This window comes from Chitinophaga sp. (assembly GCF_039596155.1).
GTDB lineage: Bacteria > Bacteroidota > Bacteroidia > Chitinophagales > Chitinophagaceae > Chitinophaga.
Genome location: NZ_JBCNKF010000002.1, coordinates 288,356 through 346,026, shown reverse-complemented (window position 1 = coordinate 346,026; position 57,671 = coordinate 288,356). Strand labels below are relative to the sequence as shown.

Here is a 57,671-nt window from a genome sequence, read left to right as displayed (position 1 = left end):
TCCATGGAGACGAAATTGCGCATGGCTGTCGTCGCTTCTACCGGGGTAGCAGCGGAACTGCCATAGTCTGCAAAAGTGCCATAATCATTGGGCCCCGACAGGAAACAATCATTATGATATCCTATCCTGGACTTGTCGGTACCTGTTGCCGCTTCTTCTGCGGTCATAGCTACGGATGTTGGTAACGCACTTACACCATATACAAACTTCTGCTTCAGCTGTGGTAAACGGATCTGCACCATTCTATCTGCCGGCAGTGCATCCAGCATTGCCTTCAACACCTCTGACCTGTCCTGCCAGTTTTTATCCAGTAACTGCTTCTGTCCGTTAGAAGATGCATCGCCAAAATAATCCGTATAAAAGTTCTCTCCCCATACGCCGATAAAACCTAACTGCACCGTGGCAATCACGTCTGCATTGGCCTGCAATACCGGCTTCAACTGGGCAATATGACTCAATACGATATTCTTAGGGGCGTCTCCATAAGGTGTGCAGATCCAGCTCTCCGGACAACTGCCCGCTGTTACACTGATTGTATAAGTGAACCTCGGAATCAGTTTTACGCCAGCAGTACGGGCCGTCGCAAAGTCCTTCGCCAGGTTGGTTAAAAATGAAGCCGGCAGCGCTTTGTCTTTATACCCGCTCATGACAAAATACCGGAACACCAATGTACTCATTACACTAAAACTACCACCTGATGGTGTAGCCCCGCTTTTATAAGTAGCCAGGGTAGTCGCGTCTAATGCTGTGAAATTATCAACAGTCGTTTCCGAATATCGGTAAAACCCCCTTTCAGGATTTGTAAAATCTTCTGTACTCGCAGTATAGGTGATTGTTGTACTGTCTTTACCTACATTATTACCGTCGCCTCCACTCGTTTTATCACAAGCTATCGCCAGCAGCAGAACAGGGAATAAATTGCGCATCGCCCTCATGAATTTTTCTTTAATGATCAATAAAAAGGGCAGGTCATGCAAATTAATGCCTCCCTGCCCCCCTTTACCAGCTACGGCAAAAATTTACTCAAAGGTAACCTGATATGCGGCCACTCCAGATCCCGGCAGTGAGCCATAAGTTACTGACCAGTCGTTCTTAGTGGCCTGTATACCTATTCTGAACCCGGTAGATGCAGGCAGGTTTTTAATTTTGTTTCTTGAAAAACGCATTTCGTATTTCAGGGTCGTACCATCCTGCACAACGGTACCTATTGTATAGAATTCAGAAGCCCCTGAATCGTTCCATGCCCATGAATTGTTGGTACCTGCGTAGTTATACATCGCAGGTGGTATGGTAGTGGGGTCCAGCAGTGTACCCTCAATCAGTACATCCATACCTGCATCCAGGAATGTACCCGTCGCATATCCTACCGCAGGATTGTTATCTGAATCCAGGTAGATATCAAAGATATCATTCGCGGCTTTTGTTGACTTCACTTCAAAATAACAATAGATATAATTCGCATCATAGTCAAACTTCGCTTTCTTAAAGTAGGTTTCTGATGCAGCCGGCGTCACTACAAATACGGAAATCGTATCCCAGTCTGCCAGTGAATTATCATCCAACTTTACCGGCGATGTCTTGGCGATATTCACCACCGTAGACCCCTCCGTTACCTTGCCTTCTTTGGTATAAGCATACAAAGTAGGCACATACTTTCCCTTGCCGGGATAGGTGTGCACAGGACTTGCTTCTGTAGACGAATCCCCGTCTCCGAAATCCCATTTATAAGAAGCAGCACCGGTGGTTTCGTTCTTAAATGTCACATTGTACCCATCTATCTGTACTTCATAAAATAAATCAGCAGATGGGGTGCTTTTATCTTTCTTACAGGCTCCTGCTACTACCAGCAGTATCAGGGCTACCATGATATGTTTATTCAAACGCATGATCTACGGCTTTAAGTTTTAAGGATTCTGTGTACACAAAGTATTTGTCTGCATCTCATCTATAGGAATATAATAGATGGTTTTACTATTGTCCCAGTTAATGATCATGTTATCATAATTGGTAGGTAATACAGACAGGTTGATATCGGATTCTTTCAGCCCCGGCAGGTGATATCCCCAGTAAGTGCGGTTCAGCGCCCGTTTATTGCGGTACACATCAAATGCGCGATGTCCTTCAAATGCCAGTTCAATGCGTCTCTCTTTCAATACTACGTCCAGGATCGTTTTGCCGGCAGGAACTGCTGTGTACTGTGCATTTTCCAAACCACGATTCCTGCGGATCATATTCACATCTGCCAGTGCACCTGCTGTATTGCCCGCCTTCGCTGCTGCTTCTGCCCTGTTCAGGTACATCTCTGCCAGGCGGAACAGGATAGGTGAACTTAGTGTGGGACTATTGCCCTGACCGGAGAATTTAGAGATCATATACATCTCGATGCCATTCTTCTTCGCCACATTTCCACCCGCATCCTTAAATGGAACGATGTAGCTCCAGCGTACGTCGCTATCAGCATATTCCGACATCGTATCTCTCAGTGAAGTAGTTGCAAATTCCTCGCCCCAGCCAGATGTTCCATCTGTATAGATCATGGAAGCAATAGAGGCCTTTTTGTAATCATCCACTGTTGTGAAAGCGATACAGAAAATGGTTTCTGTGCTGGAAGTTGCGTTGGCAAACATAGAAGGATATCCACTGGCTGTCTCCAGGCTAAAACGACCTGAATTGATCACCATGTTGGAATAGTAAGTCGTACTGTCGGTATTATCTTCGTACAAAAAGGCCCTGGAGAGCAGCGCATAAGCAGCTTCTTTCGAAGCATACTGCACACCACGCGATGTGTTCATGAGACTGGCTGCCATTTCAGCATCGGAAATGATCTGTGCATAGGTTTCCGCTACAGTAGCTCTTGCCTTGGAAGAAGGATCGCTGGTGGAGGTACGGAGGATGACACCCGGTGCCGTAGGATCCTGTGTATAGGGCTTTGCATAAAAACGCGCTAACCCAAGGGTGGCCCATGCGCGCAGGAAATAACATTCTCCTATCATCTGCTTCACCTCATCACTGGGATTACTGATAGTAGCTGCTGCCGCCAGTACGGTATTCGCATCACTGATGATCTTGTAAGACACATACCAGAAGAAACGACTGTTCGTCTGGGTAGGCGTATGCGCCAGCGAAAAGCTGTAATAAAAAGCATCTGTCGTTGTTTGCCCACACACAATATCATCGCTGGCAAAATCATTCATCTGAAAATACTGGCGCAGGTACATATTGTTGTCGTCCCGGCCACCGGCAAAATCCATATGGTCCTTGAACAATGCATATGCCCCATTCAGCGCATTCTTCATACCAGTCACGGTGCTGGTCAGATTTTCTGTAGTGAGGGCGTCACTTGGACTCACATCTTTCAGACAGCTAGCCAGAAAGACAGGTAAGGTAAGTATGATAAAGAAAAATCTTGTTCTCATGGCCTGATAGTTTTTAACTAAAACCTGATGTTGATGTTAAACAGAAACTGGCGGTTGTTAGGATACTTAAAATCCGATACGCCCGGCATTACATAAGCGGTGGAAGTAATGGAAGTATTAGGATCCTGACCCAGGAATTTGGTGAACGTATACACATTATCTGCTGTCAGGGATACTGTCACATCATTCAACAGCCACCTGTTCACCAGCGATTTAGGTAGTTGGTAAGCCAGTGCGATATTGCGGATAGAAAGGAAACTACCATCTTTCAGGTAACGGTTGGATGTTTCTGTTGAGTTAGCCGCATTCTGTGGGCTGGGCTCTGTGGCCACATCTCCCGGTTTGGTCCAGATTTTATAGTCTTTCGGTAATACGATCTGGTTGTAGTACGGCTCATTACCATCGTTTTCCACAAAGCGCAGGGCATTACTGAATACCTTATTGCCCGTGATGAAATATGTATTCACGCTCAGGCTGATGCCTTTGTATTTCCAGGTAGACGACAGGCCACCCTGGAACTTAGGCAATGCTGAACCTACTTCCTGGTAGGTAGCGCTGGCATAGTCCGAAGTCGCTTCGCGGGTCGTCACCTTGCCATTGGCATCATAGTTTACTTTTTCCCATTGCGGTGCACCTGTTTCTTTGTTTACACCCAGCCACTTGGGCATGTAGAATTCATAGAGGTTACCATCGTTGCGATAGATCTGTGAAATACTCCAGGTAGACTGTGTACGGGTAATGCTGCTGGGTAACTGGCGCAGTTTGTTGGTGTTTACATTCACACTCAGGTCTGTGCTCCATTCAAAATCCTTTGAACGGATATTCACTGAATTGATGCCCAGTTCAATACCGTTGTTCACTACCTGCCCTACGTTTTCCCAACGTTGTTCAAAACCGACGGACAGGGGTTGAGATACCTGTAACAGGAGGTTCTTTGTAATATTATTATACGCGTCTGCTGTAAGGTTTAACCGATTGTTGAGCACACTCAGATCCACCCCAACGTTGATCTGTTGCTTGCTTTCCCAGGTCAGGTTCGGACTGGGCAACTGTGAAGGCGTTGCTGCTGTAGATCCATTATACTGGCTGTTCAGCGAATAAAGACCCAGGTAGCGGCCTGCCCCGATGTCCTGTGTACCTGTCACACCAAAACTGGCTCTCAGTTTCAGGTTATTCACAAACCTGGTATCTTTCATGAAGTCTTCGTTGCTAAGCACCCATGCTGCAGATACCGCCGGAAAGGAACCATAACGTTTGTTCGAAGGGAATGCAGTCGATCCATCTATACGATAAGATCCTGTAAGGAAGTATTTCTCTTTGTAGCCATAGCTCACCTGGGAGATCAGTGACTGGATGATGGACTGATCTGCGGAGCCGTATACCATCTGGGTATTGGATACCACGTTCAACACCTGCAGGCCTAATGGTAAGCCCCTGCCGGAGCCACCCAGTACTTCATTTTTGCTGTTTTCAATGGCCACACCCGCCAAGCCGGTGAGGGAGTGATCACCAAACCTGAATTTGAATTTCAGGAGATCATTTGAAATAAAGCCATAACCCAGGGTACTGTATTCATAGAGGTAACCATCATTATGATAAGCCACCGTTTCAGGAGAATAGTAATCTTTTGATTTCGAATAGTTCACCGCACCACGGTTGCTGCTGCTGAAAGATAACCACGGGGTAATGTTGATATTCAGGCCCAGGTCATAATTCACATCGAAAGTTTTGTACGGATGTGAGGAATTCGCCACGGTGTGCACCGGGTTCGTCCTGTCTCTCGACCACCATTTAAATGTAGAACTACCATCTACATACCTGGGTGATCCATCGGCGTTGTAAGGATTATCCCACGGCATACCCAGGTACGCATAATACACATCTTCGTAGTTGTAAGACTTGCCATTGGTACCACTGATATTGATATTGTTGGTAACAGCTACATCCTTCGTGAAATGATAAGTAGAGTTAGCACGCAGGTTCACACGCTGATAACCTGAGTTCATGAAAGTACCTTTTTCATTATAGTAAGTGAGTGCTGTATAATAGTCGTTCTTTTCTGTACTACCACTGGCAGCGATATACACGTTCTGCATGGGAGCTGTGCTGAACATGGTATTCAACCAGCTGTAGTTCTGATCCAGCAGCGTTTTGGGTCGCTCACTGTAAAATTTGAGGATATCAATTTTATAGGAATTGTTCGTCGTACCCGGTACGTAATCACGGTAATACTCCTTCTGGTGATCATACAGTTCGCTGCTGTTCATCATCTTCATCTTGCCGAAATCAGGTTTACGGAAACCGGTTGTTACTTTTGCTTCGAACTGTGTTTTCCCCAGCTTTGCTCTTTTGGTGGTAACGATGATCACACCGGCATTTGCCTGGGAACCATACATGGCAGTTGCACCCGCATCTTTCAGTACCGTTACGTTTTCCACATCATTAGGATCGTAATTACCGCCTATAATCCCATCTACGACCACCAGTGGAGTCTGCGATGCATTGACAGATGAAACACCACGCAGCCTGATTTCGGAAGCGGCACCGGGGGCACCGGAGCTGTTCACTACCTGCAGACCAGCTACCTTTCCCTGCAGCATACTACCGAGGTCGTTGGTGGTGACGTCTTTCAATTTCTCCGCATTCACTACAGTAACAGCACTGGTCAGTTCTCCTTTCTTTTTATCACTATAACCGACTACCACCACTTCGTTGAACTTTTTGGTGTCTTCTTCCATCAGAATGCTGATTGTACCATGCACACCTGCAACAGGATATTCTTTTGTAGCGAAACCAATATTGCTGATCACGAGTACATCTGACTTATTCAGATCACGGAGCGTAAAGTGACCCTCAGCATCAGATTGCGTACCTCTGCGGGAGCCTTTTACGATCACGGTTGCACCGGGTAATCCTGCGCCACCGGGTGTCGTGATCCTGCCTGACACGGTAATGGTCGTATCTGCCAGCACGACCGGAGTGATCTGTGCTTTGTGGATCACGAAGCTATTTCCCTCCAGTGAATAGGTGACCTGTTGATTTTTAAGACACAGGTCGAGTACATCCTGCACGTTGGCCTCCTTCACCTGAAAAGATACGGGGATGGTATTGGACAGTACCTTTTCAGAATAAACAATAGAGACACCCGTTTGCGTGATGATCTCGGCAAACACTTTTTGTAGCGGCGCTTCTTTTACCGTTAAAGTAACCTTCTGGGAATACCCTGCAGCGGCAACGTGCAGACAGGTGACCAGGAGAAGTAGGGCGGTCAGATTCATAACCAGGCAAATTTTGGTTGATAGCCCGCGCACACAGCGGGCCATTACATTACAATCGAAATGCATACTTTTGTAGTGTTTGGTAGTACTTAAATGGTCTTACAGTGATTATTCAAGGAATGCCGGATAAGTAAACCGGGGATGTTGCGAGCGTCTCCGGTTTTTACATAGGTATCCCTTTTAGCGGCTGCTTTTGGTATTTTCTTCTGCTGCTTTTAAATTTTGGTTCTATACAGTTTTGGTTTAGCTACCTTCCGGTAACAATAAGCTATAAATTTTGGTTTAATTGATTACGGTAATACGATGACCTTTCTTCCTTCTAACTTCAGGTGATTATATCCGCTTGCTTCGAGTAAACGTAATACGGATGATAGTTGCAGGTTCCTGCTGATACCGCCTCCATACAGCTCAGGGCTGGGAGTTGCGGTGTAAACGATCTCTACATCATACCAGCGTGCTACTTCTCTGAGAATAGCTGGCAAGGCGGTATTATTAAAGACAAACACACCGTTTTTCCACGCGGTTACTTTCTTGATATCTGCGGGTCTTACAGTGATGGCATGGTTGTTATTGTCCATGACAGCCTGCTGACCGGGTTGCAGGGTTTGTAGTGTGTTTCCTTCTTTTACTCTTACACTACCGCTGATGAGGGTCGTGTTTACAGTGGCTTCGTCGGCATAGGCCATGATATCAAATCCGGTACCCAGTACCTGTACTTCCATACTGTCCCTTTGTGTGGAAGGTACTTTTACAAGAAAAGGATGTGTGGCATTGGGTGCTACTTCGAAATACCCCTGTCCTTCCAGTTCCACGACACGGTTGGCGCCGGTGAAAGCCGTCGGATAGCGGAGCGTGGTAGCTGAGTTGAGCCATACTTTTGTGCCATCGGGCAATACGATCTGGAATTGTCCTCCCCTTGGGGTTGATAGTTTGTTATAGTTGACAGTACCTGTGTTTCCCTGTGCGGTATATAGTAATTGTCCGTTCTGCTGTTTGATGGATTGGTTGCCCTGGTGAATGGTTTGATTGCCGGCACTATCCAATGTAATGACGGAGCCATCGGCCAGGGTAAGGGTAGCTTTGTTGCTGCCAGGTGCAATGGGGATGGTTGCTTTTTCATTGGCGGCTACAGGTGTATGTTTTGCTGTAGGCTCCAGGAACCAGATGGCAGCACCGGCGAGTAACAATATTACAGCAGCGGCTGCCAGGCGCCGAAAGGTGAATACCCGGGCGCGGGGAGGAATAAGCTCCCTGTATATATTATCATAGTCCAGGTCAGGAGCGGCTTTCGCCGTTGCCGAGTAATTGTCCAGAAGTTGATGAAGCGTGTTTTCATGCTGTTCATCTTTGATGTACATAAATAGCTCATCCAGCTCCGCGCGGGTGCAGGACCTATTCACATAACGATCCAACAAATATTCTATCCTTGACTGATGCTCTGGCATATAATATAAAGACGTTTGAAGTGTGGGGAAGGACCGCGAAAAAGTAATAATTTTTTAAAATAGGCGAAAAAAAGCGAAAAATCCTGCTTCCGCCTTTGGCAGGAGCAGGATTTTTCAGGCCGGGAAGGGCAGGCGATAATCAATATGTACAAAGCCGGTTACTTCACCCAAAGATTCACGGTGTTCGCAGGCGTTTCTAATACGATCTTATAAAACGGATCTTTTGCTTCATTTAGTGCTTTCACATCTACCAATGCATGCTCCTGCTTTACCGGCACCTCCTTTAATAATTTATACTCATCCTTACCGCCGGTCTTATAATTGTTGGTCGTCGTTACATAAATCTTCACATTCCCTGCATCTTCCAGCGCTTTCCATTTCACATCAATATTCCCCTGAATAAGATCAGCAGCCACCTGCGCAATTGCCACCTTTCCAATCAAAGGTGTACCATCCACTTCCCGTGCCACAGAATCCGGGATATTCACGTTCAGATAACGTGCAATCGTAGGCATAATATCCACTATTCCCGGTTCATAATACTTTGCATAACTATTCAACGGTTTATAACTGGTCACCATCCAGGTACCGCGCTCACGAGCGGACTGCCCTCCATGATCACGTCCCTTCTTCTCATCACGACCGTGATCTGTCGTGATCACTATCATCCAATCTTCTGCAAAATGCTGCTGACGATACTGTATTGCCTCCCATAATTTCCCCATCTGCGCATCCATGAGGGACACTGCTCTATAGAACTCCGGACTATCCCCATGCATATGCCCCATATCATCTGTATATTCAAGATATACCCAGCTAAGCGAAGGCCCGCTCTTTTTAATTCCTGCTACTGCCTCGCTGATCACCTTCTCATCAATGTTATGCATAAAATCCCGCTGCTTATCATGATGAAAATTGGCGGTATCCAGCTCATATCCATCTGCATGGAGATCTACATATTCAGCAAGTGCCAATTTAGTCCGGTTGTCTTCCCAGCTGGAATACACTGCTGTCTGTTTTTTAGGATACGCCTCCTTGAACAACCGGAAGATATTATGATAGTGGTAATTCGGCTCCCTGATGTCATTGTCAGGCACATTGTGTTTGTTCACCCAGGTGCCCGTGAGCAGGCTATTATACCCCACTGCAGAGATAGTGGGGGTTTCTGAGTAAGTATTTTTTCCACCCCCCACATGCATCCGGGTATAAGTGCCCTGTGCAATGATCTTATCAATATTCGGTGTAGCCACCTTCTCTATCACATCAGCCGGAATACCGTCTGCAATCACGAATACCACTTTCTTTTCGCGTTTGGATTGTGCGCTGACTGTACCCGCCAGCAACAGGAATATTAGTATATGTTTCATAACCCTAAAAATGGAAATTATTCAACGAATTGTATGTTAGCTTTTCATTAAGCATGTAAACAGGAGCACGCCCATTGGCCCGCCATAACGTGACAGAAAAATACGGATATGTTTCAGGGTTTCTACCTGCAAATTCTTGACCCTGCTCTTTGACAGCCCCAGCCGTGCTGCAATATCATCATGACTCAACCCCTCCACCCTGCTAAGCCGGAAAATTGTCTGCTTCTGTTCGGACAACTGGGCAAGGGCATTGGCTATCAGCTGCTGGCTTTCCCTGGCATCCAGCTGCAGGTCAAGGGCATCTGCCACTTCCGAAATATTGGCCCACAACTGGTCTGCCAGCTGTTGCTGCCGGGCTACCTTCCGCAGGTGATCGAGGGTCTTGTTCCGGGCAATGATGAAAATGTAGTTCCCGAAGTTCTCAATAGCCGGCAATTGGTCCCGGCTGGTCCATAACTTCAGAAAAGTATCCTGGAGAATGTCTTCGGCGTCTACCGCCGAGTGGGTTAACTGGTATATAAACGCAGCTACCGGTCTGCTATGCAGGTCATATAACTGCCGGAAGGCACTTTCGTCTCCCTTCCTCAGCCTATATAGTAATTCCGTATCCGTGGTAGCCTGCATGCGTAAATAAACCCGACTATCGCTCCTTTAGCTGCTTTGAATTGATGTTATCCTGCTAAAAATAATTAAAGTGAACCATTGTTTCAGTAATTTTATTGCCAATTTATTCCTACTATGTCAATAACCCAATACCGCTCTTCAGGAAAGTTTGCCCCTATCCCCCTCACAATAGCGACAATCCTGGCCCTTCCCGCCAGCATCTGGTGTGGTAAAATTTATGGTACCTATACCGGCCCTTATGCAGATCTTGGCCTGGGTGGCCGTATTATTTCCATGTGCTTATGGATGGCAGCCCTTTTCGGGATCTTTTACCTCTTTAAACGGTATAATCACAACAGGAATCCAAGGATAAATGTCGGAATTGGCGCACTGCTTAGTTTATCCTCCTGGCTCACTAACTGGATCTATTTTCGGGATATGGAGATGAAGGGTATCCACCTGGCAGAATTAGCAATTGTGTGCCTCCCTCTTTCTATGATGTTGATGATGAACTATTACTGTGAGAAATGCAGGCAATATTATGCAAAGACGTCTATCTATATTTTAGACGCCGGTAAGTTTCACAAACAAACCAGGCCGGCAGGCGATTATGATTTCCTGGCAGATATGATGATGGACCTGAAGCAACTACCGGAAAAAGGGCCGTCAAAGCCCAAAGAAATTATCAAAATAGACTTTTACTATTGCGACTCCTGTGGTAGCCGGGCTATTGTGGATATTGATTCCTATCACTGGAGTAAAGTATCCAAACATAATGGTTGGAGAAAGGAAAGTTACTGGGAGCATAAATCACATCACTATTCAGATATTTCAAGATTGGGTAGCCTCGTCAAGGGGGTGTACCTGGGAGATGAAGCGGGCAGAAAACTGAAGGCTTACCTGGTCGGTTAAAATAAAGATTCGCTGCGTGGCCGGCATACAAAAAAGGAGGTTGTCAAAAGTAACCATTAACCCGTTGTATCCGGGTAACTGACAGCGGGACAAATCACCGGCTTTCAGCGTACTTTTGACAACCTCCCGGCATATTAGCAGGCTGTTTCTTTTGACAACCTTCCCTGGATATTAGTAGGCTGTTTCGTCAGCACCTTTATCCACCCTGCTATTCTGAATCCTGCTTTGCCTGTCGATATCAAATTCCTGGTAACCCAGCACAAATGAAGGATCACCCGCATTGATAGCAGGTGATGTGCTGCTCAGGTGCAGGTTCGTACTGCTTACATAATTCGGATTGCCATAAGTAGAATGGGCATCCAGACCTGTAGCCGCTGTAAATGCTGCCAGTGAACCATACGTTGTACCGGTCGGATACCAGTCGAACGTGGAAGACGCCGCATTAGCAGATAAACCATAATACAGGTTGTAATCACTCACCAGGTGAGTAGATGAATAGCCCCACAATGCAATGATCATGATATCGCTCGCAGAATAAACGATGTTGTTTTTGATAGTGAGATAGTCTGTATTCTGCAGACTGATCTCTCCACCCCAACCACCGTCTGTATTGTTCTTATACAGCGAATTGTTCATAATTGTAGAATAAGTCACCTTGCTGTTAGTCTGGTTAGAACCTACCAGTATACCTGCATTCCTGCTGTTGTAAATAAAGTTGTCCCGGATGTTAATACCCGTAGCCGTATAATTATTGTTTTCACAACCTGCGGAAATACCTGCATAGTTATTATAACAGATGTTCCCCTCGATGTTGATGTACTTACCACCATCTACATAAATTCCCCCATTCAGCGCTACCGGTGAAATGCAGTTGTACACGATATTGTACTTCACATTCCCATTGCGCGCCATGTTCACACTATCATTGGCATTTGCCCAGGAATAGTGACCCGTCATGTCGATACCGATGTTACGAATATGATGCACGACATTATTTTCGATGAGGAAGTTTTCCACATTACCTGCCATGGTCAGCCCTTCGCTATACCCGGTATTGCAACTGTAGATCTGGTTGCTGCCAATATAGACTTTGTTGTAAGACGCCAGCGCATCGCCCCATACCATCAGTGGATTAGCGTTGTCTGTGGCAGCAGGTACGGCAGTAGAATCCGTGGTCCAGCCGATATTGTAGATCTTACAACCGGTTACCTGGATATCGGTACCACTACCCTGGAACAGGATACCCACGGCACTCGACGTAATATTGTTCGCCACCGTAATGTTGTTGATGCGGACATGACTCCTGGAAACCGCGGCGATCATCGCTTTCTGCGTACCATTCGCAGCACCTACCCCATCGAGAACAACGGTACCACCATTGTAATTGGTGAGTGTAATAGGATGGGTAGAATCTGCACCTGAATAAGGCCACCAGAGCTTTTCTTTGTATGTACCGGCAGCTACCCAGATAGTAGCGCCTACCCCATCAGCGGTTTTCCACAAGGCCGCCTGGATGGTCTTTAATGGCAAGGTGTCTGACGTACCGGCATTGGCATCATTACCGGTAGTGCCATTGACATAATAATTGGTGACTGAGGACGTAGTCACAGCCGTTGTAGTGGTGTTCTTCAACTTCTCTTCCGCCTCTTTTTTACAGGCAGAGAAGATCAGCAAGCCACTACAGGCAATCAGGAGGGTTTTTCTCATGGTGTTTTAATTTTGGTTAACGGGTTTTCTAATAATAAAGCTGCTTTTCACTATAAAGACGAAGGAGCGGATAGGTAGGACCGTTCATTTCATAAAAAAATAGCCGCCCTTTTTCAAAGGCGGCTACTTCAATGCATTGTGTGTGCCAATTATTTAAAACGAGGAATTACCAGGTAGCGCACAATTGTGTGTGCAGTAAAGGATAATACGACGACAGCACCCAGGATCAGTGCCTGCTTACCTACGGTGTCAAACACATCCAGGATGGGCGACACCTGTTTGCCCGCATACAGTGCAGCCATTATGAACAGCAATATACCAGCTATCCAGAGGGTAAGATGTGAATAGAAATAACGCTTTTTCTGGTATCCATTTTTACCAAAAGACGTAAATAACAAAATAACATGTGCGACGAAAAATACCAATGCCAGCACGGCCAGTGTTGTAAACATGGTCATAACAATCTGTTTAGTTGTGTGAGGGTATATTTTAAAAGAACCTGGGGAGAGAGTAGTGGTGATAAAGATATAAAAATTATGCGTTTAAACAAGTTTGTTCCGGCAGGTAGTTCCGGCCGGAACAAATCTTTAGTGATTTTGTGGGGGTGGTGGCGGGGTATCATGAACAGCTGGCGGAGGTCCCTGAGGTCCTTTGTCCATACCCGGAGGGGTAGCCACCGGCTCTTTCTGACCATTGTGACAGGTGTAGCAGGTAACCGTCATGATCTGCTGACCATTCTCATCCTTACCGGATTTAAAAAACTTTTTGTTGATGCGCATTGTCATCTTCATCATATCCCGGGCCGTTTCCTTCTCTTCCAGTACATCACTGGCAAAATCCATCTTTTTAGGATCGTCTTTGGAATGAGCATGACAAAAATCGCACTTTACGCCCAATGACTTATTAAAAGCGCGCATGGTTTTCATCAGTTCATCATGGCTGATGTTCTTAGGCAAAACTTTCAGGTTCTTTGCCTTCTCCTCAGGCGGCATTGAAAGTGAACAGAGCGTGACTGCCAATACTAACGACAGTGGCACTATAAGGGACTTCTTGAATTTCATGACCATGGGTTTGGTAATAGTAATAAGCTTCCGGTAGGAAATTTAGGAAACTAGACAGATATAACAAAAGTTATTATGACGAATGGATGACATTTCCTGATAAAATAAAGCCTGCCCCTATAAATGGACAGGCTTTCAGTTGTAGGTTTAAGAAAAAGGCGCTGGAAAATTACTTCATTTCACACTTGTAGCCGAATCCTGGTGACATATTTAACGTTTCGATCAAAGGTTGTTACCACACATTTTTCGGACAACTATCATCGTATTTATTACCCAGGATGAATCCCAGCACCAGTTCATGGGTGCCGCGGTTATAGGCTGCCAGCGCAGTTGTTCCATTGTCATAAGCATACCCGAGATTCACGGTATTAGAGATATTGAACCCCACCATACCTGCAAAACTGTCTTTATGACGATAGCTGGCTCCTACCCAGATCAGGTCCCGGTATTGCAATTTCGTATTCACTTCTACCTGTATGGGCAGGGGGTGAATATATTTAAGCATCAGGGAAGGAGTCAGGTTCAGGTCTTCTGTCAGCAGCAGCCGGTAACCACCCGTCAGGAAGATATGGGGCACCGTTTTACCCGTTTCGGTTGTAATGGTATGGTCAGCATAGCTCAGGGTATTGGGCACGATCTGCTGGGCGGATAACCCGATAAAATAGTCTGCCGAATAGAGGTATAACCCTGCGGTCATATCAAATTTTGTTCTATTCAGGATACCGCTGGTATATACCACGGGGTCTACCGTGGTATTATTAAAGTTCAGGGAAGCGCTGTTGAGGCTAAAGCGACTGAAGCCTGCCCCAAAACCAGCTGACAAATTTGTTCGCGGTGTCAGACCAATATGATAGGCATAAGTTCCATATAAACTCAGGTTTGACAGTGGCCCGGTTACATCATTGATCACCTGCATACCCACACCATGATGAGGAGCGGCGGCTGTATAGTTTTCCCAGTACCGCTGACCACGGGGATTCTCACCCGGTACGGCAAAAGAAGTAGCCGTGGTACGGTAATCCTGTTTATTGATCGGTCCCTGCACAGTTACGTAGGTGGTCACTGGTCCCCCGTTCAATCCTGTCCACTGATGGCGATGGCTCACCTTTACATCGATATAGTTCTCAATGCCTGACAATGCGGGGTTAATGATATACTGATTGAGTATATACTGCGTATAATGTGGCTTTTGCTGTGCATATCCATTTATAGCCAGCAGCATGCTGATACCTGAAATGATAACTTTCTTCATATTGCTGGTTTTCTTATCGTAGGATCACTACCCAACCGCTGGGATTTGTTCCGAATCCAATTTTCAGATCTATTGTATAATAGTAAGTGCCTACAGGCAATGGCTGGCCGTTGTAAGTACCATCCCAGGCCTTGCCATAGCCGGTACTATGAAATACCAGCTGCCCATAGCGGTTGAATACATTGACATCTGCCGTTGGATACGTTTCCAGTTTTTCAATCTTCCAGGTATCGTTGATACCATCGCCATTAGGGGAAAAGGCATTCGGGATAACAATCGTTTTGTACACCCGGATGAATACATCATCAGTAGCTTCTCCGCATCCCACCTGGGAAGTAACCGTTAGCGTATAAGTAGTGTCTTCAGTAGGTGTGACTACGGGATGGAGGATTGTGGCATCGGTGATATTATAAACAGGTGTCCAGGCATAGCTCACGTCTGTGCCACCAGCTGTTCCGGCCAATTGCGCCGACTCTCCTTCAAAGATGCGCTGATCCGGACCAGCATTGGCGGTTGGTAGTTTCAATACATTGACGGTAACGGTATCATACGCATGACAGGTACCATTGCTCACGGTTAAGACATACGACGTTGTATCTGTGGGGGATGCGTTCGTAGTCGCACTTGTTGCATCTGTTAATGTCGCCGAAGGTGTCCATAAGTAGGTGCTGCCGCCGCTACCTTCCAGCGTCACCGTTGCCCCTTCACAGATCTGCTGATCTTCTCCTGCATCTGCAACGGGGGCGGGATTGACTTCGATGCTGGTTGTATCTTTATTACTACAGCCCACCGCTGTTGTTAAAGTGACGATATAATCGCCATTGTTTGCGGTGGTCACACCATTGATCACCGGATTTTGGGCGCTGCTGGTAAATCCGTTCGGTCCCGTCCAGCTATAGGTAGCACCGGAAAAAGCAGTAGCAGTCAATTCCAATGTATCGCCTTCACACCCGGGGTTATTGCTGCCGGCCTGTGGATCAGGACTATCATCTACCTGTATGGTAATTGTATTTGAGCTAACGCGGCAACCGGATGATCCGATGTTTGTAGCAGCAGCGGCGGACATGCGGTATAAATAGGTGCCGGCTGTTGTCGGTGCACGTACATAGGTGGTACTGGTTGCCCCACTGATATCTGTCCAGGTAGTTCCGCCATCAGTGCTTACCTGCCATTGATAAGCAGGATTGGTATATCCACTGGAAACAGTCCCATTGAATGTGAACACGGTCGCATCGTCTTTACATATTTCTTTAGAAGAGGCCCCGTCACTGGTATATGCTGTCACGGTAGGGCCACAGGCACGGAAAGTAATATCATCCAGTGCAAGGTCATTGGCTGGTGCTCCCCCGGGACTGCTATTACTGATCTTGATTTCTACATCGGTCACCCCTGCAGGAGTGGTGAAGTAAAAACCAATTTGTTTCCAGACAGCGCCGCCGGTCGTGAGGGGGATAGCGCCCGTCGTATAACTACCATAAGTAGTCGCTTCGTCTGTTGACAAAATAGAGAAGGTAACATTTGGCGGATTATTGTCCTGCGAACGCAGGAGGTTGACAATCCAGGCGGCAAATTCATAGGTCGTTCCTCCGCATAAACCGGAGACTGTCTTCTTATAAAAATAATCCTGTACGGATGTCGCTGCATTCACTACCATCATATATCCACCGCCTGTATGATCGGTGGTACTCCACCATACAGATCCTGAACTGGCAGTAGAACTTTCAATTGTATAATAGCCATCACTGGGAAAAGCCCTTGCGACATAGGTATAGGTGGTAATACCCGAAGCCAGTGCACCACCAAAGGCAGCGGTACCGGATCCGAAATCGATACTGACCACGGGATCACCCAGGCTTCCCGTGCACAGCTGTGCTTTCATTTCAGGAGAACAAAGTAGCAGCAACACCACCGGCAGCCAACATTTCAAACAGGTGTGCATGCTTGCAGGCATACGTATTAAGATAGCAATGATCATTATAACAGGTATAGTGCTTGGAAAGGGGTATCCACTCATGTTGGTTTTAAGGCCGGCTGTGCGCCGTCTTTCCTTATTTTTTTAATAAATACAGTATGAGCTAATACCCGGAATGCATTGAGATTAACAGAATGTTAGGTTGAGTGGCAGGACAAAAATATCTCTATACAGGTAATAAGGTAAAATAATATGCAGAAAGACAGAATTTATAGACGAATAAATAATAAAGCCGGCCGCAAAGTATGCAGCCGGCTTCAGATTGAACTTTAGTGTTTATTAGAACGATGGGTCGGTTGGCGTATTGGTATTGTCGTTCCGCTCTACGAATGGATAAGGGAAATAAGAACGCTTACGTTCTGTAACTGGTCTGCCAAAGCGACGTTCGTCTTCCAGCGCCAGTCCTCCCATGAACAGTTCGATACGGCGGTGTTTGTAGATCAGGTCCAGTAAATCACTTTCTGTAACTGCTACTTCTGCCGGTAAGGCGGCTCCCACTCCAAATGCGTCCTGCGATGCAGTTTTTGTCACTACTTTATTCAGTTCGATCAGCCCATTGGTGATATCATGCTGGCGGGCATAACATTCTGCTTTGATCAATGTGATCTCTCCGGGCAGGTAGACAGGGATGGCCTGTGACACTGAGTTGTAGAAACCTTTGATACGGAAGCGCGGGCTGCTGCTGATCGTTACATAAAAAGGATAACGTTTATCATTCGCATCCGGACGTAAGCCTACCGGCAGGCTCATGGTAGAGTCTGTGACCTGGTAGATGTTGTTGGTAGCCGTTACCAGTGTAAAGATCGGGTTAGTGGTCAGTGAATTGTAGTTATACGTAGAGGTCGTGGTGAGTGTCACGTTGTTCGCTGCGGCTAAGGCCGTGGCGTAATCACCCGAAAACAGTGCGTAGCGCGCTTTCAGCGCATACAGTGTGTTTTGCAGATCCATCCCTGCAGGGATATTTTTAATAAAAGTACTGCTCACTGCATTGGCACTGATGTTAGCAAGGGCATTGTCAATGATGGCAATTGCCTTGGTATAACCAGCTTTACTGGTAATAAAAGGAACATTCTTACCCGTTGTATCGGGGATCTGTTCCCAGAACTCCGCCATATCGCCCATGGCCAGTGCCTTCCAGATGGAGGTGTAGGCAATGAGCCCGCTCGCATAACTTTTATCAGTTACTACTGCGTCTACATGACTCAGGACATTGTTGGCATCGAATATAATCTTGTTGCTGACAGTCCACAGACCTGTTACAATCGAATTGGTGTTTTGTACATTGGTACCACCCTGGTACAACTGGTTCTCATCTGTATTACCGGCGTTTACCACATAGGTCTCACCGGTAAGCAGACTGGCTGCAGCTATTTTGGTATACACATTCCCTGTTCTGTTAGCTGTGTACCAGTTCTGTAAACCTACCGCTACATCCGTCAGTGCATTCGGGGTATTGAATGCGTTGCCGGTAGAAGGTCCGGAAGGATCTGTATAATCTTTTTTGCAGGATGCAGCAGTGAAAAGTAGGATCCCTGCCAGAATAGACCTGCTATAATTATTGATATACCTTTTCATGAATCTCCTTTTTGATGGTTTAGAATTTGGCACGAATCGCTACGTTGTAAGTTCTTGGAGCAGGTACGGTACCAAAGTCAATACCACGGAGTATTGTACTCTGACCTGCTGCATTCACTTCCGGATCGTATCCTTTGTAATGATCCCATGAGTAAAGGTTTCTGCCACCCACGCTCACTGTCAGATCCCTGATACCTTTTACTTTGCCAATATTGTAGCTCAATGATAATTCTCTCAGTTTTACGAAAGAGCCATCATCAATTCTCCATTCCTGAATAGCGTATACACCGGCGATGTAACCACGAGGCAGTTGGCCCCTGTCTTCCTGTTCTGCTATTTTACCATTATCCACACCCTGCCTGGTTCTGAAGTCAGCATTGAATACGCTGCCTCCCTGTACGGCATCGAGCTGTGTATGCAGGTTCCATTTTTTGTACCGGAAATCGTTCGTCAGGGTGCCGGTCCAATCCGGGTTCGGATCTCCTATTTTCTTTTGCAGGGAGGAACCTGTTGGTAAACCGTTCGCATCACGACCAGTGGTATAATTCATAGGGCCATTTTGAGTACCCAGTTCTGTGAGCGGAATACCGTTGGCATTCTTTACCTGGTTACCATTCGCGTCTCTTGCGAAGAAGGTGCCATAGAAGAAACCGATTGGCTGACCATTAGCGATCGCTACCGGTGCACCACTGTTTGTGCTGTACAGGATCAGGGATTGCCCGATGTTCAGTGCTTTGTTTCTATTGTGATTCCAGATAGCTGTCAGGTTCCATTCAAAATCTTTTGTCTTCACGGGTGCGCCACTCAGCAGGACTTCCACCCCCCTGTTCTCCAGTGAACCAATGTTATCCAGGCTGCTGGAGTAACCTTGAGTCGGCGCGATTGCGCGGCTGATGAGCAGATCATTCACACGTTTGCGATATACGTTCACAGACAGGTTCACACGACTGTTCAGGAAGGCAAGGTCAGTACCCATTTCCAGTTCTTTCTGCCTTTCTGGTTTTACATTCGGGTTGGTATAAGTAGTTGGTGAAGTGAAGGAAGCTGCCCCTACAAATGCGACAGCATTATAAGTATTATAACGGCCGTAAGCAGGAATGCCTGTCAGGTTACCAGACTCACCGTACGCTGCGCGCAGTTTGAACAGGTTCCACCATTTAGATACTCCGAGGTTATTCCAGTAATCAGTGCCGGAGATCACATAGCTACCACTCAGTTTAGTGTACAGCTGATTCCTCTCTGACTCACCGAATACAGATGAACCATCCACGCGCAATGCACCTGTTACGAAGAACTGATCGCGGTATTTAAAGTTCTGTTGGATATACTCCCCGGAGATAGAAGTTTCCGTACGCTGATCATACCCTGTGATAGGGGTAGCGGCGCCACTTACAGTGGTAACGTAAGGAGGCAGACCACGACCCTGTTGCAGGGAGTAATGCATTCTGGAATACTGCTGAGAGAACCCTACCTGCGTTACAGAGGACAACCGGCTGCTGATCTGTGCAGTGTATGTTGCGTTCACATCGTGGTTGAGCAGGAAGGAATTGTTGTTACCTGTGCTGGCATAACCATTCTGTGTAGGGTCCAGGGAAGCACCGCCACCAAAGAAGCCGGCGCTTACATTGTACGCATAAGGAGGAATGAGGGTAGTACCATCCTGACTGTAGTTGTCAATACCCATATGATAGTCGATAGTCAGGTTCTTCACGGGTTTGAGTTTGATACCCGCCCCCGCGATGATCCTGCTCGTTTGCTGCTGCTGTTTGATGTCTTCAATTACGGAAACCGGGTTCACACGGCCACGTTCTCCTACTGCCTGAATATTGCCCTGTGCATCTCTTGCCCAGATGTCATAGTAGTTACCAATGATAGTGACAGAGTTGGTAGGTGAGAAGAAAGAGTTACCATCGGGCTTCTCATTTGATTTGCTATAAATGTAGTTCATGCTGGCGTTGAAGCTGATCCATTTGTTCAGTTCCTGATCCAGGTTTAAACGGAAGCTATAACGATTGAAGTCAGTATTTCTCACAATACCCTGGTTGTAGAGATACCCTGCTGAAGCGTAGTATTTGGTTTTATTCTGTCCGCCGGTAACGGAGATGTTGTTGTCAGAACCTACGCCGGTACGGAAGATATAATCCTGGTAATCGTAACGTTTTACATTGGTGGTATTGGTGATAGTAGGTGTCAGGATCGTCTGTGTGGAGGTAGCAGGATCACCGCCGAATTTGGTAGGTGCTTCGTTTACATCCAGTTTCTTACGCAGTTCGTTTACATTGAAACTGGTGCTGAAATTAACGATAGGCGCACCATCGGCACCGCGCTTTGTAAAGATCTGTACCACGCCGGCGTTTGCCCGGCTACCATAGATCGCAGATGCTGCTGCACCATTCAATACTTCAATACTCTCAATATCGTTCGGGTTGATATCTACCATACGGTTCTGCCCGACACTACCCACAGAGGTACCGCCGTTATAGCTGGCATCTGCGTTGGTGACACGGGTAGTAGAGTTATCAATGATCACCCCATCGATGATGTAAAGCGGATCGGTAGAACCGGAGATCGTACTGATACCACGCAGTTTTACGGAGATACCGCCGGCAGGGTCACCGGAGTTTTGTGTGATCTGTGCACCCATGGTCTTACCTTGTAATGCAGCCAATACGTTGCCGGTAGCACCTTTGGAAAGTTCTGCCGCTTTCACTGTGCTCACATAGCTACCCAGCTGTTTGCGGGTGGTACCTGCAGAAGTACCTGTCACCACTACTTCATCCAGTTTTGAAACGGATGAACTGAGTGTAGTATTTAATGTATAAGTTTTACCCGTACCAATTACCAGTTCACTTTGCTTTGGTGTGAAACCGATACCTGAAAAACTCACGGTATAGGTACCGGGATTCAGATCAGCATTGATCACGAAGTTTCCATCCACATCTGTCATAGCACCTGATCTGGTATTTTTGATGGCAACAGTGATTCCCGGCAATGGCGTACCGGTTTCGTCTGTTACTTTACCCGTCAGCTTTACCTGTGCAAAGGCAGCTGCGGCAGTGAAACACTGCATGACAAGGAAGAGTAACAGATACCTGCACCTGGCGTGCCGGAATAATTGATACATTCTCATAGCTAATTTTTAAAAGTGAAGACGATAGATCCTGGCATACTATCCCCATGTCCCGTAGGGATAAATGTTTTTTTTTCGATGTTGTAACGACTCAGTTCAGCATGGTAAGCTGACCATTCACTGGCTGTTCTTTTTGATCAAATGCAAAATGAGTCAATACCCTTCATTAAATTTTGACGACAGGTAACCTGTGAATGGGAATGGCTTCCTTTTCACCAATTTCAGGCGATACACTTTCACTGTTTACGACAACGGTCCTGCAAAATGAATTACTGATTTCCTTAGCGGTTAGCTTTCCATCATTAAACGACGAATTTGGTTTCCAGGTTATATCAAAAGTATGTGTGTGCAAGATCTTCTTAAACGAAATATCCCTCCATCAATACCTGCATTCAATCAGGTACAACTTACTCCTGAGATAACCTTTTAGTTTATTCACAAGTGTTTATAACGACTACAATATCTGTATACCTTTCTTTTTATAAGGCTGTAATTTTTTAGCGTTCGGTGGTAATTCTGTAATCAGGATATCGATATCCTCCACATCACAGATCTTCAGTTGTTCTGCTGTATCCAGCTTCTCTGAGATGGACAACACGACGACTTTTTTAGACGTACTGATCATTGCCCGCTTTACCTGCACTACTTCCCAGTCATTGTCCGTCAGCCCGTCACTGGCATCCATCGCATTGTTCCCCAGGAAACAGAGATCCGCTTTGATCATCTTAATTTTTGAAATCGCTTCTCCACCTACTGTGATCTTGGATCCTTTTGCCAGTTTATCTCCTATTACGATCACTTCGATATTGGGATGATTGGCGTATTCAAAAGCTGCCGGTAAACTTACCGTTATAAAGGTGGCCTGCAGATCTTTTGGCAGCATACGTGCCAGTTCTGCGATGGTTGTACCACCCGTTGTTAATACAAACATACCATCCTGTATAAGCTGTACAGCTTTCAACGCGATGGTCTTTTTATCTTCTACAGCATATACATCCTGAGAAGTGATACCGAGATGAAAAGAATTGGACAACGCTCCACCATGTACTTTGATGATCTTGCCTTCCTGTGCCAGTTCTGCCAGGTCCCTGCGGATTGTATCTTCAGATACCTGGATCTGTTCACTCAGATGTGAAGACAGCACCTTGTTATGTAAGTTCACCTGGTGAAGGATATACGCGTGGCGTTCTTCTTTTAGCATCCCGCTGTAGTTAGTTGGTTGAAAATATTGATTGGTGCGATCTGGAATTGAAATTCAGCAAAAAAACGCAGAAATCCAAATATAAATCCGCATTTTTTGCTGGTTAAAGCCATTATTTTTTGAGAAACCTGCCGGTTTATGCAGGAAAAGAAAATTTCCCCATGGTAATCGCCGGCATTCCAGGCTTCCCGAAGTTGATTCCCTGGCCCATCACAGCTTCATTTGCCAAGATAGCGAATAAAACCGCTTCTTTTGCATCGCCGGCTATTCCCAGTTCTCCGGTGGTGCTTACCTGCAGGTTGGGCATGCGTGCTTTGATCAGATCTACCAACAACGGATTGTGTGCACCGCCACCACTCATGTACACTGCATACGATTTATTCGCATCCAGTACGCTGAGCAATGCAGCTGTAATGGTATCCGCACTAAACTGTGTGAGGGTTGCCATGACATCGACTGGTGTTAAAAAATCCGTTTGACTTTCCTGCAGTGCCTTATACACGTATTCCCTGTTGAATAGTTCAGGTCCCGTGGTACGGGGAAATCCTTCCTGGAAGAAAGGATTATTTTTCAATGCCGCCAGCAGCTTTTCGTTGACGGTGCCCGCCTTTGCAAACTGCGCATCTTTGTCATATTCCACGTTAAAATACGCCCGTGCAAATGCATCCAGCAAGGTATTGCCCGGTCCTGTATCGGTCACGAATACTGCATTTGCATCCAGCGTTCCAGGCAGGAAAGTAAAGTTCGCAATCCCACCCATATTCAACATGATCCTGTCTTCTCCCGCTTGTGAGAACAAACAGTAATCGCCGTACAGGGCGAGTGGTGCCCCCTCCCCTCCTGCTGCAATATGCTTTTGCCGGAAATCGCTTACCGTGATGATGCCGGTTTTCACTGCAATGTGGTCCCCATCTCCGATCTGTAACGTTGCATTGGGAAATGCCGCCTGCTGATGCAGGATCTTCGGACTATGATAGACGGTTTGCCCATGCGATGCGATCAGATCTACTTCGGCCGGATCTATTTTCCACTGCTGCAGGCATTGTAAGATCCACGTAGCGTGATGTTCCGCAATCCAGGGATTGAGCAGGCAAAGTTGCTGAAATGAAATGGTCTCTTTTGCAAAGATCTTTCGTATTTCATCCTTCACGGCAATGGGATAAGGTACTGTATCAAATTGTTCCAGCTCCACCCTGGTATCCATGCCACTGCCGCTGATGGCGCATAAAGCCACATCCAGTCCGTCGAGCGACGTACCAGACATCAGGCCGATAATACGCCGGACCGGCTTTTGCGTAATAGTAAAAAGTCGTTGTAAATTACTGTTCATGCATGCGGCTTTCGATGGCGGCCCTGATACTGCCATGTTCTTCTAACAGTTGTTTTGCCCTTTCTTCATCAACAGACAATTCACTCATCACCATTCTGATTCCCCTGTCAATCAGTTTATGATTGCTCAGTTGCATATCCACCATTTTATTGCCCTTTACCCTGCCCAGTTGAATCATCACGGTGGTGGAGATCATATTCAGCACCAGCTTCTGTGCAGTACCTGCTTTCATACGGGTACTTCCGGTGAGAAATTCAGGACCTACCGGCACTTCTACCGGGTAGTCGACTGCTGCAGCCAGGGGACTAGCTGTGTTGCAGGTAATACACCCTGTCATGATCCCTCTTGCGCGCATTTGTTGTACACCACCTATTACATAGGGTGTAGTACCGGATGCTGCGATCCCGATCACAACATCATTTTCATTGATCTGGCAGGTATCCAGATCCTTTGCTGCCTGCTCTTTATCATCTTCTGCAAATTCTACTGCTTTGCGGATGGCTGTATCGCCACCTGCTATCAACCCGATCACCAGATCAAAGCCAACACCAAATGTGGGTGGACATTCTGATGCATCCAGTATACCGAGACGACCACTGGTACCGGCACCGATATAAAACAGGCGCCCCCCTTTCTTCATGCGTTCTACAGTAGCTGTCACCAGCTGCTCTATTTGCGGCAACGCCTTTGCGACTGCCTGTGGCACAGTGTTGTCTTCACTGTTGATCCCTTCCAGGATGGCTTTTACGCTCATCTTTTCCAGGTTATTATAGTGGGATGCACTTTCAGTAGTAAGCATATTATAATAAAGTTTTTTCTGCGGGTTTTGAGAAGATCCATAAGCCGGTGAACATCAGCAAACCATTTATCAGTAATAGTTCCAATCCTATCTTGAAGTCGCCGAGTAAGGTCGCCTGGTAAGTATCCAGCAATAAACAAACCAATGGTGCCACCACCGCAATCACCGGTACAGCCTTGTCATTGGCCCGGCGATTCGTCAATATACCGAAGGAGAATAAGCCCAGTAATGGTCCGTACGTATAGCTTGCTACGGTAAGGATCACCCCAATCATACTTGCACTGCTGATCCATTTGAACACCAGTACGAACAACAGGAAGATAAATGTGAACACCAGGTGCACACGCTGCCGGGTAGACTTCTTCTGCTTTTCATCCAGGCCTGCTTTCCTGTTGATGCCTAAAATATCGATGCAGTAAGAAGATGTCAATGCCGTGATCGCACCATCTGCACTTGGAAACAAAGCAGAGATCAGGGCCACGATAAAGATGATAGACATGTAAGCCGGCATGTGGTTCAGCGCAAGGTTAGGGAAGAGTTTATCCCCCTTTACATCCACATTCAATTGCTCTGCATACAGGTATAACAAACCTCCCAGGAAGAGGAACAACAGCAGCACTACCATCAGGATGAGTGACAGGGTCACTACATTCTTCTGTGCATCTTTCAGTGTTTTTACAGAGATATTTTTCTGCATCATTTCCTGGTCCATACCCGTCATCGTGATGGTGATAAATGCACCACCCAGTATTTGCTTCAGGAAGAATAACTTACTATCCGGATCACCAAAGAAAATCCTTGTCATCCCTTGCTGTGACATCCTGTTAATACTCTCTCCCATGCTGATATCCATGCTGTGCAGGATATACGCCGTGCACAATACTAAGCCCAGCAACATACAGGTGGTTTGCAAAGTATCGGTATATACGATGGTCTTTACGCCCCCCTCGAATGTGTAGAGCAGGATCATGAGCAGGATGACCAGCGTCGTTACCCAGAAAGGAATCCCGAACTGGTTCATGATCGCTTCCTGCAGAATATTTACCACGAGATACAACCTTGCAGTTGCACCCAGTGTTCTGGAAAGTATAAAGAAGGATGCACCTGTTTTGTAAGAAGCTACACCAAAACGTGTTTCGAGGTAATTGTAAATAGAAGTCAGCTTTAACCTGTAATACAATGGCAACAGCACAAAAGCAATGACGAGATAACCTATCAGGTAACCGATGGTGACCTGGAAATAGGAGAAGGAATTTTTAGCCACATCCCCCGGCACACTTACAAAAGTGACACCACTGAGGGAGGTACCGATCATCCCGAAGGCAACCAACATCCAGTTGGAGTTGCGGTTCCCGATAAAAAAGGATTCGTTACTGGAATTACGGCCGGTATACCAGGCTACTACCAATAAGACAATAAAGTAAACGACGACAATTGAGAATAAGAGCACTGGTGACATAACCGATATACAATTTTGGCAGATAAACCCGCATAAAAACGCATTCCCTCGAATAAACTTACAGAGAAAAACGCAAAAAAACTAAAATAATATGCAAAAAGACGAATAAATTTACATTCATCCTGATTCCACAGACAAATATAAGTGTATGAAAAAACTATCCATACTATGGTTGCTGCTGTTTTTACATCTTTCGGTGACGGCAGACTGGATCCGTATTAATCAGCTCGGATACCGGCCTGCAGGCCTGAAAGTAGCTGTTTGGTGCAGTAAGGGCCAAGATACATTAAAATTTTTTGAGGTAGTTGATGCGCAGACGCAAAAGGTTGTATACAGGCATGCTGCGGGAAAAGCTGCAGGGGCATATGGTCCGTTTGTGCAGACATGCAGGCTTGATTTTTCCCGGCTACAGCGGGCAGGGCTATATTATATACGCACCGGTAATACCCGGTCGCCGCAGTTCGCCATCCATGAAGGTGTATATGGCGGTGCGGCAGAATTTTGTTTAAGATATATGCGGCAGCAAAGAAGCGGGTTTAACCCGTTTTTGAAAGACAGCTGTCATACCCACGACGGGTTTGCTGTGTATGCGCCCAAAGATACGTTTGTAGCAGTGTCCGGGGGCTGGCATGATGCCACTGATTATTTGCAATATGCCACGACTTCGGCAAATGCTACTTACCACTTATTAGCTGCCTGCAGAGACTTTCCCGGGGTGTTTGGAGATACCCTGCAGGCAAATGGTTTACCGGGCAGAAACGGCTTCTCTGACGCCATGGATGAGGCGAAATGGGGGCTGGACTGGTTACTGAAAATGTACCCGGCAGACGACTGGATGTTTAACCAGATCGGAGACGACAGGGATCACCAGGGCATGCGCTTACCCAGGCAGGATACGAATTTCTACCAACATGGACTGGAACGCCCTGTTTACTTCTGTTCCGGGCAACCGCAAGGTTTATTGAAATACAAGAACAGGGCCACCGGGGTGGCTTCTACCGCGGGAAAATTTGCCAGTTGTTTCGCCCTGGGAGCACAGTTATTTTCGTCTCCGTTGATGAAAAGTAAAGCCCTTGCCGCGTACCAGTTAGGCTTAAAACATCCCGGTGTCTGTCAGACCGCTCCCGGCAGATCACCTTATTTCTATGAAGAAGATAACTGGGTGGATGATATGGAACTGGCTGCAGCGATGTTGTCAAAAACTACCGATGCGATGGCTTTTGCCAGGCAGGAGCCGGTCACTCCCTGGTTAGGGAAAGATACGGCCCGCCATTACCAGTGGTATCCATTTATCAATCCTGGCCATTATGAACTGGCGAAACAGTTGCAGGGTGCACAAAGAGATAGCCTGATCCGGTTTTATAAAGAAGGGATTGAGCGGGTTTGGAAGAAAGCCAGTCACAATGCATTCTATCGCGCCATTCCCTTTATATGGTGCAGTAATAATCTCACGACCGCCTTCACTATACAATGTTATTGGTACCGGCAACTGAGCGGGGATGATACTTACCTGCCATTGGAGCAGGCTTGTTTTGACTGGCTGTTTGGCTGTAATCCCTGGGGGACATCTATGGTGTATGGGCTACCCGCCAATGGCGATACACCTGCTGATCCGCATTCTTCTTTCACACATTTAAAACAATATCCCATAGATGGCGGATTGGTAGACGGCCCTGTATATACCAGTATTTACAAGGGTTTGATCGGTATTAAACTCGAAAATGAAGATGAATATGCACCTTTTCAAAGTGACCTGGCAGTATACCATGATGACTTTGGAGACTATAGTACAAATGAACCTACCATGGATGGTACGGCGGTATTGATCTATTTACTGGCGGCGCAGGAAAGTGGCAGGAATACGGTGGTACAGCGGGGAATTGTGAGAACCGATACCACTAAAAAGGAGATCTCACTGGTATTTACGGCAGATGAATTTGCAGATGGCCTGCCTGCTATATCCCGTGTTTTAAAAGAACAACAGGTAAAGGCTTCTTTCTTTTTTACCGGCAGGTTTTATGCGCAACACGATGTACGTGCGTTGATTAAAGATGGGCACTATTTAGGCCCCCATTCTGATCAGCATTTATTGTACTGTGACTGGAAAAAGAGGGATAGTTTACTGGTCACGCCAGCTGCATTCAGGACGGACATGATGCAATGCCTGGCAAAGATGAAAAAAGCGGGCGTGGATACTTCGGAAGTGAGATACTTTATTCCGCCTTACGAATGGTGGAATAATACGATCGGTGAATGGGCGGCTGATATGGGGTTGCAGATTGTAAACTTCACGCCGGGTACAGGTAGCAATGCTGATTATACCTACCCGGAAATGGGTGCTGCTTACAAGAGCAGTGCGACTATTCTTTCATCCATCTACCAGTTTAAAAACGGATTGAATGGTGTGATCCTGCTGATACATGCAGGCACTGATCCCCGGCGTAAAGATAAATTGTATGATCACTTAGGTGAGTTGATCACTTTTTTGAAAAAGGAAGGGTATACTTTCCGAAAGATAAATGAAGCTGTGAATTAGCTGAAAAAACAGGCACTTATAATTTCATAAGCACACACCTGCCTGTCAACCGAACGAACAGGTCCTTTTCTATCGGCACCTGTTCGTTCGTTTTTAACGAACCTGTCCATCTCCCCTGACGAACCATTTTTCTGTCACCAGCTTTTCTAGTGCGAAAGGTCCGCGGGCATGCAATTTCTGTGTAGAAATCCCGATCTCAGCACCGAGTCCGAACACCCCACCATCTGTAAAGCGGGTACTGGCATTGACGTACACTGCTGCCGCATCTACTTCGTTCAGGAAGCGTTCACTGATTGCCGCATTGTTGGATACAATAGCTTCGGAGTGTTTGGAAGAGAATTCCTGTATGTGCTTCAATGCTTCTTCCACCCCGTTTACCACTTTGATAGAACATTTGAAGTCGAGGAACTCGCGTCCGAAATCTGCCGGTGCTGCGTGTTGTAAATGTGGATATGACAAGTTTTCCAGGATCTCATAAGCAGGGGCATCTGCAAAGATCTCCACATTGTAGGCGGCCAGTGAAGGTGCTAACAATGTGAGTAATCCGGCGGCTACCTGTTGATCGACCAGCACCGTATCCAGTGAATTACATACAGACGGACGGCTTACCTTGGCATTCGTCACTATCCTACTGGCCTTTTCCAGGTCTGCCGTTGCTTCTACGTATGTATGACACACACCGGCACCGGTTTCTATAACAGGTACTTTACTGTTTGCGCGTACATATTCTATGAGCTGCTGTGAGCCTCTTGGAATAATGATATCAATATATTTTACGGCGGTCAGCATTTCCTGGATCAGCGAACGATTTACGGGCAGTAGCTGTACTGTATGTACATTTACCTGGAATTCCTTCAGCACCTCCTGGATGATCTGCACCAGGATGGTATTGGTATAAAATGCATCGGAGCCACCTCTTAATATGCATACATTTCCTGAACGGATACAGAGTGCAGCAACATCAATGGTTACATTCGGCCTGGATTCATAGATTACACCCACTACGCCCAATGGCACTGTACGTTTTTGCACATGCAGGCCATTCTCCAGCGTACGTTCCAAAACCACTTTATTTGCAGGATCGGGTAAGGCAGCTATTTCGTTCACACTGTCTGCGAGTTGCTGTATACGCGCTTCATTCAGCAATAAGCGATCCTTCTTCGGGTCTTCGTCCGCCATCTTATCCAGATCCTTCCTGTTTTCCGCTACGATCGCTGTTGTGTGCGCGGTGATTTGCACGGCCAGCCTGCGCAGCAGTTGTTGCCGCTGCTCATCGGCCAGTGACTTGATAGCGCTGGTAGCCTGTTGGGCATCTACCAGCATCTGATGTATACTTTGCATGTTAATTTCTTTTGCAACTGCCTACAGCAACACGATGTCGTCTGCATGGGCAATTTCAAGGTCATGTTGTTTGTTATCTTCCGATAAAAGATCAGAAGAAACTTTGGCGCGTGCCACGGCAATTACATTGTGCTCTTCATCTACGATTTCAAACACTTCTCCACCTTCGAAGGCATCCAGCACGGTTAATACGCCTACTGCCAGCAGGCTACGTCTTTTCTGCAGTGCAGTCAGCGCACCGGCATCTACCAGTACCCTGCCTGTTACCAGGCTTCCGCTGGCCAGCCATTTTTTTCTTGCAGGCATACTACATTCCTGGGGTAGGCATACGGTACCGGTAGTACCTGCTATCGCATTGAGAATGCCATCTGTCGTGTGGATACCGAAGATCACCACACCTATTCCCATTCTGGTAGCCAGGCGGGCAAAGGTGAGTTTTGACACCATGCCTCCAAGGCCTACTGATGATTTTTTTGTATCTGCCAGTGATAATATTGACTCGTTGATTTCCGGGATTTCCGGGACTACCTTTCCTGATTTATCCAGCAAACCACCTACGGAGGTACTGAATAACAGCAAAGAAGCACCAAAGCCTACGGCGATTAAGGTAGCCAGTTCATCGTTGTCGGAAAACTTCAATTCCAGGTCGCTCACTACGTCGTTTTCATTTGCCACCGGGATGACATTGCTGGCCCACAGCTCTTCGTACGTTTTTTTCAGTTGCAGGAACTGTTGCCTGTTACTGAAGTGACGGCGTTCACAAAGACTTTGGGCAATGGCGATGTTGTAAGGTGCAAAATAACGGGCATACTTACTGAGCAGTAAAGGGTTGCCGATAGCAGCTGCCGCCTTGCGCTCACTGATAGTGCCATTGTAATTCTGCAGGTATTTTTTACCTGCCGCTACTGCTCCTGAAGAAACTAACACGATATTGTACTGTTCCTGTAATTCTGCCACCTGACGGGCTATTGAAGCTATGATCGTCTCATCCAGCTCTCCATCTTTATGTGTGATGGAAGCCGATCCAAATTTGATTACGAGTATCGGTTTAGTCACTGTCCCAAAAATTTGTTGCCAAAATTATTCAAAATGCTGAGTTTATTTTAAAAAAGTATTTTTGAAGTGAAGGGCCTGTTGCTATCTTTTGACAAAGGCTCAAATTGAAACGAATGAAAAACAACAACATGCGTAAGACAGCCCTCATTGCGCTTATCAGCCTGATCAGCTTTCAATTGCACGCACAATCTGACACCAGCTGGCATTGGTATACACCTCGCGCGGTGGAAGGCCAGGGATTTCCTGTGGCCGCCAGGTATGACCGGCTCCCTGCCAGGGCAGAAAAAACCGTTCCGCCCAAAGTCTGGAACCTGTCCAGGGAAAGCGCTGGCTTGTCTTTGCGGTTTCGTACTTCAGCCCCGGAGATGGTGGTGCGGTATGTGGTGACCGGGAAACTGGACATGCCTCATATGCCGGCTACAGGTGCCAGTGGCGTGGACCTGTATAGTATAGATCCCAACGGGGAATGGAAATGGAGTGCCGGAAAATACAGTTTCGGAGATACGATCACCTACCGCTTTTCAGCACTGGGTAAGGATGTAGGAGAATACCGGTTGTATTTGCCGCTGTACAATACACTCAAATGGCTGGAGATTGGTACTGTGGGCGCTGATAGTATACACTTTCTGCCATTAAGAAGGGAGCTACCTATCGTGATATACGGCACTTCTATTGCACAGGGTGCCTGTGCTTCCCGTCCGGGACTGGCCTGGGCCAATCTGCTGGATAGGATGATGGACCGGCCGGTGATCAACCTGGGCTTTGCCGGGAATGGCAAACTGGACCCGCCCGTCACCGCATTGCTGACAGAGATAACTGCGAAAATATATGTGCTGGACTGCCTGCCTAATATTTCCGGATTGCCTGCTGATGAGATCACAGACAGGGTAATGACCGCTGTGAAACAAATCAGGAAAGTGAGACCAGCGACACCTGTATTGCTGGTAGAACATGGTCGTATAACCGGCAATGCAGCCCTGGTGCGTGCTTATGAACAACTACTGCTGAACGGGGAAAAACAATTATACCTGCTGCCGGCCAGCCAACTAGGGTTAGGTATCGAAAGTACGGTAGATGGTACACATCCCAATGATATTGGCATGCAGCAGTATGCAAACGGCTATGCACAAGTCCTGCGGCAGATTCTTCATGAGCCGGCAGGCACTATAAATACTACAATGCCCTGCCGTCAATACCGTGAACTGATCCGGTACGACTGGGATCTTCGTCATAATACCGAATTGGCCATGAACCAACAATCGCCCCCCAAAGTGGTGATCATCGGCAACTCTATTACGCACTTCTGGGGTGGGGAACCGGCGGGGCCAATCGCCAGGGGTACAGACTCCTGGCCTGCGGGTGCCAGGAATATGGGCTTTGGCTGGGACAGGATCGAAAATGTACTGTGGCGGGTGTACCATGATGAACTCGATGGATTCGAGGCAAAGAAAATAGTGATCATGATTGGCACCAATAACCTGCAAATGAGTGATGATGCGGCGATCATTGCCGGGTTGCAACAATTGGTAATTGCCATCCGGGAGCGACAGCCCAAAGCCACGCTCCTGCTGGCAGGCATACTGCCCCGTGTGGATATGGCAGAAAGAGTGATGCGGATCAACCAGGCTATTCTTCAGCTGGCAGGCAGGCAACAGGTGCAGTATATTAATCCCGGGCAGGTGTTACTGAAAGCTGACCAGACACCGGACAGCTCGCTCTTTACAGATGGGCTGCACCCCAATGGCACCGGTTATGGTAAACTGGCTGCTTACCTGCAACCGTGGTTGAAATAGCGGGTGATGCAAAGTTTGAAATAGCATATCTCACTTTATTTGACGTTGTATTATGTGACTTTATTGGGCATGGTGCCTGTTGGCGTTGTTTGACATGGTGTGCGTTAGCGTTGTTTGAATGGTGAACATCTCCTTGTTTGACATGATGCGTGCCGGCTTTTTTGAATGGTGCGCCTAGTCTTTTTTGAATGATACGCGTCGCCTTATTTGGAATGGCACACCTGACCTTGTTGACATGGTGCGGCTCCCTTTGTTTGAGCGATACACTTCAGCTTATTTGAATGGTGCACCTGGCCTTGTTGACATGGTGCGCCTCCCCTTGTTTGAGTGATACACTTCAGCTTATTTGAATGGTACACCTGGCCTTGTTGACATGGTGCGCCTCCCCTTGTTTGAGTGATACACTTCAGCTTATTTGAATGGTGCACCTGGCCTTGTTGACATGGTGCGCCTCCCCTTGTTTGAGTGATACACTTTAGCTTATTTGAATGGTGCACCTGGCCTTGTTGACATGGTGCGCCTCGCCTGGTTTGAATGGTACGCCTCGCCTTATTTGGAATGGTGCCCCTGGCAGCATTGGGAATGGTAGACGCAATCGCACTTCGAATGGTACACCCGGACAAATTCAAAGCAGATTTACCATTCAGCCCATAGATTTACATTTCATTTAAACTCTTTGACCCAACTGTGACACGTGTTTTGAACCGTGCCTGTACTTTACAACGCTTAAAAAAAATCATATTAACCAATGGGTGCACGTTTTGCTTTTCACCTTACAATGTTGACCGCTGTTACGCTCTTTGCTAAGGAATCTTCACAGGCACAGGAAAAAGACCTGACCCGTTATGTGAAACCTATTATCGGTACTGCCAAAATGGGCCATGTGTATCCGGGGGCGACTGTGCCTTTCGGCATGGTACAACTGAGTCCCGACACGGATACCATTCCTTACGAAATGAATGGAAAATACAATCCGGATGTGTATAAGTACTGCGCGGGTTACCAGTATTCAGATAAGACCATCTGCGGATTCAGTCATACCCACTTCAGTGGTACGGGTCACTCAGACCTGGGTGATTTTCTCATCATGCCGACAACGGGGCAGCTACACCTGAACCCGGGTACTGCTGACCATCCTGAAACGGGCTATCGCAGTACATTCTCGCATGACAATGAAACGGCTGCCGCTGATTACTATAAAGTGAAGCTGGATAAATACAATATCACTGCGGAACTGACGGCTACCAACAGGGTTGGTTTTCACCAATACACTTTTGATGCAGCGACTGACCAGGCGCATATCATTCTCGATCTGACGGCGGGTATTTATAACTATGCCAACAAGAATGTATGGACATTTGTAAGAGTTGAAAACGACACGCTCATCACAGGTTATCGCCAGACGAATGGCTGGGCAAGAACAAGGATCGAGTACTTCGCAATGTCTTTCTCCAAGCCATTTTATCAATATGGACATCAGAACCAGGCCAACGATGTATACAGGGGTTTCTGGCGGAAGTTCGATACAAACCATAACTTCCCGGAAATGGCGGGCAGGCAGATCCGTGCATATTTTGACTTCAAGGTTGCAGCGGGGGAAAAAGTAAAGATCAAATTTGCGTTGTCCCCGGTAAGCACAGAAGGGGCGTTGAAAAACCTGCGGGCAGAAGCGCCGGGATGGGATTTCGAAAAAGTAAAAGCGGATGGACAGGCACTGTGGAACAAGGAGCTGCATAAGATTGATGCACAACTGCTGAACGATGATGAAATGGTCAATTTTTATACGGCAATGTATCATGCGTTCATTAGTCCGACGACCTATATGGATGTAGATGGCAGCTACAGGGGCCTGGATCAGAATATTCACCAGGCGAAAGACTTTACCAATTATACGACATTCTCCCTGTGGGATACTTACCGTGCATTGCATCCGCTGTTCAATGTGATCCAGCCAAAGCGCAATGCAGATATGGCACAGAGCATGCTGGCGCATTATGATCAGAGTGCACAGCACATGCTGCCGGTATGGTCACATTATGCCAATGAGAATTGGTGTATGATCGGTTATCACAGTGTATCAGTGATTGCAGATGCGGTGATAAAAGGCAATGCACCTTTTGATGCAAATAAGGCCCTGGATGCCTGTGTAACCACGGCACGTCACCGCACTTATGACGGCCTGGGTTATTATATGGACAATGGTTATGTACCTGAAGACAAGAGTGGTGCGTCTGTATCCAAGACACTGGAATATGCGTATGATGACTGGTGCATCGCACAGATGGCGAAGCAGTTGAACAGGCAGGATATCTACGCAGAATTTATGAAGCGTTCAGAAAATTATAAAAATGTATACGATCCTTCATCAGGATATATGCGTCCACGTTTGAGCGATGGTAGTTTCAGGAAAGAGTTCGATCCGTTAAAGACCGATAACCAGGGATTCATAGAAGGAAATGCCTGGAACTACAGTTTGTATGTACCACAGGATCCTGCAGCGATGATAGCGCTGCGTGGGGATAAGAAGGCCTTTTCCCGACACCTGGATTCCCTGTTTACGATGCACCTGCCTGATGAGTTTTTTGCAGAGACGGAGGATATCACCCGGGATGGCATTATTGGCAACTATGTACATGGTAACGAGCCGTCTCATCATGCGGCGTATTTATACAACTGGACGGGTGAGCCCTGGAAGACACAGGAGCGGGTAAGGATGATCCTGAAAAAGATGTATAAGCCGGCGGCAGATGGCCTTGGGGGTAATGATGACTGTGGGCAGATGAGTGCGTGGTACATTTTTACGTCGTTAGGATTCTATCCGGTTTGTCCTGGTTCTACGACCTATATTCTGGGTAGTCCGGCGGTAAAAAATGCCGTATTGCAGTTGGAAAACGGGCATACATTTACAGTAGAGGCACCTGATCAGAGTGAGACGAATGTGTATGTGCAGAAGGTGATGCTGAATGGCAAGCCGGTGTTGAGTAATTCCATTACGCATGAGGATATTATGAAGGGTGGTAAGCTCGTGTTTTATATGGGGGCAAAGCCGAAGAAATAAGCTGTTATAACATATAAGATCGAAAAGGTCACTTCAGGGTAAAAACGGCCCGGGAGTGGCCTTTTTTGATTTCGGGTCGGGTATAGGTGAGCGTCGGGTGAAGTACGGGACGATCAGGGTACTAATCCGGCATTATAAGGGCACTAAAAGGGCACTTGTATATCCGTGGGATATTGAGGTGATATTCAGGTGTACTATTGGTGGACTTTTAGTGAGCTGTTGATGAGGGCTTATGGACGAATTAATTATGACTTATGGGTGGATGATTGATGGATGATGGACGCATTGGAGGTTTTTTGGGGGCTTTTTGTAACTGGCGGGGGATGGTTGGATGATGAATGGGTAGTGGAGATGGCGAGGAGGCCAGTCGAAGATCAGTCGAACTAGCGTCGAACTAGCGTCGAAGAAGCGTCGAAGAAGCATCGAAGAAGCATCGAAGAAGCATCGAAGAAGCGTCGAAGAAGCGTCGAAGAAGCGTCGAAGAAGCGTCGAAGAAGCGTCGAAGAAGCGTCGAAGAAGCGTCGAAGAACGGTCGAAGAACGGTCGAAGAACGGTCGAAGAATGGTCGAAGGACAGGCGAAGGACGGTCGAAGGATAGGCGAAGGATAGGCGAAGAATGGTCGGACAACAATCGTAGAATGACCGAACAACGGTCGAACCAGCCTCAAAGAACAGGCTAACAGCAGGCGAAGAACAGGCGAAGAATGGTCGGACAACAATCGTAGAATGACCGAACAACGGTCAAACCAGCCTCAAAGAACAGGCTAACAGCAGGCGAAGAACAGGCGAAGAATGGTCGGACAACAATCGTAGAATGACCGAACAACGGTCAAACCAGCCTCGAAGAACAGGAGAACAACAGTCGAAGAATAGTTGAACAGCAGGCGAATAAGTGTTGAATGTCTTTGGGGCAACACATAAAAGAAGAATCGAACAATCACAGGGGGGATGGGTCTGACTTATAGGGGTTACTCATGACAAAATGATTTCGTAAATTTATGATGACTAACCCTGCACATATGAAATCCTCATCGCAACCAACCCATTTCAGGTTTCACAACCTGGGCATTGGCGACATACAGCTGGGCCGAAAACCTGGCCACATTCCAGGAATGCTCCCTTTTAACCTATACACTGGCAAACATCATTTCAGCGTGAGTCCGCACGCCAATCTTTACCATGTATTCAACCGGCCGATCAGATGTACTATTGAGCACAGGGATAATGGGATTGCATTGAGTCATCTCTTTGCAGGTGTGAACGAGAACGGCTTTATTAACAGGCTTTTCATTTACCCGGATCAACCTGGTTTTCAACTGGCTATGCGGCTGAGCCACTTATATGGCGAGCCTGCTGCACAAAATAACTGGGTAACTGAAAGTGATACAGAAATTACATTGCGCACGTCGGGTGCATTGTTGCAAACAGTGATCGCTTTCCGGTTCCTGTATGACGTGGCTGCTTTGAAGGAGTATGAGGTGAAAGTGGTGTAGGTACAAAAGAAAAGGCCTGCTAAAAAGCAGGCCAGTTATGGTACTTTGGGGGGGACAATACAATTTAGGGTTTTCAAAGGGTACAATATTTTAAATCAGCATTCAGGCTAATTGCCTGATCAATATTATTAAAAATAAAGTTGACGTAGCGCGCCTGATGGATGAATATGTTAGCTACATTCATAGTGTTTGAATTACTTGTTATAACATGCGAATAAATACGCAATTCGCAAAATGCTTGTCAGTCATGCTGGTAGAAGATTTTTGGAGATTATACCACTGATAAACAGTCGCAGTTTTACGATTTCGCAGGGATAAAAAACCGGCAATGAATCAACTTGAAACGTACCAATACGCATTCATAAACTGCGTAAATCACGGTCTTTTGTTAACCGTGAAATCACGGTATTCAAAATCATCGAATTAAAGTAGAATCGTCATAGCCCTGTATCATTTGAAGGAATAACCCAAAATCAGGTAGTCAGCAGAAAAAAAATACCCGCACCGATAATTACCGGTATACATACACCGTTATTAACGCAATTAATACTGCATCTTTACAGGAAATTTGAGTAGAAAAGGGCGGTTTTTGCATTATACAAAATCATATATGAATTGATTAGACAGTAATTACGAATTTATACACATTGTAATGTTATGATTATTAATAACTTACAGTGATAACTGTATTTGTTTTAAATTAGTTTTATGTTGTCAATGAGATTTCAAAACCTAAAATAGTATCTTATGTCAGCCGCTACAATTATGAAAGCCGGTCAGTTTGTAAACGATAAGCATGTTACCATGCTCAAAAATAATTACAGGGAAAACAGGTGGAAAGCAAACTCTGAGCGTCTTGGTAAAATGGACTCCCTGAGTGTTTGGTATAGTCTGGACGAACTCAAACATTATATCGAAACAGCTGAAGCTGCTGGTGCGGACGGTATCAGAGTATATTGGGGTGTTTATCCTTCTTCATTCCCTGAAAACATTCTGCTGGAAGACAGGCAAACTATCGTTTTTGTTGCAACTCAGCAAAAAGTTAGTGAGACCGGTAAAACTGAAAATAAAGATCTGTATGTTTCCACACCTAATGGTGCTGAGATCGTAGCATTCAATTTCGGCTACATTTGCCCGCCAGCCTGCGTTGGTCAGGCGGGTCAGGCATTTGAAAGTGTAAAAATCGAGGCTAAACAGACCAGCTGAGGATAATATATACCCCATTTATATATTAGATATACTTTGTACTGCCGGATGAGTTCATCCGGCAGTTTTTTTCCTGAAAATAAATTTTACGCTGCTTTTACTAACTTCAACAACAATAACAGTTAAAAAAGCTATCGTATTTATTTCTTATGTCCTGTGCATTACTGAACGTTTTAACGTTATCACATTTTTCGCTTTACCAGAAGCCGCTTAGTGTCATGCCGATCCTGCTGTGCTTCATTGTTGCATTGTTAGCTAAATTGCAAAAACAGCCTCCCGGTTACTTAAATTCGTTCATTGGATATATTACAATCACATTTTCGGTTGAGATCATTACCTACTGGTATAGCCTCCACAACATGAACAATGTGAAAATCTATAACTTTTACGCTATTCTGAATTTCACCTATTTACTTTTCCTGCTCCGTTCTTTTTTGTCGACGCCGAGAGTGATCCGGGCATTGAGTTATGCCATCGTTATATTTCCTGTCATTGGTCTGCTGAATATGATTTTTATACAGGGTAATGGTATTTTTAATACCTACACTTACATGCTGGGTTGCCTGACTGTAGTGATTTCCTGTATCTTTTACTTTTATGAGCGGATCAAATTTCCAGGCCCGCATAGCCTGCTGCAGGACCCGACTTTCTGGACGGCGACGGGGCTGCTTTTTTTCTACACCTGCAGCCTGCCGCTCAATGGATTGATGAATTTTATCTCAAATATGCCATGGATGGTGTTCACAACACTACATGTAACAAATATTATGATAAATATTATTCTATATTTATTCTTTAGTATTTCGTTCATATGCAATCTGATTTTCAGGAAATCTTCCCTGTAGTATTTACTTCTATCTTCCTGCTGGTATTGCTGGTAGGCTTCATTATCATTATGCTGATTCTGAATCAGAAAGGTCGCCTCGCCCAGGCACAGGAGCTACGGCTGCTCAAGGAACGCTACGAGCAGGAGTTACTAAGGTCTCAACTGGAGATCCAGGAAAACGTGTTCGGACACCTTTCCCAGGAGATCCACGACAACATCGGTCAATCCCTGACCTTTGTTGCCCTTTCCCTGCTCACGGTACCCGTAGAAAATAACAGTGAAGCACATGAATACATAGAAGAGAGCCGGAAGGCCCTGCAGAAAGCCATTACAGAGCTGCGCGACCTGTCACGCAGCCTCCATACTGACAGAATTACGGAAGTGGGTTTAGGGCAAAGTATCAATTTCGAACTCGAAAGACTGAGACGAACCAATTTGTACGAAACTTCCTTTAATTTTGCAGACATCCGGAACCTGCTTGATCACCAGACAGAAATCATTGTCTTCCGCATCGTACAGGAAATGCTGAACAATATTGTAAAGCATGCCAAGGCGACCAAAGTGGAAGTCAGGCTTTCCCATAACACCGACTTTATTGACCTGGAAATAACCGATAATGGAATTGGTTTTGACCAGGAAGCCCTGTTTGCAGACTCAAACCAGCACAAGGGCCTTGGCCTTAGAAATATCCGGAAAAGAGCCAGTCTTATTGGAGGAACCTTTCAGATCAACAGCGGTAAAAATAGCGGAACTGCTATCCGAATCACTATACCCGTAAACAAACAATCATTCCATGAGCATAACCAGGAAAGCGAAATATAGTGTTGCCATTGCTGATGACCATGTACTTGTCAGAAAAGCCCTTGGGCGATTAATTAACACTTTTACAGACTACTTCATTCTCTTTGAAGCCAATAATGGAGAAGAAGTGATCAAGATCATCAATAACAGGGAAATGCAGCTCCCTGATATCCTCATTCTCGACGTGAATATGCCGGGTATGAATGGATATGAGACTGCCACCTGGATCAATAACCATTTCCCCCAGATCAAGGTATTGGCCCTGTCCATGCTGAACGATGAATCAGTGATCATTAAGATGCTGAAATCAGGCGCGAAAGGATACATCATGAAGAATGTAGAACCTGATGACCTGAAAGAAGCCTTCGATTCTATTATCAAAAAAGACTTCTACCTGCCAGATTATATCTCCGGCAAGGTGATCTCCGGTCTGCAGAAAGATGTATTGTCGCTAAGTGAAAAAATCGAACTTACACCCAAGGAAAAAACCTTCCTGCAATACCTCTGTACGGAATTATCCTACAAAGAAATTGCACAAAAAATGTTCGTGAGCCCACGCACTATCGATGACTATAAAAGCAGTCTTTGTGATAAACTGAAAGTGAAAACCCGTGTAGGGTTAGTCATCTTCGGCATCAGGTATGGCCTGATCGATATCAATACAGACTAAGTATCAAATAACCATTATAAGGCATGGTCTTTCAGGACCGGTTTCCCTTTCCAGGCTTTTTGCGCTGTCCATTCCTCCGGGGCACTGGTCCAGAATATGTGTCCGGGTGGTAAACCTAATGCGAGAAATCCCACTGTACAGAGGTAAGAACTGCCGGTAGACGTATAGACATCTGCTATTTCAGGCTGATGGCCGCAAAAGCCCAGCTGCATCCAACCCTTTTGATCAAAAGTGCCAGGTGCTTCGAATATGCGTTGCTTAACGGCTGTCAATGCACATCTTACCTGTGCCGGTGTGAGCTCTGCTGGTAACTGATCATGTAACGCCAGTTGTACAAGCGGCTGGAAACCTGCATTCCTGTATGCCATAGACCTGCCTACAACGGGGAATGTGCCTTCCGGGGAGATCAGTCTTTCCTGGATCACGCCGTAGCGCTGCATGCGAACCAGTGCCTGATCGTATGCTGCTTTCCCTGCTTTGCCGTTGGCTACCAGTACTTTCAGGATATCGACCAGCATGGGCTGGATCACGAATCCGTTGTAATAGTCAAAGTGAAAGTCAGGACCGTCACCATACACACCATCTCCTTTGTACCATTCCTGGTGTTTCTTTACAGCGTAGTCAACGCGCATGGCATCCCAGTCTTCTCCGAACCGGAGTAGCGCTGTTTCTATCATGGCAGCAAAGAGTAACCAGTTGTTATAACCGGGTGTGATGCTGCGCAGACTTTTGAAGGCTGCGACCACTTGCTGTTTGACTTTGTCCGGCAATGGCTCCCAGAGTTGTGTAGGGGCACGTAAAAAACCATGGGCCAGGAAAGCCCCATCGACCAGTGGCTGCGCATCGTACAGTCCTGTGAAGTTCATGTAGTCAGGACCGGCAGGATCTACTGCCTGTGCGGTTGCCTCCCGTGCTAATTTGATCATACGGCCCCGTATTTGGCCTTCGGGTGTCTCGTCTGCACCCAGTTCCAGCCAGGGTGCAATACCTGCTATAGTACGGCCAAATGCCTCTAAATAGGTCACTTTTTCAACTGGCTTGCCATAGGCCGGGGCAACTTCCAAAGGCATTTCCTTTTTCAGCTGTCCTTTACTGAGGTGCAATAATACTGGTTCAGCAATGCGAACCATCAGGGATACCCAGTACGCTCTGTCGGTATGGGCCTGTGTCTGGGTTGTCATGGAAGTGGGTAACATATCTCCTGGTTTTACGGCGGTCGCCAATCCTGCTAAGGGTACTGCCTGTATGAAACGCCGCCTGTTCATTTACTATATTTTTTATAACGGAGTAGTGCTTCTACAAAGTAATAATCGGCATAGGTCAGTGGCACATCTACTTCTGAATTCGCTGGCAGATGTCCTACGCTGTGTTTAAGGAGGAAGTTATTGTTTGTGCCTTCTTTTGCCAGGTATTCGTCGCTGCAAAGCGTTTGCAGGATTTGTTCTGCTGTATGAAAATAAGTCTGGCTCTTCGTATACTGGCTTAACTCCAGCAATGCTGATGCGATCACTGCACCTGCGGAGGCATCTCTTTTTGCATGCGGAATATCCGGCGCATCAAAATCCCAATAAGGTATTTTGTCTGCCGGCAGACGAGGGATGATGTAATTGGCAATATGTTTGGCCTGCTCCAGATAAGCACCGTCTTTTGTTTCCCTGAACATCATGGTATAACCATATAAGCCCCATGCCTGGCCACGTGCCCAGGCGGAGCTGTCAGCAAATCCCTGTGCGGTATTTTTAGCTACCACAGCGCCGGTTTCGGGATCATAACCAATGACATGGTAGGAACTGAAATCAGGTCTGAAATGGTGCTTCATGGTGGTGTTGGCGTGGGTACGGGCGATGTGTGCAAAAACTGTATCACCGGTTACCCGGGTGGCCCAGGTAAGTAATTCCAGGTTCATCATGTTATCGATGATCACGGGAAATTTCCATTTGCCATGGTCCCATGATTTGATACAGCCAACGGTAGGATTGAAACGGGTGGTGAGTGTGCGGGCACTGGTGATCAACACCTGTTTATCTTTTGGATTTTTTGTAAGGCGGTAGGCGTTGCCAAAACTGCAATACATCATGAATCCAAGGTCGTGGGTTGTTTTGTTATATTGTTCTTTTTCCACCTCGTCGGTACGCTTACGGGCTTCTTTGAGGATGGCCTTATCTTTTGAATATTCGTAGAGGTACCAGAGTGTACCGGGATAGAATCCGGCGGTCCACCAGTCAGTGCCGGCGGTCACCAGTTGACCGGTTTTATTGTCGGTAGTGCGGGGGAGTAAGCTATCCGGCACATGGGTCATCATTTGCCTATATTGTTTAATAGCAAGGTTCAGCGCTTTATCGGCCGGAACCTGGGCGTTTACGGGAACTGCGATACCTGTGAGCAGCATGCTGCCCAGGAGGAAGAGTAGTTTTTTCATACGTGACTAACTTTCTTTTATACTATTGACTCTTTTTGCGTTTGTTAACCTTTACTTCAGAAGAAGCACGTTTGATCAATTGAATGGGTACCATTTCAGCGGCATGTCGCTGCGGTGTTTGTCTGGGTTGTTGCATCAGGTCCAGCAGTGCTTCGGCGACCCGTTCGCCCATCATAGCAGGGAACTGGTCTACAGACGTGATGCCCGGGTGGATGATCTCTGCTCTGGGGTCGTTGGAGTAGCCAACGATCTTCAGGTCTTCCGGCACCCTGACATTGATCTTCCTGCAATATTCCAGTATGGCGATTGCAGTGGTGTCATTGGCGGCAAAGATGCCATCCGGGTAAGGTTGCTGTGCAAAGATCTTTTCGCATGCCTGCCAGGCATTGTCACGGGTTAACTCCTGGTAAAAAACCCTTGATTTTTTAAAAGGAATTTTGTGTTGCTGCAAGGCATGTTTGAATCCGGCTACCCTTTCTACATACAGGCTGCAGGTGAGCGGACCGGAGATATGCACAATATCTTTACAACCCTGTTCGATCAGGTGTTGGGTCACGGTGAGGCCACCCAGGTAATCATCGCCTTTCACGATGGTTACATCATAGTTTTTCGGCACCCTGTCGAAGAATACCAATGGTATATTGTTATCCTTAAAGATATCGAAGTGGGAGAAGTCGGTGGTATATAGTGTAGTGGATACTGCGAGTGCATCGATCCTGGCTGAATACAGGGTATTGGTCAGGGCGACTTCCTGTTCATAAGAATCGTTAGACTGACAGATGATCACATTATACCCATGCTCCTGTAGTTTGTTTTGTACGACGGTACCGATAGTGGCAGGGAAGAACATAGAGATCCTTGGCACGAGTAGCCCGATGGTTTTACTTCTGTTGTTGCGCAGTCCCGCAGCCATCGCATTTGGACGATAGCCCAGTTTGCGGGCCATCTTCTTCACTTTCTCTTTGGTGCGTGCGCTGATATTGGGGTGGTCATTCAGTGCTCTTGAAACAGTAGACACGGACAATCCCAGTTCTTCCGCAATATCAACGATCGTTTTTTCAGTTCTTTTACTCATATATCAGTATATAGCCATCGTACTATCGCCCCATCCAACCGCCGTCGACTGTGAGTATGGTACCATGTACATAGTCCGAAGCCGCGGAGGCCAGGAATACGGCAGGTCCCTGGAAGTCTTCAGGCGTGCCCCAACGGCCAGCGGGGATGCGTGATAAGATCGCGGAGCTCCGTTCTTCATCAGCACGGAGGGCAGCGGTATTGTCAGTAGCGATATACCCGGGGGCTATGGCATTGACATTGATACCTTTTCCCGCCCATTCATTGGCAAATGCTTTGACCAGTGATCCTACGGCGCCTTTGCTGGCTGCATATCCCGGTACATTGATCCCTCCCTGGAAGGTGAGTAGCGATGCTGTAAAGATAATCTTTCCACGGCCGTGGGAAAGCATCAGTTTTCCGATTTCGCGGGTCAGTATAAATGGTGCATCGAGGTTGATGCCTAATACTTCGTCCCAGTATTCGTCCGGATGTTCTGCTGCCGGTTTGCGAAGGATGGTACCTGCATTGTTGACGAGGATATCTATCACCGGGAAGCGGCTGGTCACTTCTTTGATAAATGTATAGAGTGATTCCCGGTTACCCATATCGCAGGTATATCCGTAGAATTTCCGGCCTGCAGCTAGTACGGCTTTTTCCACTTCACTCCCTGCGGGTTCCAGTGAAGCAGATACGCCTATAATATCTGCACCTGCTTCTGCGAGTGCTACGGCCATACCTTTGCCAATACCACGTTTGGCACCGGTGACCAAAGCCACCTTGCCGGTAAGATCGAATGATTGCAGTATCATAATGAGTTATTTCCTGTGTTAGCGTAAATCTGGTACTGCACAAACGTCCATGTCTCCGTAATCAAGGTTTTCGCCAGCCATACCCCAGATGAATGTATAGTTGCTGGTACCGGCGCCTGAGTGAATAGACCAGGGTGGTGAGATCACAGCCTGTTCATTCTGCATCCAGATATGACGTGTTTCCTGTGGCTGGCCCCAGAAGTGGCAAACGGACTGGCCATCGGGTACTTCAAAGTAGAAGTAAACCTCCATACGCCTGTCGTGTGTATGTGCTGGCATGGTATTCCATACACTCCCTGTTTTGAGTTCTGTCATTCCCATCTGCAACTGGCAGGTAGTGACTACAGATGCTACAATCAGTTTATTGATCGTACGGTGATTGGCTGTTTCCATACTACCCAGTGTCACGATCTCGGCTTCTTTTTTAGTAACCAGGCGTGTTGGATAAGTCTGGTGAGCGGGTGTAGAGTTGATGTAAAACTTAGCAGGTTGTTCTGCATCGTTACTGCTGAACAGTACTTCCTCTTTTCCCCTGCCTATATATAATGCTTCTTTGAAACCTATTTCAAATATCTCACCATCTACCTGTACTTTGCCGGGGGCACCTACATTGATAATACCGAGTTCTCTGCGTTCCAGGAAGTACGTGGCTTTCAGCTGATCCGGCGCTTCGAGTTGTACTGTTTTACTCACAGGCATGATACCGCCTGTGATAAAGCGGTCATAATGACTATAGACCAGTACCGCATCATCTGCGATGAAGAGCTTTTCGATCAGCAATTCGTTCCTGGTTTCATCTGTTGTCCACCGCAACATGGAGGCTGGGCTGGTGGCATATCTCGTTTCGGCAGTCATATGGCTGACAATTATTTTTTTAGAAATGATAACAATTGAGTGGGATGCGTATCAGGGCATCTTTCATAACTGAATGGAAAGATAGTGCTTAATGCGCAGAAATGCAAACGTTTGCATTACTTGAAAACTGATACTTTTTTATCACTTACCACTCTTTTTTTGGCCAATCCTACTAACTCCCGGTGTTTGGGGGGCTTTACCGCGTGCAGATCACATTACAATTATTTGTACTAAAATAGACTGTCTTATCTTTGTGTTTCCTTTTCTGATAAGGATTTGGGGCACCTGTATCAGCTAAAACCTTTTAGCCAAACTATCAAGTAATTTAGCCTGTTTTAAAGGCAAAATTTCACCATAGATTAAGATTTTAGTATTAACAGGCGGTGAGGTAATTTTATACTTTAGCTTATATGAATAAGTTTCTGCAAATACATCCCGGCGACAATGTACTTGTTGCTTTACAAGACCTCCAGCAAGGTACGGAAGTCGGGTTCAATGGTTCCACTATAACCTTATTAAAAGACGTTCCCGCTAAACATAAATTCATGATCGCTGATGTAAAGGAAGGCGATCCTATTACTATGTATGGAGTACTGGTTGGCAAAGCTAATTCCGCCATTGCAAAGGGAGAACTGATCACTATTACAAATGTGGAACATGACGCCAGCGCTTTCCACGAAAAAGAAGGGACTGTAGAATGGGAGCAACCGGATGTAAGTAAATGGGCGCACCGCACTTTTATGGGGTATCCCCGTAATGATGGTCAGGTAGGTACGCGTAACTACTGGCTGGTGATCCCGATGGTGTTTTGCGAGAATCGTAACGTCGGTGTGATTAAGACTGCCTTTGAGAAAGGGTTAGGCTTTGCTCCGGCGGAAGTATATAATGAGCAGGTGCAGGATCTCGTTTCTTTATATAAGAAGGGCGACCTGCAGGCGATTAAGACGTATACAGCAGAGGCGGTAACGCTGAGTAATAAACGTCATACTGTATTTAATAATATAGATGGCATTAAGTTCCTGATGCACGAAGGTGGCTGTGGGGGTACAAGGCAGGATTCTGATGCACTTTGTGCACTGCTGGCTGGTTACATTCACCATCCGAATGTTGCAGGTGCTACTATTCTGAGCCTGGGTTGCCAGCATGCACAGGTATCTATTCTCCAGGCTGCCCTGAAGAAACTGAACCCTGACTTCAATAAGCCGGTGTTGGTCTATGAGCAGCAGAAGAGTGCTTCTGAGTTTGCGATGTTGTCAACTGCTATCAAAGAGACTTTCCTGGCATTGATTGAAGCGAATAAAGCAGAGCGTCAGCCAAGTCCGCTTTCCAAGCTGGTGATTGGCCTGGAGTGTGGTGGTTCCGATGGATTCTCAGGCATTTCTGCTAATCCTGCAGTAGGGCATACTTCTGATCTGCTGGTGGCATTGGGTGGAACCAGTATTCTGTCTGAGTTCCCTGAACTGTGTGGTGTAGAGCAGGAGTTGATCAACCGTTGTGTAGAGAAGGATGTATCTGATAAATTCATTCGTATTATGCGTGCGTATGAGAGCCAGGCAGAGTCTGTCGGGTCTGGTTTTTATATGAATCCGTCTCCGGGAAATATTAAGGATGGTTTGATCACAGATGCGATTAAATCTGCCGGTGCGGCTAAGAAGGGGGGTATTTCCCCGGTGATTGATGTACTGGATTATACAGAATATGTAAAGAAGCCGGGATTGAATTTGTTGTGTACACCGGGGAATGATGTGGAGTCTACTTCGGCGGAGGTGGGGTCTGGTGCGAACATTGTATTGTTCACAACAGGACTGGGTACACCTACCGGCAACCCGATTGCACCGGTGGTGAAGCTGGCGACTAATACAAAGCTGGCGGAGCGAATGCCGGACATTATTGATATAAATACGGGAACGATTATCAGTGGAGAGGTGAGTATTGAGCAGATGGGTGAAGAGATCCTGGAGTATGTGATCAAAGCGGCGAGCGGAGAGGTGCATACGAAAGCAGAGTTGCTGCACCAGGATGATTTCATTCCGTGGAAGAGAGGCGTGAGTCTGTAATCGTTTAAATTTTATAGTTGGTACAAAATAAAACCGCTTTTGCCTTCGGCAAAAGCGGTTTTATTTTAGCGGTGACTGTCATCTTAATCAAATGACACCCGTTCCATTCGAGGTGCGAAGATGTGCATCATGAGCCATGCTACGAGATAGATACATCCACAGATCACAAAGAGGATATTATAACCGACGGTGATGTTACCCATTAGCTTGTAGTGATCGAGCAGGTATCCTACAATGAAGGGGAAGAAGCTCCCTCCTACTGATCCGGCCATACCGCCTAACCCGACTACTGAACTGACCGCATACTTAGGGAACATATCAGAGGCAGTTGTAAAGATATTGGCAGACCATGCCTGATGGGCTGCTGCTGCCAGCGCAATGAGGCCTACCACAATCCAGATATTGGTAGCGTATTGTATAAATATAATCGGTGTTACTGCAATTGCGAAGATGAACATGGATGTCTTTCTCGCCCTGAATACAGGCCATCCCTTGTTGATGAGGAAGGAAGACAGGTAACCACCACCGATGCTACCGATGGTAGTAGCGGTATAGATCAGCATCAATTGCGGATTGGGCTTGGTAAAATCCAGGTGATAAGTATCTGCAAAGTAAGAAGGCAGCCAGAACAGGAAGAACCACCAGATAGGGTCTGTAAGCAGTTTTCCGAATACGAATGCCCACGTCTGGCGGATGCTCAGGAGTTTTCTCCATGACACACTCTTAGGATGCGGGTCTATATCTTTTACAGGAGCTTCTACTGCATCATCACTATGAATATAATCATATTCAGCTTGTGTGAGTTGCTTATGGCGTGCAGGAATTTCATACCAGATCACCCAGAAGATAAGCCATACAAAACCAATGACACCGGTCCATATAAATGCCTGTTGCCAGCCATATCGTCCATTTAACCAGGGCACTACGATTGGTGCTAATACGGCACCGATATTGGCCCCTGAATTAAAGATGCCTGTTGCCAGTGCTCGTTCTTTTTTAGGGAACCATTCTGCTACGGTCTTGATCGCTACAGGGAAGTTACCTGATTCACCCAATCCCAGGAATACACGTGCAAAGCCGAAGCCCAACGTTGTTTTGGCCAATGCATGTAAGATGGCGGCAACGCTCCATACGACGATGGAAAGAATATATCCCATTTTCGTTCCTATCTTATCGACCAGGCGACCGAAGAATAACAAACCGACGGCATAGGCAGCAGAAAAGGCAGTCATGATATGCGCAAAGTCAGTCTCACTCCAGTCAAATGACTCGGATAAAGTTGGCTTGAGCAGACCTATTACCTGACGATCTATATAGTTGATGGTAGTCGCAAAAAACAACAACGCACAAATGCGCCAGCGATACCTACCTATTGTTGTGGAATCCATGCCTTTCATTTTGGAATTTATAAAGAAGAATTTGAGGTATTCACTCATTTCGTTCTTTCTACAACTGCTGTTTGCAACAGCGGGTTCTCTAAAATTAAAAAAACAAAATGAGCCAATACCGAATTAAGATACAAAACCGGCGCGAATTGTGCAAACGTTTGCACAAAATTGACAATAATTTAGTCCATGTCTGGTTACGGGCGACTATTACAGGCTCTTTACGATGTCGACTACTTTAGACAATTGTGTTTTCAGGCCTTCCCAGTCTTTTTTGGCGATCAGGTCTTTGTTCAGCAGGTTTGACCCCATACCTACACATACCACGCCTGCATTCAGCCAGGTTTGTATACTTTCTTTGGTTGGTGCAACTCCTCCTGTGGGCATAAACTTCATGTCAGGAAAAAGTGGCTTTATAGCGGTAACGTAGTCAGGGCCTAACAGATTACCTGGAAACAGTTTTACAAACCGGGCACCTGTTTTTTCTGCGGTAGCTATTTCGGAAGGAGTCATACAGCCTGGTACCCATACGATATCTTCTGCCCGGCAGGCGTCTGCGATCGTTACATCGGTGATTGGACTGATGATGAAATCGGCGCCGGCACCTGCAAATGCTTTTGCATCTTCTGCATTCTTGATGGTACCTATACCCAGGTACAGATCGGGCATGTCGACCAGCTTCTTATCGCGCATAGCGGCAAAGTTGCGGCGGGCATGTTCTCCCCTGTTCGTGAATTCGAAAACCCTGATCCCTGCGGCGTAACAGGCGGCCATTACCTGGCAACAGGTTTCTTCATCATCATGATAAAAAACCGGGATGATCCTGCTTTTTTCGAAAGCTGAGACGATAGTAGCGGCGGCTATTGCCATATTAAATTAGTTTTAGAATATCTGCTTTGTCTGTTAAATTAAAATCTCCTTTCAGGAAGAGTTTGGACCATGCTGCGGCAGCCGCAAATGAAATCGTTTCCTGCGAGTCCATCCCACTTAATCGTGCATGGATCAATCCTGCCATGAAACTATCGCCACTTCCTACCCGGTCTACGACTTCATTGGTTTCATATTGTTTGGATACACTCAGAGAGCCGTTGTCGTACCAGGTGGCGTAGTAGAGGTTGTGTGCAGGTGCGTGTGAAAAGCGGTATGTAAATGCCACCTGTTTACAACGGGGGAATTTTTCTGTGATTTCCATCGCCACTGTATGTGCCTGTTGCAGGTATACCTCTCTGCTATTAGCTTCCAGGGCTACGGTATTCAGATTTGTATCGAGCATGGTGTGAGCGGCCCATATATTGCCCATTACCAGATCGCAATGTGCCACCAGTTCGGGCATCACAGCAAATGGTTGCTTCCCGTACTGCCATAACCTGCTACGGTAATTCAGGTCTGTAGAAATGAATAATCCTTTGCGGGTGGCCGCTTCCAGTATCTCTTTACAGATGATGGCAGTATCTTCGTTCAGGGCGGGGGTGAGGGCGCTCCAGTGGAACCATTCAGCATCACCCAGCAGGCTATCCCAATCTACCGTTCCCGGCTGTAACTGGCTAAAGGAAGAATATTTACGGTCGTATACCACGCCTGCATTTTTCAGGTCTTTTCCCTGTTCCAGGAAATAGATACCGATGCGGTCTCCGCCTCTCAGCATACGATCGGTGGTAATACCTAATGCCTGCAATTGTTGTTCTACTTCGTGCGCGATACCATTGTCAGGCATCCGGCTGATATAGGCGACAGATGTACCCCATTTAGCCAGGGCTGCTGCTACATTGGCCTCCGCACCTCCCACATAGAGTGCAGCATTGTGCTGTTCCCATTGTGGTGACAGGCGGAGCAATATTTCTCCAAAGGAAATGACTTTAACTGGTTTCATATAATAGTTCGGTTAACTAAAATCCAAAATACGCGCTGGCATTATTATAACAAATATCCTGTACCATTTTTCCCAACCATTTGATATCGCCAGGCAACTCTCCGTTCTCCACATCATCACCCAGGAGGTTACACAAAATACGGCGAAAATATTCATGTCGTGACCAGGAGAGGAAACTTCTTGAATCTGTGAGCATACCTACAAAGCGGCTCAGCAGGCCCATATTGCTCAGGGTGTTCATTTGTTTTTCCATGCCATCTTTCTGATCCAGGAACCACCAGCCGGAGCCGAACTGCATTTTTCCGGGCACAGTGCCATCCTGGAAGTTGCCGGCCATGGTGGCGAACACTTCATTGTAGGAAGGGTTCAGGTTGTATACGACGGTTTTAGCTAATTTATTCTTCTTGTCCAGCCCATCCAGGAAACCGGACATTGCGATGGCAACCTGCCAGTCACCGATGGAATCCACGCCTGCATCTGCACCAATCTGCTGCACCAGGCGACTGTTGTTATTACGGATAGCGCCTACGTGAAATTGTTGTACCCAACCTCTTTCATGGTTCCATTCACAGATGAGGTGGAGGGTACCGGCCTTGAACTGCAGGGCTTCTTCTGTGGTGATGTCGCTGCCTGCTCTCAGTTTGGCGAAGATGGTTTCAAGTGCTGCAGCCGTGAAGGGGGCGGAATAGAATGTGCTGATACCATGATCTGACAAGCGGCCGCCGGCTTCATGAAAATAATCATGCCTGCTGCGCAATGCTTCCATAAACTGTTGATAGCTGCCTGTGGGCATATTAGCGACCATTCCCAGCCTATCTGCATATTCGTTGAAGCTATGTACATTTTCTACGGCTATCGCCTTATCGGGGCGGAAAGTAGGCAATACACGGATGTCAAAACCAGACTTGCGGATGGCTGCATGGTGCCCGAGGTCATCACAGGGATCGTCTGTTGTGCAGAGTGTGGTGACCTTAAAGTGCTTCAGCAATGCCTGTGTACGCCACTGAGAAAGTTGTTCCCCGCAGTGGTTGTATACCCATTCTGCATTGGAAGCGTCCAGCAGCTGCTTTACACCGAATGGATTTTGCAATTCCATATGCGTCCAGTGGTAGAGTGGATTGCGCATGGTATAGGGTACAGTGGCTGCCCAATGTTTGAATTTGGAAAGGTCATCCGCATCCCCGGTGATGAATTGTTCTGCCACACCGTTTGCACGCATAGCCCTCCATTTGTAGTGATCCCCTTTCAGCCAGATGGCTGTCAGGTTTTCAAACTGCCGGTTATTGGCTATTTCATCAGGTGGTAAGTGATTATGATAATCGATGATAGGCATCTCTTTTGCATAATCGTGGAATAAACGTCTGGCTGTTTCCGTTTTCAACAGGAAATCAGCATCCATAAAAGCCTTCATAACTTGAATTACTTAATTAACGCTGCTTGATTCTCCAACATTTCCTGTAAATGTCCTGCCACGGTAGTGGTGAACCCGGACAAGGCTGACAGGTCAGCTTCCCATAGGCTGGTATCGGCGCTGATTGCTTTTACCAGTTGTGGAATATCGTTGTACTGTTCCCAATAACCAGCAAAGATGGCTGCACGGTCATCGGTGATCGGATAAAATTCAGTTCCTCTTGCGCCGAAGTACTGTCCATTTTCATTTTTCACGGGGCGGAGGAAGAGGATCATGGCGGCGAAACCCTGACACATGGCGGCAGGTACTTTGCCCTGTTGCTCATAGTACCGGACAAAGGTGCGTACGTTGCGGGCATTCATCTTACTGCTTTCCTGGAAGGTGATGCTGAGCAACTTATGCGCTATGGATGGATTGGCGAATCTATCCAGTACATCTTCGGCAAATGTGGGTGCCTGCGGACAGGTATCCCTGATGGTGGGCAGTATTTCATCGATCACTACCTTTCTGAAAAACGTACGCATGTAAGGGTCTTCCATACATTCATATACGGTATTCAGTCCCCGCAGGTATCCCAGTGGTACGGAAACTGTATGACTTCCGTTGAGGATGCGCAACTTCTGTTCCCTGTAAGGAGTAATATCCGGGGTAATGAGCATGCGGGCATCTGTCTTGTGGAAATTCAGGACCTGGCGGATAGGTTCATCGCCTTCGATGGCCCAGAGCAGGAAGGGTTCTGCATTGATCCAGAGTTGGTCGGAGTACCCAACAGCCGGGAGTTCCTTTGGTTTGCCGGGAACGATCCTGTCAACGAGGGAATTGCAGAAGGAGTTATCCTTTTCAATCCACGCCTGGAAGTCTGCCGGCATTTCATTGTAAGCAGCCAGTTTCAGGACGGTGTCCTTTAATAAGTTTCCATTGTTCACCACGAGTTCGGTAGGTACGATAACAAAACCGGTATGGGAGGCACCTTTAAAACATTGGTAGCGTTCCCAGAGTACGGCCAATAATTTACCGGGATAAGATGCAGGTACTACGCCTTCGATTTTCTCAGGAACGTACTGAATACCTACTTCTGTGGTATTGGAGATAATGATCTGTAATGCAGGCTGGTGGACGGTCTTTAATATTTCGGCCCACTCTGCATTCGATTGCAAAACTCGACTAATAGAAGCATTGATCAGCTGTTGATCTACCAATTCCCCCTGGGCTACGCCCTTGATGTGAGTAGTAAAGAGATTGTCCTGTGAAGTGAATTCGGTGGTTTCTCCATCCGTGGATTTTACGACGACGATCCTTCCTTCGAACTGGCCGGCTTTGTTAGCTTTGTCAACGAGGTAGTCAACCAGGCCACGCAGCAGTACACCGGTACCGAACTGGAGGATTTTCTCCGGGAAGGTAAAGTAGCGTTCGGTGACACCCAACTCAGGGTGTTGCAGCAGATATTCTTTATTTAATGTTGGTAACATGTTTAAATTTAGCTAAATCCCGGAATTTGTTTTTTATTTTTTTTACACCCAGCAGACAGCTAATTTATAAATCGTAAAAATCCGATCTATCAGTCCCCTTCTTTTTCTGTAAATTTGCACTCTTAAATACACAAAAATGAGCAGACATGGCAAAGTGCTGGTAGCAATGAGCGGCGGTATTGATAGTACTGTGACCGCGCTGATGCTGCACGAGCAGGGTTATGAAGTGGTGGGTATCACCATGAAAACCTGGGATTACGCTTCTGCCGGCTCCAGTAAGAAAGAAACCGGGTGTTGTAACCTGGACTCTTTTAATGACGCGCGGGCTGCGGCCGTACATCACGGCTTCCCCCATTTCGTCCTGGACATCCGGGAAGAATTTGGCGACTTCGTAATCAACAACTTCGTCGAGGAATATATGGCTGGCCGCACGCCTAATCCGTGCGTGCTGTGCAATACCCATATTAAATGGCGAGCCCTTATGAAACGGGCTGATGCGATGGATTGTGCTTTTATTGCCACCGGGCACTATGCACAGATTCGTGAAGAGAATAGCCGCTGGGTGTTGAGCAAGGGGTTGGATGAGTTGAAAGATCAGAGTTATGTGCTCTGGGGACTGGAACAGGATGTGCTGGCACGTACTATTTTACCGCTGGGTAAATACAGGAAAACCGAGATTCGCCAGATGGCGGAAGATTTCGGGTATCCGGAACTGGCGAAGAAGGCAGAAAGCTATGAGATCTGTTTTGTGCCGGATAACGACTACCGTGGATTCCTGAAACGCCGGGTGGATGGATTGGAAGAGCAGGTGAACGGGGGAAATTTTGTGCTCAGTAATGGTACGATTGTCGGAAAACACAAAGGGTATCCTTTTTATACTATCGGCCAGCGGAAAGGGTTGGATATTGCCCTGGGCAGGCCTATTTATGTGACGGAGATTATACCTGAGACAAATACGGTGGTGTTAGGTGACGAGGAAGAGCTGAACCGTACAGAGACTATTGTAGCCGGTATTAACTATATTAAGTACGATCATATTCCGGAAGGAATGGAATCGATCACCAAGATCCGGTATAAGGATAAGGGTGCGTTGAGTAATTTGTACAATGTAGATGGGAAAGTGAAGGTGAATTTTTACGGCAATGTGAAAGGGATAGCGCCGGGTCAGTCGGCGGTGTTTTATGAAGGAGATGATGTGATTGCCGGTGGGATTATACAGAGAAGTTTTTAAAATAATGATTAAAAAAAGAGGGGCGCATCGTATGGTGCGCCCCTCTTTTTTTTAACTTAAGCGAACTGCGAACATACTGTCGGCGCCTTTTTCATAGCCGGGGATGACGCCACCCTCCTGCTTTTTCAAGCCGGTGGTGCTTTCTAAGTGGGCGACTACATCTTCATTTTCTCCACGGAATACGGAGCAGGTGATGTAGATTAATGAACCACCTGGCTTTAATAGTTTTATTACGTTTCCAGCAATGCTTTGCTGCAGGAACTGGAATTCCTTGATTTGTTCTTTTTTGAAGAACGACAGATTTTCCGGTGTACGGCCCCAGGTTCCGGAGCCGGTACAAGGTGCATCTAAGATGATATTGTCGAAGCGGCGTTCAAGCGCAATGGGGCCTGTGAGGTCCATGACCATACTTGTATAATCCCTGATACCGGCTTCTTTGAAGCGCATATGGAGATTAGAGATAATGGATGGCCGCACATCACTGACCATCAGCTTTACTTTGGGTTCTTTGTCTAGCAGGAGGATTGATTTGCCGCCGCTGGCAGCACAGCTGTCCCACCATGCTTCGCCGGGTTTCGGCTGAAAGAGGTCACCTACCTGCTGGGAGGAGGCATCCTGAATTTCGTACCAGCTTTTATCTGTTACGATGGTGTCAATCTTCGTACTGTTAGGTAGTGCGAGTGTATGGGGTCCCCATTCTTCAAAATCGGTTTCTGCGCGTTTCAGCAGCTTTTTAATGGCCTCCTGTTTATCTTTCCGGGTACGAATAAATAAAAAGGGTTGCTTCAGAAATGACTGTGCAAAAGCTGCAGGATCTATCCCGGGCGATAAGGCTTCGCTGTAGGGGAAGATATCGTTGTATGAAATGTGAGCGGGGGCTTCAATGGTGAAGTTGTCTGCTTCTTCTGTTTTACATAAATAGCTGCCTAGCAGGATGCGTTCCTGTACAGATTTTTCCTCTTTATACAGCCATCCCAGCCGGTAATAGGAATAGACCAGCTGTGAAATATGCCTTCTATCCCGGCTCCCCATATAGGGATGTTGCTTAAAATAACCTTTCAGGAAATGATGCAGGGGCAGGCTTCCATCATATTCACCTATAATTTTTTCAGCAGCAGCTAAATAATTTTCCCAACGGGTCATAATCACATCATGTAAAAGCAAAACGCTCAATGCCTTTTTTCAGCAGCATTGAGCGTTTAGCAAAGGCTTATAAAAAACTAGTTTAGAGTTTCAGTAATGCTTTCAGTGGATCTTTACCGAACAGCAGTTGTTCAGGATTTTCCAGCATTTCTTTTACACGTACCAGGAAGCTTACAGACTCACGGCCATCGATGATACGGTGGTCGTAGCTCAGCGCAATATACATCATCGGACGGATCACTACCTGACCGTTTACTGCCATTGGGCGGTCCTGGATTTTGTGCATACCGAGAATTGCAGACTGAGGGATGTTGATGATAGGTGTACTCATGAGGGAGCCAAACACGCCACCGTTGGTGATGGTGAAGGTACCACCGGTCATTTCATCCATTGTCAGTTTGCTATCGCGGGCTTTGGTTGCCAGTTCTACCACTTTCTTCTCGATCTGCGCCATATCCAGGCTTTCTGCATTGCGGATCACTGGTACAACCAGTCCTTTTGGTGCAGATACTGCGATAGATACATCACAATATTCGTGGTATACTAACTCTTCCCCATCGATGTAAGCATTTACAGCCGGGAATTCTTTCAGTGCAAAGCAACATGCTTTGGTGAAGAAGCTCATAAAGCCGAGGTTCACCTCATGTTGTTTCTTGAATACTTCTTTGTATTTAGCGCG

43 protein-coding genes (2 of these 43 running past the window's edge) are annotated in these 57,671 nt (G+C 46.6%); 11 read left to right on the top strand and 32 right to left on the bottom strand.

Annotated elements, in window-relative coordinates; genetic code table 11:
- The 7 genes from ABDW33_RS03240 to ABDW33_RS03210 form a co-directional block, all read right to left on the bottom strand.
- Positions 1-926: the 5' portion of a DUF4832 domain-containing protein gene (locus ABDW33_RS03240; RefSeq protein ID WP_343688627.1), read on the bottom strand. Its footprint begins 592 nt before the window's first position; only the first 926 of its 1,518 coding nucleotides appear in the window; its start codon is at positions 924-926; its stop codon lies off the left edge, out of view.
- 93 nt (positions 927-1,019) lie between these two features.
- Entirely contained in the window at positions 1,020-1,886 is an 867-nt protein-coding gene (locus tag ABDW33_RS03235; protein WP_343688626.1) for a PKD domain-containing protein, read from the bottom strand.
- An 18-nt stretch (positions 1,887-1,904) separates the two neighbouring features.
- Complete coding sequence (locus ABDW33_RS03230) at positions 1,905-3,416, bottom strand: RagB/SusD family nutrient uptake outer membrane protein (RefSeq protein WP_343688625.1); 1,512 nt, start codon at positions 3,414-3,416, stop codon at positions 1,905-1,907.
- Between the two features lie 17 nt (positions 3,417-3,433).
- Positions 3,434-6,694 (bottom strand): TonB-dependent receptor, encoded by a 3,261-nt coding sequence (locus ABDW33_RS03225; RefSeq protein ID WP_343688624.1) that lies wholly within the window; start codon positions 6,692-6,694, stop codon positions 3,434-3,436.
- A 290-nt stretch (positions 6,695-6,984) separates the two neighbouring features.
- Positions 6,985-8,139, bottom strand: coding sequence for a FecR domain-containing protein (locus tag ABDW33_RS03220; RefSeq protein WP_343688623.1), 1,155 nt, complete (start codon positions 8,137-8,139; stop codon positions 6,985-6,987).
- A 158-nt stretch (positions 8,140-8,297) separates the two neighbouring features.
- Entirely contained in the window at positions 8,298-9,506 is a 1,209-nt protein-coding gene (locus ABDW33_RS03215; RefSeq protein WP_343688622.1) for an alkaline phosphatase family protein, read from the bottom strand.
- Positions 9,507-9,542: 36 nt separating this feature from the next.
- Positions 9,543-10,130: an RNA polymerase sigma-70 factor gene (locus tag ABDW33_RS03210; protein ID WP_343688621.1), complete on the bottom strand. Its 588-nt coding sequence runs from the start codon at positions 10,128-10,130 to the stop codon at positions 9,543-9,545.
- 114 nt (positions 10,131-10,244) lie between these two features.
- On the opposite strand from ABDW33_RS03210, the gene ABDW33_RS03205 reads away from it, so the two are divergent.
- Positions 10,245-11,021 (top strand): hypothetical protein, encoded by a 777-nt coding sequence (locus ABDW33_RS03205; protein ID WP_343688620.1) that lies wholly within the window; start codon positions 10,245-10,247, stop codon positions 11,019-11,021.
- A gap of 171 nt (positions 11,022-11,192) precedes the next feature.
- On the opposite strand, the gene ABDW33_RS03200 is transcribed toward ABDW33_RS03205, so the two are convergent.
- The 11 genes from ABDW33_RS03200 to ABDW33_RS03150 form a co-directional block, all read right to left on the bottom strand.
- The gene (locus ABDW33_RS03200; protein WP_343688619.1) at positions 11,193-12,728 is read right to left on the bottom strand and encodes a choice-of-anchor Q domain-containing protein; all 1,536 of its coding nucleotides are present in this window, start codon (positions 12,726-12,728) and stop codon (positions 11,193-11,195) included.
- Between the two features lie 149 nt (positions 12,729-12,877).
- Positions 12,878-13,186, bottom strand: coding sequence for a hypothetical protein (locus ABDW33_RS03195; protein WP_343688618.1), 309 nt, complete (start codon positions 13,184-13,186; stop codon positions 12,878-12,880).
- A 129-nt stretch (positions 13,187-13,315) separates the two neighbouring features.
- Positions 13,316-13,789, bottom strand: a complete 474-nt coding sequence (locus tag ABDW33_RS03190; protein ID WP_343688617.1) for a c-type cytochrome — start codon at positions 13,787-13,789, stop codon at positions 13,316-13,318.
- Positions 13,790-14,021: 232 nt separating this feature from the next.
- A complete protein-coding gene (locus ABDW33_RS03185; RefSeq protein ID WP_343688616.1) occupies positions 14,022-15,041 on the bottom strand; it encodes a type IX secretion system membrane protein PorP/SprF in 1,020 nt (339 codons plus the stop codon).
- Between the two features lie 13 nt (positions 15,042-15,054).
- Complete coding sequence (locus tag ABDW33_RS03180) at positions 15,055-17,016, bottom strand: gliding motility-associated C-terminal domain-containing protein (protein WP_343688615.1); 1,962 nt, start codon at positions 17,014-17,016, stop codon at positions 15,055-15,057.
- A 276-nt stretch (positions 17,017-17,292) separates the two neighbouring features.
- Positions 17,293-18,588, bottom strand: a complete 1,296-nt coding sequence (locus ABDW33_RS03175) for a RagB/SusD family protein (protein ID WP_343688614.1) — start codon at positions 18,586-18,588, stop codon at positions 17,293-17,295.
- Between the two features lie 19 nt (positions 18,589-18,607).
- Positions 18,608-21,718: a SusC/RagA family TonB-linked outer membrane protein gene (locus ABDW33_RS03170; protein ID WP_343688613.1), complete on the bottom strand. Its 3,111-nt coding sequence runs from the start codon at positions 21,716-21,718 to the stop codon at positions 18,608-18,610.
- A 454-nt stretch (positions 21,719-22,172) separates the two neighbouring features.
- Positions 22,173-22,919 (bottom strand): DeoR/GlpR family DNA-binding transcription regulator, encoded by a 747-nt coding sequence (locus ABDW33_RS03165; protein WP_343688612.1) that lies wholly within the window; start codon positions 22,917-22,919, stop codon positions 22,173-22,175.
- 136 nt (positions 22,920-23,055) lie between these two features.
- Complete coding sequence (locus ABDW33_RS03160; protein WP_343688611.1) at positions 23,056-24,249, bottom strand: anhydro-N-acetylmuramic acid kinase; 1,194 nt, start codon at positions 24,247-24,249, stop codon at positions 23,056-23,058.
- A complete protein-coding gene (gene murQ, locus ABDW33_RS03155) occupies positions 24,239-25,048 on the bottom strand; it encodes an N-acetylmuramic acid 6-phosphate etherase (protein ID WP_343688610.1) in 810 nt (269 codons plus the stop codon). The genes ABDW33_RS03160 and murQ overlap by 11 nt, the downstream gene beginning before the upstream one ends.
- Position 25,049: 1 nt before the next feature.
- Positions 25,050-26,507, bottom strand: a complete 1,458-nt coding sequence (locus ABDW33_RS03150; protein WP_343688609.1) for a sodium:solute symporter — start codon at positions 26,505-26,507, stop codon at positions 25,050-25,052.
- A gap of 148 nt (positions 26,508-26,655) precedes the next feature.
- On the opposite strand from ABDW33_RS03150, the gene ABDW33_RS03145 reads away from it, so the two are divergent.
- Positions 26,656-29,043 carry a glycoside hydrolase family 9 protein gene (locus tag ABDW33_RS03145; RefSeq protein WP_343688608.1) on the top strand — a complete coding sequence of 796 codons (2,388 nt, stop codon included), beginning with the start codon at positions 26,656-26,658 and terminating at the stop codon, positions 29,041-29,043.
- 93 nt (positions 29,044-29,136) lie between these two features.
- Here the strand turns inward: ABDW33_RS03145 and ABDW33_RS03140 are convergent, their stop codons facing one another.
- Both ABDW33_RS03140 and proB read right to left on the bottom strand, forming a co-directional pair.
- Positions 29,137-30,384: a glutamate-5-semialdehyde dehydrogenase gene (locus ABDW33_RS03140; RefSeq protein WP_343688607.1), complete on the bottom strand. Its 1,248-nt coding sequence runs from the start codon at positions 30,382-30,384 to the stop codon at positions 29,137-29,139.
- A 21-nt stretch (positions 30,385-30,405) separates the two neighbouring features.
- Positions 30,406-31,440: a glutamate 5-kinase gene (proB, locus tag ABDW33_RS03135; RefSeq protein ID WP_343688606.1), complete on the bottom strand. Its 1,035-nt coding sequence runs from the start codon at positions 31,438-31,440 to the stop codon at positions 30,406-30,408.
- Between the two features lie 113 nt (positions 31,441-31,553).
- Here proB and ABDW33_RS03130 point away from each other — a divergent pair, with 113 nt between their 5' ends.
- From ABDW33_RS03130 to ABDW33_RS03100, 7 genes are all read left to right on the top strand, one after another.
- On the top strand, positions 31,554-33,233 hold the full coding sequence (locus tag ABDW33_RS03130) for an SGNH/GDSL hydrolase family protein (RefSeq protein ID WP_343688605.1): 1,680 nt from the start codon (positions 31,554-31,556) through the stop codon (positions 33,231-33,233).
- Positions 33,234-33,981: 748 nt separating this feature from the next.
- Positions 33,982-36,291: a GH92 family glycosyl hydrolase gene (locus tag ABDW33_RS03125; RefSeq protein WP_343688604.1), complete on the top strand. Its 2,310-nt coding sequence runs from the start codon at positions 33,982-33,984 to the stop codon at positions 36,289-36,291.
- 1,019 nt (positions 36,292-37,310) lie between these two features.
- Positions 37,311-37,784: a hypothetical protein gene (locus tag ABDW33_RS03120; protein WP_343688603.1), complete on the top strand. Its 474-nt coding sequence runs from the start codon at positions 37,311-37,313 to the stop codon at positions 37,782-37,784.
- Between the two features lie 747 nt (positions 37,785-38,531).
- Complete coding sequence (locus tag ABDW33_RS03115; protein ID WP_343688602.1) at positions 38,532-38,990, top strand: hypothetical protein; 459 nt, start codon at positions 38,532-38,534, stop codon at positions 38,988-38,990.
- A 149-nt stretch (positions 38,991-39,139) separates the two neighbouring features.
- Positions 39,140-39,835, top strand: coding sequence for a hypothetical protein (locus ABDW33_RS03110; RefSeq protein ID WP_343688601.1), 696 nt, complete (start codon positions 39,140-39,142; stop codon positions 39,833-39,835).
- Complete coding sequence (locus ABDW33_RS03105; RefSeq protein ID WP_343688600.1) at positions 39,802-40,638, top strand: sensor histidine kinase; 837 nt, start codon at positions 39,802-39,804, stop codon at positions 40,636-40,638. Before ABDW33_RS03110 ends, ABDW33_RS03105 begins: the two co-directional genes overlap by 34 nt.
- Complete coding sequence (locus tag ABDW33_RS03100) at positions 40,610-41,287, top strand: response regulator transcription factor (RefSeq protein WP_116853745.1); 678 nt, start codon at positions 40,610-40,612, stop codon at positions 41,285-41,287. The genes ABDW33_RS03105 and ABDW33_RS03100 overlap by 29 nt, the downstream gene beginning before the upstream one ends.
- Positions 41,288-41,301: 14 nt before the next feature.
- Here ABDW33_RS03100 and ABDW33_RS03095 read toward each other — a convergent pair whose 3' ends face one another.
- The 5 genes from ABDW33_RS03095 to kduI are packed head-to-tail and all read right to left on the bottom strand — an operon-like array spanning position 41,302 to position 46,426.
- Positions 41,302-42,552 (bottom strand): DUF2264 domain-containing protein, encoded by a 1,251-nt coding sequence (locus ABDW33_RS03095; RefSeq protein ID WP_343688599.1) that lies wholly within the window; start codon positions 42,550-42,552, stop codon positions 41,302-41,304.
- Positions 42,549-43,706: a glycoside hydrolase family 88 protein gene (locus ABDW33_RS03090; RefSeq protein WP_343688598.1), complete on the bottom strand. Its 1,158-nt coding sequence runs from the start codon at positions 43,704-43,706 to the stop codon at positions 42,549-42,551. Before ABDW33_RS03090 ends, ABDW33_RS03095 begins: the two co-directional genes overlap by 4 nt.
- A 22-nt stretch (positions 43,707-43,728) precedes the next feature.
- Positions 43,729-44,781, bottom strand: coding sequence for a LacI family DNA-binding transcriptional regulator (locus ABDW33_RS03085; RefSeq protein ID WP_343688597.1), 1,053 nt, complete (start codon positions 44,779-44,781; stop codon positions 43,729-43,731).
- Between the two features lie 22 nt (positions 44,782-44,803).
- Positions 44,804-45,568, bottom strand: a complete 765-nt coding sequence (locus ABDW33_RS03080) for an SDR family oxidoreductase (RefSeq protein WP_343688714.1) — start codon at positions 45,566-45,568, stop codon at positions 44,804-44,806.
- A gap of 21 nt (positions 45,569-45,589) precedes the next feature.
- The gene (gene kduI, locus ABDW33_RS03075) at positions 45,590-46,426 is read right to left on the bottom strand and encodes a 5-dehydro-4-deoxy-D-glucuronate isomerase (protein ID WP_343688596.1); all 837 of its coding nucleotides are present in this window, start codon (positions 46,424-46,426) and stop codon (positions 45,590-45,592) included.
- Positions 46,427-46,836: 410 nt separating this feature from the next.
- Here kduI and ABDW33_RS03070 point away from each other — a divergent pair, with 410 nt between their 5' ends.
- Positions 46,837-48,483 (top strand): altronate dehydratase family protein, encoded by a 1,647-nt coding sequence (locus ABDW33_RS03070; protein ID WP_343688595.1) that lies wholly within the window; start codon positions 46,837-46,839, stop codon positions 48,481-48,483.
- A gap of 83 nt (positions 48,484-48,566) precedes the next feature.
- Here ABDW33_RS03070 and ABDW33_RS03065 read toward each other — a convergent pair whose 3' ends face one another.
- The 5 genes from ABDW33_RS03065 to ABDW33_RS03045 all read right to left on the bottom strand — a co-directional run bounded on the left by ABDW33_RS03065 (position 48,567) and on the right by ABDW33_RS03045 (position 54,618).
- Complete coding sequence (locus ABDW33_RS03065) at positions 48,567-49,871, bottom strand: MFS transporter (RefSeq protein WP_343688594.1); 1,305 nt, start codon at positions 49,869-49,871, stop codon at positions 48,567-48,569.
- 207 nt (positions 49,872-50,078) lie between these two features.
- On the bottom strand, positions 50,079-50,738 hold the full coding sequence (eda, locus tag ABDW33_RS03060) for a bifunctional 4-hydroxy-2-oxoglutarate aldolase/2-dehydro-3-deoxy-phosphogluconate aldolase (protein WP_343688593.1): 660 nt from the start codon (positions 50,736-50,738) through the stop codon (positions 50,079-50,081).
- Between the two features lies 1 nt (position 50,739).
- Positions 50,740-51,738, bottom strand: coding sequence for a sugar kinase (locus ABDW33_RS03055; protein ID WP_343688592.1), 999 nt, complete (start codon positions 51,736-51,738; stop codon positions 50,740-50,742).
- A gap of 16 nt (positions 51,739-51,754) precedes the next feature.
- A complete protein-coding gene (gene uxaC, locus ABDW33_RS03050) occupies positions 51,755-53,149 on the bottom strand; it encodes a glucuronate isomerase (protein WP_343688591.1) in 1,395 nt (464 codons plus the stop codon).
- A gap of 8 nt (positions 53,150-53,157) precedes the next feature.
- Positions 53,158-54,618 (bottom strand): tagaturonate reductase, encoded by a 1,461-nt coding sequence (locus ABDW33_RS03045; RefSeq protein ID WP_343688590.1) that lies wholly within the window; start codon positions 54,616-54,618, stop codon positions 53,158-53,160.
- Between the two features lie 136 nt (positions 54,619-54,754).
- Here ABDW33_RS03045 and mnmA point away from each other — a divergent pair, with 136 nt between their 5' ends.
- On the top strand, positions 54,755-55,849 hold the full coding sequence (gene mnmA, locus ABDW33_RS03040) for a tRNA 2-thiouridine(34) synthase MnmA (RefSeq protein WP_343688589.1): 1,095 nt from the start codon (positions 54,755-54,757) through the stop codon (positions 55,847-55,849).
- A gap of 51 nt (positions 55,850-55,900) precedes the next feature.
- Here mnmA and ABDW33_RS03035 read toward each other — a convergent pair whose 3' ends face one another.
- Together ABDW33_RS03035 and odhB are read right to left on the bottom strand one after the other, a co-directional pair.
- Positions 55,901-56,992, bottom strand: coding sequence for an Fmu (Sun) domain-containing protein (locus ABDW33_RS03035; protein WP_343688588.1), 1,092 nt, complete (start codon positions 56,990-56,992; stop codon positions 55,901-55,903).
- A gap of 82 nt (positions 56,993-57,074) precedes the next feature.
- Positions 57,075-57,671, bottom strand: partial view of a 2-oxoglutarate dehydrogenase complex dihydrolipoyllysine-residue succinyltransferase gene (odhB, locus tag ABDW33_RS03030; protein ID WP_343688713.1) — the 3' portion only. It continues 621 nt past the right edge of the window; the window shows 597 of its 1,218 coding nt (coding positions 622-1,218); the start codon falls outside the window, past its right edge; its stop codon occupies positions 57,075-57,077.

What these genes read in the sequence shown, in the direction of transcription:
- ABDW33_RS03235 (WP_343688626.1), bottom strand. Translation starts at nt 1,886, where the DNA reads ATGCGTTTGAATAAACATATCATGGTAGCCCTGATACTGCTGGTAGTA.
- ABDW33_RS03230 (WP_343688625.1), bottom strand. Translation starts at nt 3,416, where the DNA reads ATGAGAACAAGATTTTTCTTTATCATACTTACCTTACCTGTCTTTCTG.
- ABDW33_RS03225 (WP_343688624.1), bottom strand. Translation starts at nt 6,694, where the DNA reads ATGAATCTGACCGCCCTACTTCTCCTGGTCACCTGTCTGCACGTTGCC.
- ABDW33_RS03220 (WP_343688623.1), bottom strand. Translation starts at nt 8,139, where the DNA reads ATGCCAGAGCATCAGTCAAGGATAGAATATTTGTTGGATCGTTATGTG.
- ABDW33_RS03215 (WP_343688622.1), bottom strand. Translation starts at nt 9,506, where the DNA reads ATGAAACATATACTAATATTCCTGTTGCTGGCGGGTACAGTCAGCGCA.
- ABDW33_RS03210 (WP_343688621.1), bottom strand. Translation starts at nt 10,130, where the DNA reads ATGCAGGCTACCACGGATACGGAATTACTATATAGGCTGAGGAAGGGA.
- ABDW33_RS03205 (WP_343688620.1), top strand. Translation starts at nt 10,245, where the DNA reads ATGTCAATAACCCAATACCGCTCTTCAGGAAAGTTTGCCCCTATCCCC.
- ABDW33_RS03200 (WP_343688619.1), bottom strand. Translation starts at nt 12,728, where the DNA reads ATGAGAAAAACCCTCCTGATTGCCTGTAGTGGCTTGCTGATCTTCTCT.
- ABDW33_RS03195 (WP_343688618.1), bottom strand. Translation starts at nt 13,186, where the DNA reads ATGACCATGTTTACAACACTGGCCGTGCTGGCATTGGTATTTTTCGTC.
- ABDW33_RS03190 (WP_343688617.1), bottom strand. Translation starts at nt 13,789, where the DNA reads ATGAAATTCAAGAAGTCCCTTATAGTGCCACTGTCGTTAGTATTGGCA.
- ABDW33_RS03185 (WP_343688616.1), bottom strand. Translation starts at nt 15,041, where the DNA reads ATGAAGAAAGTTATCATTTCAGGTATCAGCATGCTGCTGGCTATAAAT.
- ABDW33_RS03180 (WP_343688615.1), bottom strand. Translation starts at nt 17,016, where the DNA reads ATGATCATTGCTATCTTAATACGTATGCCTGCAAGCATGCACACCTGT.
- ABDW33_RS03175 (WP_343688614.1), bottom strand. Translation starts at nt 18,588, where the DNA reads ATGAAAAGGTATATCAATAATTATAGCAGGTCTATTCTGGCAGGGATC.
- ABDW33_RS03170 (WP_343688613.1), bottom strand. Translation starts at nt 21,718, where the DNA reads ATGAGAATGTATCAATTATTCCGGCACGCCAGGTGCAGGTATCTGTTA.
- ABDW33_RS03165 (WP_343688612.1), bottom strand. Translation starts at nt 22,919, where the DNA reads ATGCTAAAAGAAGAACGCCACGCGTATATCCTTCACCAGGTGAACTTA.
- ABDW33_RS03160 (WP_343688611.1), bottom strand. Translation starts at nt 24,249, where the DNA reads ATGAACAGTAATTTACAACGACTTTTTACTATTACGCAAAAGCCGGTC.
- murQ (WP_343688610.1), bottom strand. Translation starts at nt 25,048, where the DNA reads ATGCTTACTACTGAAAGTGCATCCCACTATAATAACCTGGAAAAGATG.
- ABDW33_RS03150 (WP_343688609.1), bottom strand. Translation starts at nt 26,507, where the DNA reads ATGTCACCAGTGCTCTTATTCTCAATTGTCGTCGTTTACTTTATTGTC.
- ABDW33_RS03145 (WP_343688608.1), top strand. Translation starts at nt 26,656, where the DNA reads ATGAAAAAACTATCCATACTATGGTTGCTGCTGTTTTTACATCTTTCG.
- ABDW33_RS03140 (WP_343688607.1), bottom strand. Translation starts at nt 30,384, where the DNA reads ATGCAAAGTATACATCAGATGCTGGTAGATGCCCAACAGGCTACCAGC.
- ABDW33_RS03130 (WP_343688605.1), top strand. Translation starts at nt 31,554, where the DNA reads ATGAAAAACAACAACATGCGTAAGACAGCCCTCATTGCGCTTATCAGC.
- ABDW33_RS03125 (WP_343688604.1), top strand. Translation starts at nt 33,982, where the DNA reads ATGGGTGCACGTTTTGCTTTTCACCTTACAATGTTGACCGCTGTTACG.
- ABDW33_RS03120 (WP_343688603.1), top strand. Translation starts at nt 37,311, where the DNA reads ATGAAATCCTCATCGCAACCAACCCATTTCAGGTTTCACAACCTGGGC.
- ABDW33_RS03115 (WP_343688602.1), top strand. Translation starts at nt 38,532, where the DNA reads ATGTCAGCCGCTACAATTATGAAAGCCGGTCAGTTTGTAAACGATAAG.
- ABDW33_RS03110 (WP_343688601.1), top strand. Translation starts at nt 39,140, where the DNA reads ATGTCCTGTGCATTACTGAACGTTTTAACGTTATCACATTTTTCGCTT.
- ABDW33_RS03105 (WP_343688600.1), top strand. Translation starts at nt 39,802, where the DNA reads ATGCAATCTGATTTTCAGGAAATCTTCCCTGTAGTATTTACTTCTATC.
- ABDW33_RS03100 (WP_116853745.1), top strand. Translation starts at nt 40,610, where the DNA reads ATGAGCATAACCAGGAAAGCGAAATATAGTGTTGCCATTGCTGATGAC.
- ABDW33_RS03095 (WP_343688599.1), bottom strand. Translation starts at nt 42,552, where the DNA reads ATGAACAGGCGGCGTTTCATACAGGCAGTACCCTTAGCAGGATTGGCG.
- ABDW33_RS03090 (WP_343688598.1), bottom strand. Translation starts at nt 43,706, where the DNA reads ATGAAAAAACTACTCTTCCTCCTGGGCAGCATGCTGCTCACAGGTATC.
- ABDW33_RS03085 (WP_343688597.1), bottom strand. Translation starts at nt 44,781, where the DNA reads ATGAGTAAAAGAACTGAAAAAACGATCGTTGATATTGCGGAAGAACTG.
- kduI (WP_343688596.1), bottom strand. Translation starts at nt 46,426, where the DNA reads ATGACTGCCGAAACGAGATATGCCACCAGCCCAGCCTCCATGTTGCGG.
- ABDW33_RS03070 (WP_343688595.1), top strand. Translation starts at nt 46,837, where the DNA reads ATGAATAAGTTTCTGCAAATACATCCCGGCGACAATGTACTTGTTGCT.
- ABDW33_RS03065 (WP_343688594.1), bottom strand. Translation starts at nt 49,871, where the DNA reads ATGGATTCCACAACAATAGGTAGGTATCGCTGGCGCATTTGTGCGTTG.
- eda (WP_343688593.1), bottom strand. Translation starts at nt 50,738, where the DNA reads ATGGCAATAGCCGCCGCTACTATCGTCTCAGCTTTCGAAAAAAGCAGG.
- ABDW33_RS03055 (WP_343688592.1), bottom strand. Translation starts at nt 51,738, where the DNA reads ATGAAACCAGTTAAAGTCATTTCCTTTGGAGAAATATTGCTCCGCCTG.
- uxaC (WP_343688591.1), bottom strand. Translation starts at nt 53,149, where the DNA reads ATGAAGGCTTTTATGGATGCTGATTTCCTGTTGAAAACGGAAACAGCC.
- ABDW33_RS03045 (WP_343688590.1), bottom strand. Translation starts at nt 54,618, where the DNA reads ATGTTACCAACATTAAATAAAGAATATCTGCTGCAACACCCTGAGTTG.
- mnmA (WP_343688589.1), top strand. Translation starts at nt 54,755, where the DNA reads ATGAGCAGACATGGCAAAGTGCTGGTAGCAATGAGCGGCGGTATTGAT.
- ABDW33_RS03035 (WP_343688588.1), bottom strand. Translation starts at nt 56,992, where the DNA reads ATGACCCGTTGGGAAAATTATTTAGCTGCTGCTGAAAAAATTATAGGT.